Consider the following 43,639-nt stretch of genomic DNA (forward strand, 5'->3'; position numbering starts at 1 on the left):
GCCCCTCACGGCGACGGGACCGTCAGCGGGGCATCAGGGCGAAGACGCCCCAGCCCAGGTACTCGCGGCGGTACGCGGCGTACCGTGCGGGGTCCTCGGTGAGCTCGGTGCGCAGGGCGGGGGCGAGTTCGTCGTCGGGGTGGGTGTCGAGCCAGCGGCGGATGCTGAGCCACTGGGCGGCCTGGTAGCGGTCCCAGCTGTCCTGGTCGGCGAGGACCATCTCGACGACGTCGCAGCCGAGTTCGCCGAAGCGGGTGAGGAGGGCCGGGAGCGTCAGGAAGTCCCCGCCGCCGGCGCACGCGTCGACGGTGTCCTGGTCCGGGGGGTCCCGGCGCCAGTAGGGCTCGCCGATCAGCAGCATGCCGCCGGGGCGGAGGCTGCGGCGCAGGAGGTCGACGGTGCCGGGGACACCGTCGCCGATCCAGGTCGCGCCGACGCACGCGGCGAGGTCGACGGGCTCGTCGGCGACGTGGCCGGCGGCGTCGCCGTGGACGAACGCGACCCGGTCGGCGACGCCGAGTTCGACGGCGCGGGCCCGGGCCCTCGCCGTGAACACGGTGCTGATGTCGACACCGGTGCCGACGACGCCGTGGTCCCGCGCCCAGGTGCACAGCAGTTCGCCGGAGCCGCTGGCGAGGTCGAGCACGCGCGTCCCGGCGGGCAGCCGCAGCGCCCGCCCGAGTGCGGCGAGCTTCTCTGCGGTGATCGGGTTGTGGATGCGGTGGCCGCTCTCGCGGATGGTGAACTCACGTGGAAGATCCACTTCCGGGGGTCCTTACGTTCGACGAGGTCATGGCGGTCGAGGGGAACGGCCTGGTGGAGTGGGCCGTCGCTGCGTGGACCGTCATCGAGATGCACCTCGTCGGGAGTGGGGACCGCGGACCCCGCAGAGGCTAGGTCGCCCCCCGCCCCGCGTCCACCGGATTACGCGCCCGCCTGCAGCCGCAGCCCCGCCAGCGTCAGGTCCAGCGCGGCGCGGAACTGCTCGATGTCGTCGTGGCCGTCGAACTCGTCGACGATCTCGTGCACGAACGGGAACTCGCGCGGGTCGAGCGCCCGCCAGGTCTCGGCGAACCGACCGAGGAACGCGTCTCGGTCGGTGACGCCGTCGAGGACCTCCGCCGGGGGTTCCTGCCCGAGGTCGACCGCGGAGCCGACGACGACCGTCGTGATCGCCGAGACGGCGTGGAACCGCTGGCGCGCGGTGAGCCCCATCCGCAGGGTGGGCTGCCCCAGCTTCTCGTACAGGCGCAGCGCGTTGCCCTGGATGTCGGTGTTGCGCATGAAGTAGGCGCCGAGCCAGGGGCGCGCGAGGATCGCGTCGAACAGGGTCAGCGACATCATGCGCAGGTCGTCGATCGGGTCACCGCTGGGCTCCAGCGCCTCGAAGTCGGCGAGGACGCCGCCGATGACGTGGTCGGTGGCGCGGTCGAGCAGCTCGTCCTTGCTCGCGACGTACCAGTAGATGCTCGCGACGCCGCCGCCGAGGCGCTGGGCGAGCGCGCGGAAGGTGAGCGCGGAGGGCCCGGCCTCGTCGAGCAGTGCGACGGCCTCGGTGAGCACGGACTCCATCGAGTGCGAGGCCCGGCGGCGGCCGCTCTCGGCGGCGCGGGTGTGGTGGCGCGGCATGGGCTCCGCCCTTCGTCAGCATCGCGGTTTGCATCTCTATCGAACGCCGTTCTATCGTAGCTCATGGAACACCGTTCGATAGTCGATCGGCGTTCGACAGTGAGAGGAGCGCCGCCATGACGACCGCCGACCTGAAACACCCCGCCACCCGTACGTACACCTCCCTGCGCGCCGCCTGGATCCCGCTGGCCGCGCTCTGCCTGGCCTTCTTCGTCGAGATGGTCGACAACACGCTGCTGTCGATCGCCCTGCCCACCATCGGCCGCGACCTCGGCGGCGGCACGACCGCGCTGCAGTGGGTCACCGGCGCGTACTCGCTGACCTTCGGCGGGCTGCTGCTCACCGCGGGGTCGGTGGCCGACCGGCTCGGCCGCCGCCGGGTGCTGCTCGTCGGGCTCGCCGTGTTCGGCGGCTTGAGCCTGTGCGTCGTGTGGGTGACCACCGCCGGCGAGCTGATCGCCCTGCGCGCCGCGCTCGGCGTCGCCGCCGCGGCGATGGCCCCGATCACGAACTCGCTGGTCTTCCGGCTCTTCGACGACAAGGCGCTGCGGATGCGCGCCATGACGGTGATGATCGTCGTGGGCATGTCCGGCTTCATCCTCGGCCCGCTGATCGGCGGCACCGTGCTCGCGCACGTGCGCTGGGAGTGGCTGCTGGTCGTCAACGCGCCGATCGCCGTCCTCGCCTGGTTCGGCGTGCGCCTCGGCGTCCCCGCCGACCGGCCCGAGGACCTGACCCGCGACCGGCTCGACGTGCCGGGCGCCGCGCTGAGCGTCGCCACGATCGGGTTCGCCTGCTACGCGCTGACCAGCGGCGTCGAGCACGGCTGGCTCTCCGCGGCCACCCTCGGCTCGGTCCTGGGCGCGGTCGTCGCGGCCGTCGCCTTCGTCCGCCGCGAGCGCCGCACCGCCTCCCCCATGCTGGACCTGAACCTGTTCCGCAACGGCACCGTCCGCGGCGCCGCCGTCGCCCAGATCGGCACGTCCGTCGCGATGGCCGGGGTGATGTTCGGGCTGATCCTGCACTTCCAGTACGCCTACGGCTGGAGCCCGGTCAAGGCCGGCCTCGCGAACCTGCCGCTGATCGTCACCATGCTGCTCGCCACCCCGCTGTCCGAGGGGCTCGCCCGCCGCTACGGGCACCGCGTCGCGTGCCTGGTCGGCGCGGGCTGCCTGGCCGGTGCGCTCGCCGGCCTGTCCTGGGGCGTCGAGCACGGCTACCTCGTCATCGCGTGCTGCATGGTGCTGATGACGCTCGGGCTGCGGACCGTCATGACGATCTGCGCGGTCGCGCTGGTCGACGAGATGCCGGCGAACCGCACCTCGATGGGCACCGCCCTGAACGACACCGCGCAGGAGGTCGGCACCAGCATCGGCACGGCCGTCGTCGGCACGCTCATCGCCGCACTGGTCACCACCCAGCTCCCGCCCGGTGTCTGGAGCAGCGGCCTCGTCGCGTCCTTCTTCCACGGCGAGCGGATCGCCTACGGGGTGCTCGCCGTCGTCGTCGGCCTGATCGCGGGCATCGGCGCGCTGAACCTCACCGACTCCCGCAGCGTGGAGGAGCACGCCCCCGCCGAGGCGGCCTGATCCGGGGCCTGATCTACGGTGGCTCCCATGAGCAGCGACGGTGTGGTGGCGGACGGGGCGGTCCGGGCGGCGTGGGACGCGTGCGGGGCCCTCGACCCGGGGGCCTCCGCGGCCTCCCGGGAGGCGGCGGAGGCGCGGGTCGCGGCGGCGGTGTCCGAGTTCGGCCGCGAGGAGGTGTCGCGGGGGACGCTGTTCCTGGTCGGCGTCCTCACCGGCTACCTCGTCGCCGAGCGGCCCGGCGGCGGCGCGCCCTCCGACCCGCTGACCGACCTGATCCCGTCCGTCGTCCGCCGCCTCCCCGCCTTCCCCGCGGCGGCCCCCGAACATGTGCCCATGGCCACCGGCCTGTTGATGGCCGCCGCCATGGGCATGGACACCGTTGCCTGGCGCGACGGCTTCGGCCCCCTGCCCGCCGAGGAGGCCCTCCTCCACGGCTTCGTCCTCCGGCTCCTCGCCGACCTCTTCGACACCCTGGCGGGGCGGCCGGGGGTCATCGACCGGCTGATGCGGGAGACGTTCGCGGCGATGGGTCCGGAGCGGGACTGAACAGGCCCGAAGGGGGCGACCGTTCGCCGCGCACGACCGGAGAACCGGGGCGCTCGCGGTGCGGGGCGGGGTAGCCGCCCCCGACCGGAACCGTGCGGGCCGCGGCCCGGTGGCCGGCGTCGTCATGACGGCTCCCCTCTCCACAGGAGCGCGCCGCCGGAGCGACCCACCGCGCGCGTCCCCGACCGCACCCTGTCGTACCCTCCGCCCATGCCGATCCTCAGAGCTGTGCTCATCCTGCTCGGTGCGGGATGCTTCTACCTCGCCTACACCTACATATCCGTCCTGCCGAGCGAGCGCGCCGAGGCACGGCGGTTCCGGAGCCTGGAGGAGGACGGCGTCGCCGTCCAGGCGCGTCTCGTGTCCTTGCAGGCCAGGCCGGGAGACGCCCGTGCCTCCGCCGTGTTCGAGCTGGACGTTCCCGGAGGGGACAACGTCCGCGGAAGGCGATCCGTACGCGTCACGCCGGACCTGCGGGTCGGCGGACTGCACCCCGCCGTCCGGCACCGGCAGTTCCCCGACCGCTTCGAGTTGGGGACCGCGGCCGACATGGCCCGCATCCGCCGGCACCACGAGAGCGCACCGCGCACCGCGTTGCGCTGGTCCGCCACCGCGATCGCGCTCGGCACCGCCCTGGCGCTGACGTCCGCCCTGGTCTAGGACCGCGACGGGACGCGGTGGCGGTGTGCGCCGGGCGGCACCGAGGGTCCGCTCTGCGGGCAGCCGCTCCGGTCGCGGACCCGGTGCGCTGGTCGCGATCCGCCGTCACACCTTCGGCGCCGGGTCCTCCGTGCGGTAGACCGAGACGTGGGAGCGGGAGTCCGCGGTGAAGGGGGTGCCGGTCCAGTCGGCGTGGCGGGATGCGAGGGTGAGGCCCGCGAGCTGGGCCATCAGGTCGAGTTCGGCGGGCCAGATGTAGCGGTGGGGGCTGCGGAAGAGTGTCGCCTCGCGGCCGGAGTCGGGGTCGAAGCGGAAGTGGTGGGAGACGACGTGCTGGTGCAGGACGTCGTAGGTGTCGAGGCCGACGTAGCTGGGCGTCGATTCCCAGACCATCGCCTGCTGGCCCGGCGGAAGTCTGCGTAGTTCGGGGACCCACAGCTCGACGACGAAGCACCCGCCGGGGGCGAGGTGGCGGGCGGCGTTGCGGAAACAGGCGACCTGCTCGGCCTGGGTGAGCAGGTTGGAGATGGTGTTGAAGACGAGGTAGACGAGTGTGAACTCACCGGGGACACGGGTGGTGGCCATGTCGCCGAGGACGACCGGGACGGTGTTCTCGTCCACCTTGGTGCGCAGCCGGTCGAGCATCGGCTGCGACAACTCGATTCCGGTGACCGGGACTCCGCGTTCCGCGAGGGGGACGGCGACGCGCCCCGTCCCGACGGCGAGCTCCAACGCGCTGCCGCCCGAAGCCAGTTCGACCAGGCGGTCCACCGTCGGGCCGAGGACTTCGGGGGCGAACATGCCGGTGCCGGGGGTGTCGTAGGCCTGTGCGGCGCGGGTGTCCCAGATCTCGTCATCGGTCATGGGCGTCGACGATTGTCCGCACCGCCGGGAGCGTCAACACGTTATGTCGGCAGGGGAGTTACCCCGGGTGGCCCGTCGGCGTCGAATTGCGGTGGCCCGCGCGGCCCGCACCTGCGACGATGCGCACCGATCGTCCGACGGAGGGTGCTTGTTCGTCTTCATCTGCAGGGGGTGCGGGGCCGAGCTGACCGCGCCGGTGTCCCAGGTCCCGCTGCCCGCGCACGCGCGGCAGTCGTTCGGGAACGGGGTGCGGCTGCCGGTCCTCATGGAGCCGGGCACGTTCGCCGTGGACCCGGAGGTCGGCGCACTGCCGTTCAGGTCGTACGGGGAGCTGCGGCCGAGTGCGGCGGCGGGCCTCGGGCCCTACGCGCTCGTCCCCGTGGTGTCCGGCGGTGTGCACCTGGAGGTCGTCGTAGCGCCGGGCGACGCCCGCAACACCGTGCTGGTCCCGGAGCGGGCCGGCGGTTACTGCTGCGGTCCGGCCGGGGCGGACGGGCCCAACATGGCCTGCGCGTCCTGCGGTCTGCCGGTGGCGAGCCGCGTCGACGACTGCTCGCTCTGGCAGGCGGTGTGGCTCGCCCCCGACGCCGTACGGTGCCGGCGCGTCGACGCCCCGGAACCGGCGCTGCGGTCCTGGGCGGAGCTGGTGGAGGAAGGGGGGTACACGCCGCCGTTCGAGCCGTTCACCTCGTGGGGTGACTGGGGCGCCGAGCGCCCCTTCTGGTCGTGGAGCCCGCGGTGGGAGGCCGCGGCCGGGGTCGCGCTCGCGCATCTGGTGGCGGCGTCGCAGGGGCGATCGGTGACCGTCCCGGACGGGCTGTGTACGGAGGTGTTCCGGCGCGCGCTCGACGCGCTGCTGCCGTCGGGGCCGGCGCGGCGGGCCGTGCCGGCCGGGCCGGGGCGGACGGTCGCCCGCGCGGACGCCGAGATCGCCCTCGTGCCGGTGCATCCGCGGACCGGGGAGACGTGGGCGGCGGACGGGGTGGACGCGGTGCCGCTGCCGTTCGGGGTGTGGCTGTGGCTCGCCGTCCCGCCCCGGGACGAGTCACCGATCCGGCCCGCCACCGGCGGCCTCCCCCCGGGCGTCCTCCGCGACGATCCGCCCGCGCCCCGGTCTCCGTACCTCTTCCGCCCCGACGCCCGCACCTTCGAACGCGCCCTGACCCGTCTCCCACCCGCCCCATGGCTCCACGACGCGCTCGCGCGGATCCCGGAGCTGCACACGGCGGGGGTCCTGTGACCAGGGGCTCGGGCAGCGGGGCGCGCGGTCGCCGTCCGGCCGTCGGTCCGTTCAGCGGAGGCCGGCACCCGCGGGAAGCACGTGGGTGAGGGCGGTCCACCGGTCGCGTTCGGCGGCGTGGCTGCCGTGCGCCGTGGCCAGGGCGACGCCCTCGGGCGCCTCCGGTGCGGGCTCACCGCGGCGGGTGAGCAGGGTCAGCGGCCAGGTCGGAGAGGTCGACCGGGTGCCGTCGAAGGGGTGCCAGTCCCACGCCCCCTCGAACCGCCAGGCGCGGCCGTCGCCGTCCGCGACCTCGTCGCCGGGTTCGAGGAAGGCGTACGGGCGGAAGACCAGTCCGATGCGGACGGGTTCGGCGCCGTCCGGATCGATCGTGCACCCCTGCTCCTCGAGCGCGGGGTCGTGCGCCTCGCCCTGCCGCAGCAGCGCGAGGAGGAGCGCGGGGCGCGGCAGCATGCCGGTGACCAGGGGCGGGTCGAAACGGTGCACGCCCTGCACGTGCACCGTCGTCCGGCGGATCCCGAGCCGGCAGCCGTCACCGATCCGGAGCGTGTCCGCGGCGGGGTCCGTGACGAAGAGGTCCCACTCCCGGGACGACGGCATCGGCAGCGCCCGCTCCCCGCTCCACTGCATCTGCGCAGCGTCGGTGTCCGCGACGAGCCACGGGCATCGCACGGTCACATACCGGCGCGAGACGCCGGTGACGACGGTCGCGGCGAACGGGCACTCCAGCGACAGCACGTCGCCTGTTCGGTAGTCGCGGCTCATGCGGGCATTGTGCACGGACGGGTGACGCAGCGCTCCGCCGCCCGACGCGCTGCTGCGTGCACGCGGTCGCGACGGGTCGGGGAGGCGGGCACGGGGCGGGGTGGATATCCGGTGTACGGGTCGCGCGGCAGGGGCTCAAGATGGGGGCATGATGTTGAGTACACCTACCTTGCACACCTCCCGGCTGCGGCTCCGGCCGTTCGAGGACGGGGATGCGGGTGAACTGGTTGCGCTGCACAGCAACGCGGATGTGATGCGGTACTGGGACTCCCCGCCGTGGACCGACCCGGCGCGGGCGGCGCGGTTCCTTGCGCGGAGTCGGGAGATGGCGGAGGCGGGGGACGGCGTGCGGGTGGTGATGGAGCGCGCCGAGGACGGCGCGTTCGTGGGGTGGTGCACGCTGCACGAGTGGAACCCGGACTTCCGCAGTGTGAAGCTCGGGTACTGCCTCGGCGAGGCGATGTGGGGCCGGGGCTACGGCACGGAGGCCGCGCGCGCGGTGCTGGGGTGGGCCTTCGACACGCTGGACCTGAACCGCGTCCAGGCGGAGGTCGACACCCGCAACGACGGCTCCGCCCGCGTCCTGGAGAAGCTCGGCTTCGTCCGGGAGGGGACGCTGCGGGAGGACTGCGTCGTCGCCGGCGTGGTCTCGGACTCGTGGGTGTACGGGCTGCTGCGGCGGGAGTGGTCCCCCGAGGCGAGGCCGGCCGGCTGACCCCCCACGGCCGCCGCACCCCACCACGGCCTCGGGGCGCGCGGCGCCCGAGAGAGCCTCACGCGCCCGCCCGCGAGCGGGCGCGGGACCTGGGCCGGGTGGGTGCGACCTTCGCCGCGCCCGCCCGGCACCGGCCGGGACGGTCACGACCACCCGGCTCCGTAACTCCGTGTCACGCGGGGTGGGTCAGCTGTCTTCGAGGTGCTCGAGGTCGGTGGTGAGCAGGGCGTGTCGGTGCAACTCCATTGCGGCGTCCAGACGTTGCTGCCGGTTCGGTTCGCTCGGGTCGATCCTGCGTGCGGCTGCGACCGCTTCCGCGGTGAGTGCGGGCCTCGGGTCGCGCGCGCTCCTGGCGAGCAGCGCGTCGACCAGCTTCGGGAGGTAGGCGCGCGGGCTCACCTCCGCCAGGAGGCGGTAGGCGGCGAGTTCCTCGGCCGGGTCCAGCGGCCCGGAGCCCAGCAGCAGGACGCGGGCGCGCAGTACCGCGTGGTGGTCGGTCGACGTCATGGTTCCCCTGTCGTTCGGTGGCACAACGGGGGAGATTCTGGGCGGCGGCGGGTGGGGCGGACAAGGCGCGCGAAGTGTGCGTTCCGCCCTAGGAGATGTGCGGCTGAGCTGCGATGATGGGGGTGGTTTCGCCGGGGCGCGCGGAACGGCCCGCGTGGATGTCCGCCCCCGGCCGCGCCGCCGTGAATTCGGTTGCGCGCAGCCGCCCGGCTCGGGATCTTGCCCGTATGGCGTTGCACGAGGAGATCGTCGAGATCCGCCGGGAGATCCACCGGCGGCCCGAACTCGCGGGCGAGGAGCGGGAGACGGCCGGGCTGGTGGCCGAGCAGTTGCGTGCCGCGGGTCTTGAGGTGACGACCGGGGTCGGGGGGCACGGGGTGGTCGCCGTGCTCGACGGTTCGGCGGACGGGCCGACGGTGGCGTACCGGGCGGACATGGACGCGGTGGACGCGACGCGGAACGTCCTGCCGTTCCCGCTCACGGGCCGGACGTTCGACGAGGGCTTCGCCTCGACCGTCCCCGGCGTCGCGCACCTGTGCGGGCACGACCTGCACACCGCGATCGGGGTCGGCGTGGCGAGGACGCTGGCCGCGGACTCGCAACAGGTGCGCGGGCGGCTGGTGTTCGTGTTCCAGCCGGCCGAGGAGCCGTTGCAGGGCGCCCGCGCGATGCTGGACACGGGGGTGGTGCAGCGTCTCGCGCCGCGCGAGTTCTACGCCCTGCACTGCAACTCGGCGCCCGTCGGCACCCTCACGGTGTCCCCGGGGTACGGGCTGCCGGGGCTCGACCAGGTCCGGATCGCCGTGCCGGGCGGTGAGGACGCGGCGGCCGCGGTCGCGGCGGAGATCGAGGCGCTCGGCACGGTTCACTTCCCGCAGACCGTCGCCGCGTACCACGCCGCGTTCCAGGAGCTGCTCGATCCCGAACTCGCTGCGAAACGGCAGGAGTCCCTGTCCGTCGCGACGTGGGTCGAGCCGGGGGCCGGCGGGCCGCCCGTGGTGGGCGTCCTGTTGCGCCTCTGGCCGCAGGAGCGGCTGCCGCAGGTCCGCGCGCAGGTCGAGCAGATCGCCGCGGCCGCCGGTACGCGTGCGGAGTTCCAGGACGACCCCGTCCCCGCCCTGGTCAACTCCCCGGAACTCAGCACGGCGGCCGGCGGGTACCTGAGCGCGGCGACCGGGCCTGAGTCCGTCCTGTGGGCCCGCGCGTCGTGGCCATACAACTGCGAGGACTTCGCGCTCTTCACCGACGTGGCACCGGGCGCGCTGCTCTACCTCGGCGTCGCGAACGCCGAGGAGGGCATCAACGGCACACCGCACGGCCCCGAATTCGCCGCCGACGAGCGCGCGATCGCCCACGGGGTCCACGCCATGTCCGGGCTCCTGGCCCACCGACTGGGGGCGGAGGCCCCTGCCCGGCGGCCTCGGTCCTGAGGTGTTCGGACGGCGGGAGGGGTTGGCTTCGACGCAGACGGCGTGCGGAAAGGTGTTCGTTTATGGGACGGGGGTTCGGTTGCGGTGCGAGAACCTGAGCGGGGATCAGCGGGGGTGAGCGGCATGGACGAACGGCGTGCGGCGCGGCCGGAGGACGGGGCGGCGATGCTGGGTGAGGCCGCGTGTCGGTACCGGTCGGACGAGGTGTGTCCGGAGGACCTGCCGATGATCGCGGCCGAGGCGCTCGCGGCCGGCGCGGACACCCCGTCGCTGTGCGAACTCGCCGGGTGGCCCCGCACCGCGGATCCCCGCGACATCCGCGACGCCTTCGAGCGCGCGCTCGACGAGGCCGGGGTCTCGTTGCCGGATCCCGACGTCGCGCGGCGGCACGCGCTGCGCCGGACGGCGGCGCGACTCGTCGCGGGCGAGCTCGCCCCCGGCGGTCTGGCGACGGATGCCTGGTGGGAGGCGCAGGGCGAAACCGAGGCGGAGCGCGCCCTCCTCGCGCTGATCCCGGCGTGCGAGTGCTGCGCCGCGTACACACTCGGCCTCGACCAGCGGACCTGGGAGCGACGGCTGCGGGAGGCCGCGCACGCCCGGACGGCGGAACCGCCGGTCGCGCCGGGCTGCTGAGCAGCGCGGCGACGTCCGTCGGAGGAAGTCCCGGCCTCAGCGCCCCGACACGCGGCCGCGCGGGTCTGGAGGTGCGACTGGACGAGCGGGACCACGGCGGCGGACTACTCGCCCGGCGGGACGCGGACGAACCCCTCGGGCCAGTCGTAGGCGTCCGGTACGTGGGGTTCGAGGACGAAGCAGGCGGGCTCGTCGCGGAAGCCCGGGAACTCCCCTGCCGCGCGCAGGCGTTCCTCGGCCCGCTCGCGCGTGGAGTAGATGCCGAGCAGCTTCACGTCGTCGCCGTCCCGCTCGTCGATGTGGACGCCGCCGTCGTCGACGTGGACGGTGGAGCCGTCCGCGCCGGCCTCGTTCTGGTGGCCGACGTGCCACAGCGGGTAGACGATCACGGGCGCGAACGTGGCAGGGCGGTGTCAGGCGGGGCGAGCGGATTCGGAGACGGCGGCCGGCGGCTGCGGGACGGCGGTCGGGGTGCGGGGGAGGCGGCGGATGGCGGGGGTGGCGAGCATGGCGGAGAGGCAGAGGACGGAGACGGCGCAGGAGAAGAGGAGGACGCGGTCGGCGCCGAGGGAGTCCGCGGCGGGGCCGGCGAGGGCGCGGCCGAGGGGGATGGCCATGATGGAGCCGGCGACGTCGTAGGCGTAGACGCGGCTGAGGACCGCGAGCGGGATGTGCGTCTGGACGCTGGTCGCCCACATCACGCCCCAGAAGGCGAAGCCGCAGCCGGCCAGGATGCCGGTGAGGAGGGTGGCGAGGAAGGACCAACCCAGCGCGGGCGCAAGGGGGTTGAGGGTGAAGAAGAACATGGCGAGAGCGCCGGCGACGAGCGGCCGGGCGGGCCGGACGCGCATGCCGAGCAGTCCGCCGACGATGGTGCCGAAGCCGTCCGCGGAGGCGATCCAGCCGTAGCCGGCCGAGCCGTGCTGCTCGGTGAGGAGCGCCGCGCCGAGCGGGATCGCGGGGCCGAAGACGAACAGGCCGTACGTCGCCCAGATGACGATGACGCCCCACAGCCAGGAGCGGGAGCGGAACTCGTGCCAGCCGGTCCGCAGCCGGTGCAGGACGTGGTCGTCGCCGTCCTCGTGGACCGCGCCGATCGCCCGCAGCGGCAGCAGGGTGAGCGCGCTGAGGCCGTAGGCGGCGGCGATGACGAGGTAGGAGCCGGCCACCTGCCAGTACGCGACGAGCAGGCCGGCCAGGCCGGGGCCGATGAGCGCACTCATCGCCTCGGAGATCCGCAGCACGGCGTTGGCGCGCTGGATGTCCTCGGCGACCTGGGGCACCATGCTCGCCACCCCGGGCTGGAACATCGCCGTCGCGGCGCCGCTGAGCGCCATCAGCGCGAGGATGTGCCACAGGCGGACGTCGGTGGTCATCAGGAGCACGGCGAGCGCGAGCATGGCCAGCATGCGGACGACGTCCGCACCGACCATCATCACCTGCGGCGTGAAGCGGTCGGCGAGCACGCCCCCGAACAGCACGAGCAGCGCGATCGGCGTCATCCACGCGGCGAGGGCGTACCCGACGCCGGACGCGCCGTACCCCGCGCCGAGGACGGCGGTGGTGAGCGAGACCATCAGCATGCCGTCGGCGAGCATGGAGGCGCTGCGGGCGGTGAAGAACAGCCGGAACGGGCGCGAGCGCCACGGGCTGGGCGGCGCGGGCTCGGCCTCGATCGCGCCCGGTACGGTCCCGGGGGCGTGCGGGCCGGGGGTCGGCTCGTCGTCAGTGGTCATCCGGCATCGGCCTCGCGGCCGTCCCCTTCCATGAGAACGCGCTGGTCGGCCCAGGCGCGGGTGGTGTCGTCCGCCGCCGGGGGCGGGTCCTGGACGACGACGTATCGGCGGGGCGCGAGGAGGCCCGTGGGCCCGGCGCCGGAGGAGAGGACGGCCGTGAGGGCGCGGTGGGCGTCGGCGGGCGTGAGGGGTGCGTCGCCCGCGGCGAGGTAGGCGGTGAGGGTGCCGGTCGCCGTGTCGAGGGCGACGTGGACGGGTCGGCCGCCGAGCGCGGCGCCGAGGGTGTCCGCGATCACCGTCGGGGAGACCCAACAGCCGTCCACATGAACCCAGTTGGGTGTGCGTTCGGCCGGTCGCACCCCGGTCGCCCCGGTGAGTGAGGACAGCGGCACGTCGCCGACCGCCGCCGCATCGAGCAGCCGGACCAGGCCGGTGGCGAACGCCTCCGCCTCGGCTCGCGAGAACAGCGCCGGATCCGCCCACAGACCCAGGTGCAGCACGGGCTCGGTGCGGTAGGCGAAGCACAGCAGCCGGGTCGGGAGGACCTGGAACGGGCCCCATTCCAAATCGAGTTCGGGTTGAGGTGCGCTGTCCGCCGGGTCCGCGAGCCCGCTCACGTCGTTGAAGACCACGTCCCGGGCGAACCGGCTGCCGCGCTCTGTGGTGACGCGGTCGATGGCCTCCCACAGCCGCACCGCGTCGAACTGGCTGTGCCGGTAGGCGTCGAGGGCCGCGCCCCACGCCTTACGCAGCACGGCGTCGAAGGTCGGGCCGCGCACATCGAGGGCCAACAGGGCGTCCTGGGACAGGGTGTTGACCGCCCGGACCAGGCCCGGGCGGGAGCGGTTGGCGAGCGGGGCGGCCACGACGCACGTGGTCTGCCCGGCGCGGTGGGCGACGAGCGTGCACCAGGTGGTGAGCAGCACGGTGGCGGGCGGGCTGCCGGTGCGCCGGGCCGTCGCGGCGAGCGCGCGGGCGGCGCGGGCCGAGCGGAGCGTGAGCTGGGGGTGCTGCCCGTCGGTCCCGGTGGCGCGGGGCTCGGCGAACATCTCCTGCGGTCCGCTGCCGATGATCCGCGACCAGTACCGCAGGGAGGACTCCGAGCGGCGCACCCCGGCCGGGGACGCCTCCTCGGCGGCGAGGTCGAGCGGGGTGAGCGCGTCGACGGGCGGGAGCTCCCCGCCCGCGAGCAGCGCGTGGAACTCCTCGCGCAGGACGGCGAGCGCGGTGCCGTCGGTGACGGCGTGGCTGGCGGCCAGGGTGACGAAGGCGGGAGCGCAGCCGCCGGTGAGGACGGTGAAGCGGAGGGGGAAGTCGCGGTCGAGCCGGAACCGTCCGGCGCGGGACGCGCGGGCGACGGTCTCGGCGTGGGCGGCGGACGGCCCGGAGAGGACGTCGCGGAGCGTGACGTCGAACTCGCCCTCCTCGGTCACCACTTGGGTGCGTGGTGCGCCCTCGGCGGGGTCGGGGAACGTGGTACGCAGCGCCTCGTGGCGCTCGACGAGTCGGCGCAGGGCGTCGAGCACGGCGTCCACGGTGTGCCCGGCGGGGACCGTCCACACGTCGTGGTTGTTGATGTGGAGGGGGTCCTCGCGGAGGATGCAGCGGATCATGTTCGCCTGGCCCATGGTGACGGGGCCGCGGCGGGTTTCGCGGGACGGGCTCGCGTAGGCGACGGTGAGCGTGCGGGCGGTGCCGTCGCGGCCCGGCATCGTCGGTGCGGCTCCGTCGGCAGCGACGTGACGGGCACGGCTGTCGGACCGCCTCCCCGTACCCTGACGACGCCCGCCACCGGAGTGAGCACCGTCGCCGTAGCTCCCGCCCGCGCCGTGCCGCACACCGTTCTCGTACAGCCCACCGGTCCGCGCCGCGCCCGCCAGCGCACCCCAGACGTCGATCAGGAAAGCGAAGTCCCCCATGGAAAGGGCGGGTTCGTCGAGCAGGCGGTCCCTCCGGGCGGCCAGTGCGTCCGCGACGGCCGTGTACCGCCCGCCGAGCGTGCGGTAGGAGCGGTGGACCACGTCGAACCGCTCGGCCAGCTCGTCCGGGGTCGAGCGCGCGGCCGAGCGGACCAGCGCGGCGACGGCGTCGGCGCGCAGCAGGCCGTCGGCGTCGAGGAGGGACTCCCCCGCCTCGGCCGCCGCCGCGTGCAAAGCGTGGTGGTCGGGTGCGGCCAACAGGTAGCGCACGAAACGGAGTTGGTACGCCAGCAGACCGGCGTCGGTACGGCGCTCGCGGGTGTGGTGGTTGACGATGTGGCGGTTGTGCAGGACGCCCGGCAGTCGGGCGCCGTGCACCAGGTGCAGGAGGAAGTAGTCCGTGCCGATGGTCTCCGTCGCGGGCGGCAGCGGCACCCGGGAGTGCACCGCGCGGTCGAAGGCGACGTTGCACATGTCGACGCGGGCCGGGCCGACCAGGGTGAGCGTGGTGTCGTCGACGGCGAAGGGGGTGGTCCCCGCCCCGCGGAACGCCTCGTCGACCAGCTTCCGCCGCCACAGCTCCGGGACGTCGGCCGGGAGCGAGAGGCCGACGAGGTCGTGGTGGACGGCCGGGTCCGTGCGCCGGATGTCGTCGACGTCGACGGACATCTCGCCGATGAACGAGCCGCCGGCCAGGACGACGGGCCGGTGGCGGTGCGCGGGGTCGAGCCGGGTGCGGGTGACCAGGCCGGAGGCCTCGGCGGCCGGTCGGCCGAGGGCGGTCAGCTCGTGGTGCAGGGGGTACACGGGCTCGCCGTCGAGCGACTGGTAGCCGCTGTCGGAGTCGCGTCGGTGCACGGAGTCGCAGCCCAGGGCCTCGGCGACGAGGAAGGCGCGGTCGGTGCAGGCGCCGTAGGAGACCCGGGACGGCAGCAGCAGGTCAACCACCCGGTCGGGGTCGGGGACGGCCGCCCGGGCGACGGCGCGGCGCAGGAAGGCGCGCTGGGCCGGCTCGTCGAGGTGGTGGACGGTCACTCCGGGGTGCGGGGGCAGGGCGGCGACCGTACGGTGGTGCTCGGCGAGGGCGGCGGGCGGGGCGGAGTCGAGGATCACCATCGCGATCTTGCATCCGAACTCCCGGGCCCCGTAAGCCGCTTCGGCCGCGACCGCCGTGATCGTGGCGGACGCGGCGCGGTGCGTGGGCAGGGTCAGGCAGACACGGCGCACGCCTACTCCCCGGAGGGGGCGGTAGCCGCGGCGACGGCCGGACCGCCGTCGGACGCCCGAGCCTCGGAGACCCGGGCCTCGGACGCCCGGGCCTCGGGCGGCCCGCCGTCGGACGCCCCGTCATCGGTCGGCGCGTCGTGCCAGGACGCCAGCCCCAGCAGCCGGCTGCCGAGCGCGTCCAGCTCCGCCGTCGGGTAGCGCTTCGCCTCCGGCAGGACCATGTCCCCGACCAGGGTGCGGTTCCAGCGCGGGGTGCGCAGGTGCCGCCAGGACTCGACGCGGGAGCGCCGCAGTCGCTCGTGCTCCTCCAGGGCCGGCATCATCGACAGGTACTGGACGGCGCGCACCCCCCGCTCGGAGGTGTTGCGGGCCACGCCGTGGGCGAGGAGGCCGTTCCAGATCAGCAGGTCGCCGGGGCGCAGATCCGGGCGGACGACCGGAAACTCGGCGCGGTCGGCGGCGGGGCGGATCGGGTCGCGGTCGGCCGGCTGGCCCGGCTTCCACTCCTCGAACCGGCGGAACAGCTCGGGGCAGCACTGGAAGCCGCCCGTCTCCGGGCTGGTGTCGTTGAGGGCGATGATGCCCTGCACGCGCTGCGGCGGGACGCCGAGGGTGGTGTCGATGTCCCAGTGCAGCTCGATGTCGAAGCCGCGGTCGGTGGGGTCGATGAGCGCGCGGTCGCGGTTGCCGGTGTTGGGCGGGTTGAGGTTCAGGCGGTCGAGGGTGACCCACAGCTCCTCGCAGTCCCACACGTCGACGAAGGCGTCGTAGACCCGCTGCGCCTGGCGGCTGTCCCAGAGCAGCTGGTGGTGGTACGCCTCGACGAACCCGTAGACGTGGAGCTGCCGGTCGAGTTCCGAGCGGAAGGGCCGGTCGGCGTTCCACTCCTCTGGCCGGTCCGGGGACAGGCCCTGGAAATCCCAGGTGAAGTCGAGGAGTCGTCGCGCCGCAGCGGCCGGGACCGCCTCGCGCACGACGACGTAGCCGTAGGTCTGCCAGTGCGCGAAGTCCTCCTCCGAGAGCACCCGCAGCGGGCGGGACTTGGTCAGCTCGCGCAGGGTCGTCTGCGCGAGGTAGGACTCGCCGTCGGCGCTGAAGTAGGGCCGGTCGGAGGCGGCCCGGTGGAGACGGGGCCGGCGCGGGGAGCGGGGGGCTGCGGGGGCGTGGGGGGTGGGCAAGCTGGTACTCCTCGGCCATCGGTCCGCGCCGCCGCTGGGGGCGGCGGCGCGCGGCGGGACGGGGACGAGGGCCTGGGGCGGGCCGTCGCGGCGGGCTCTGGCAGCAGAGTGGTTCAGACCATTGAGCGTGTCAAGTGGATGTCACAGAAGGGCACTTGCGTGACGCACCGCCCCAGGAGTCACAGGAAATGTCGCTTCCGGACGTTCACTCCGGTGGTCTAGACAAGCTGGCGGGCACTGTCCTATGGTCCGGTCGAGCCACCGGTTTCTGACGGTGCGTCGGCAGCTTGGCGCCCGGGCACGACCGGCTGCCCCCGCGCCCGCTCGCGGGACCCCCACAGCTCGGAGGAAGCGGACTTCATGAGCACATCCGACACCACGGCCCCACCGTCGATCGGCCTGCGGAACCCCGGGCCGGGACTCGTCGCCCTCGACCCGGTGCACACCGCGCTGCTGCGCGGCCTCGACGAGCTGCTGCGCGGTCTCGCGACCCGGCTCTCGGCTCCCGAGGTCGTCGGCCCGCCGCTGCTCACGGCGGACGGCCTCGACCGGCTCGACTACTTCCGCAACTTCCCGCACCTCGGCGTCGGGGTCGGCCGGGTGGCCGCGGACGCCCTCGACGGGCTGGCCGGCGGCCGGGCGCAGGACGGGCGTCCGCCCCTGGAGCCGACCGGGCACTTCCTGCCCTCCGCCACCTGCTACGGCCTGCTGCTCTGTCTCGAAGGCCGGGACGTCGGGCCCGAGGGGCTGCGGCTGTCCGCCACCGGCCGCTGCTTCCGCAACGAGACCCACTACGACGGCCTGCGCCGCCTGTGGGGCTTCCACATGCGGGAGGTGGTCTACCTCGGCGACAAGGACGGAGCCGTCGAACACCTCGACCTGGGAGCGGAGTTCATCGGCGACGCCGCCGCGCTCCTCGGCGTCGAGCTGACCCGCGCGGCGGCCGACGACCCGTTCTACAACCGGGGCGGGTCACGCGCCCGGCTGATGCGGCTGGACCCCGTCAAGCACGAGTTCAGCGCCGCCGACGGCACCGCGATCGCCTCCGTCAACCGGCACCGCAACTTCTTCGGCGAGCGGCTCGGCATCCGTACGGGCTCCGGGGAGCCGGTGCACAGCTCCTGCGTCGCGTTCGGCGTCGAGCGCTGGGTGCACGCGATGGTCCTCGCCCACGGCACCCCCGAGCGGGCCCTCGACCAGCTGCACGACGTCCTGCGCTGAGCGCTCCCGCCCGACGGCCGCACTCCCCCACCGACCAGAACGGCTCCCCGCACCATGGACAGCATCACCGCGTGGCTCCACGAGAAGAACCCCGGCCTCGACGGCAGGATCGCCGCCGACGAGGACCTGATCGAGGCCCGGCTCATCGACTCCATGGACTTCCTGGAGTTCATCGACCTCCTGGAGGAGCTCACCGGCGCCTCCATCGACCTGCAGGAGGTCACCATCGACGACTTCCGCACCCTCGACCGCATCCGCGAGCGCTTCCTGACCCCGTCGGTGCCGGGCGGCGGACCGACCGCTTGACCGGCCGCCCGGACGACGGGACCGCGCTCGCCGCCGTCGCCGCCACCGCCGAGGTGCTGGACGACCCGGAGCTGACCGAGGACCTGCTCGCCCCATGGGAGCTGCGGCGCCTGGCCCGGGTCCGGCGCCCCGCGGACCGCGACGACGTCCTGGCCGCCCGGCTGCTGCTGCGACTGCTCCTGGCCCGGTACACCGGGCGGCCGCCGGGCACGCACGCACTGGTCCAGTTCTGCCCCGGCTGCCGGCGGTTCGGGCACGGCCGCCCGTCGCTCCCCCGCCGCCCCGGCACCGGCGTCAGCATGAGCCACACCGCGGGCCTCGTCGCCGCGGCGGTCGGGCCCGGACCCCTCGGCGTCGACGTCGAGCCCGCCGGCCGGCGGCCGGGGCCGGCCGTGCGCCGCGTGCTTCCCGAGGCCGAGGTGCGGGCCGCGGAACTCCTCCCCGATCCGGAACGCGCGCTCCTGGCCGCCTGGGTCCGCCGGGAGGCCCGCGTCAAGGCGGACCGCTCCGGAGGCGTGCTGCGGGAGTGGACGGACGGCCCGCGCGCGGCGGTGGCGGCGGTCGTGGCCGGGGTCCCCGTCCAGGTCCTGGCGGACGCCGGCCTCGGGGGTGTCGGACGCCCCCGAGCGGGTGGCGCTCAGCCGCGGGCGCGCAGGTAGGCGTCGAGTTCCGCCGCTCCGGCGAGCATCGCGCGGCCGCGGGCGGTCAGCCGGGCGTGCCAGTCGTGCAGGGTGGCCTCCAGCGGTTGGAGGCCGCCGGCCGCCCGGACCCGGTCGAGCAGCAGGGCGATGTCCTCCAGGCCGTGGCCGCCCCGGCGGAGCTGGTGGGCGAGGCGGGCGTCGCGGACGTCGGCCGGGGCGTAGACGCGGTAGCCGGTCGCCGGGTCGCGGCCGGGACGGAGCAGCCCGGCGCGCTCCCAGGCCCGCAGGGTGGCCGGGCGGAGCCCGAGACCGCGGGCGAGCGGGCCGACGGACACGGGCGACGCGGCGCGAGCGGGGTCCGGCTCCGGGGCGAGGTCCCGCAGGGCGCGTTCCACCGACTCCAAGGTCCGCCGGTCCTCCAGGAGTTGGAGGTGGCTCTCGTCGACGACCCGCAGGGCCTGATCGAGCGCCCCCTCGTTCACCGCGCGCAGGACCGAGGCCGCCGTCCGGTGACCGTGGCCGGGCACCAGGCCGAGGAAGGCGCGCAGGGCGGACGCGTGCAGCGGGGTGTAGGCGCGGTAGCCGTGGGGGGTGCGGGCGGCGGGCGGGAGGATGCCGTCGTCCTCGTAGTTGCGCACCGCCTGCGTGGACAGACCGTGCGGACGCGCCAGGTCGACCGGGCGGAGGCGTCCCCCCGTTTGAGGCTTCTGCGACATACGGCCCAGGCTATCGCGGACCATTGCGCCGAAGCCTCAACCGAACCTTCAAGGATAGCGTTGAGGCCATGGCAACCGACATCGCGCACACCGTCCACCCCGTCGAGGCCGCCGCCGTCCTGCGCCTGTTCCCGGCCCCGCCCCGGCTGCTCGCCCTCGGCGAGCCCACCCACGGCGAGGACGCGCTCCTCGCGGTACGCAACGACCTTTTCCGGCAGCTCGTGGAGCAGCAGGGCTACCGGACGATCGCGCTCGAGAGCGACTGCCTGAAGGCGCTGGTCGTGGACGACTACGTCACGTCGGGTGCGGGCGGCCTGGACGAGGTCATGGAGCGGGGGTTCGCTCATGGATGGGGGGAGCACGAGGGGAACCGCGAACTCGTCTCGTGGATGCGGGAGTTCAACGCGCAAGCCGAGGCGGAGGGGCGCGGGGAAGGCGAGCGGGTGCGGTTCGCCGGGTTCGACGGGCCGCTGGAGTTCACCGGCGCGGCGAGCCCGCGGGAGGCCGTACTCGCGCTGCACGACTGGCTCGCTTCGCGGGTCGACGCGCAACTGATGCCGTGCGAGAGGTCGTTGCTCGACACCCTGCTCGGAGCGGACGGACCGTGGAGCGATCCCGCCGCCATGACGGAGCCGGAGCGGTCGCGGGGGCGTTCGACCGAGGCTCTTGAACTACGCCTCATCGTCGATGAGTTGACGGCTGTACTGGAGACCTGCGCCCCGCACCTCAGTTCCGCGCCGGAGGAGTTGCACCGGGCCCGCCTGCACGCCCGCACCGCGACCGGGCTGCTGCGGTACCACCACGCGATGGCCGACCCCTCCCCCGCCCGCATGACCCGCCTGGTGGCCCTGCGCGACCTGATGATGGCCGACACCGTCCGCGCCCTGCGCGGCCCGGCGCTGCTGTACGGGCACAACGGCCATCTGCAGCGGGTCCGCAGCACGATGCGCCTGTGGCAGGGCGAGGTCGAGTGGTGGGGCGCCGGCGCGCTGGTCGCCGCACACGGGAGCGGGGAGTACGGCTTCGTGGCCACCGCGCTCGGGACGCTGCGGCACCGGGGGGTGGACGCCCCGCCGCCGGACACCGTCGAGGGGCTTCTGCACGCCCAGCCCCGGGATCACGGCGTGGTCGACGTCCCCGCGCTGCTCGCCGCACTCGACGGCACGCGGCCCGTGCGACGGGAGTCGCCGTGGTTCGGATACGCCCCGCTGGACCCGGCCGGGCTGCACGCCGTCGACGGGCTGGTGTACGTGCGGGACGTCGGCGGGCGGTAGCGGCGCGGGCCGCCGGGTCAGCTCGGCGTCGCGAAGACGACGAGGTTGGCCCGGTACTCGCCGCGGCCCCGGTCGTAGGCCCCGGAGCAGGTGATGAGGTGGGGCCGTGGGGCCGGCAGTGGCGCACCGTTCCGCGCATCGGATCCCCGGACCACCGCGCCCGGCGGGCCGGCCGACTCCCCGGCCGTACGGCCCCGTCGGCCCGCGTTCGCGGGTGCGTCGACCGGGCCGCGGGCGGGTCAGGCCGTCGCCCGCTTGAGGAGCGCGGTGAGGAACTCCTCGTCGGCGGGGGTGAGTTCGGTCAGGGCGAAGGCGACCGGCCAGAGCGTGCCGTCGTCGAGCGCGGCCTCGTCGCTGAACCCCAGCGTCGCGTAACGGGTCTTGAACTTCGCCGCGGCCTGGAAGTGGCACAGGATCCTGCCGTCCTTGGCGTAGGCGGGCATCCCGTACCAGAGGCGGGGGGCGAGGTCCGGCGCGGCGGTGGTGACGAGGGTGTGGACGCGCTCGGCGAGCACCCGGTCGGCGTCCGGCATCTCGGCGATCTTCGCCAGGAGGTCGCGCTCCGCCGCCGCGGCCTTCTCCGCCTTCGTGCCGCGCCGGGCCGCGGCCTTCTTGGCGTCCTTCGCGTGATCCTTCATCGCGGCCTTCTCCTCGGCGGAGAAACCGGAGTAGTTCTGGTCGGTGTCGGTCATCGGCTGTCCTTCCGGGGCGTTCGAGGGGGGTGAGCGGAGGTCAGGCTGCTTCCCAGACGAACCCGTCGGGGTCGGTGAAGTCGCCGAGGGCGCCGCCGACGACGAGCCGGTGGGAGCCGCTGCCCTCGGCCGGCACGCCGAGCACCTTCGCGAGGCCGCTCCGCTTGTACAGGGCGAGCTTGACCGGGGCGCCGTCGTCCTTGAACTCGACGTACTTGCTCCCGAACGACTTGCCCACCGCGAGACCGCGCTCGCTGTAGAGCCGCTTGGTGGCCTTGACGTCCTCGACGCCGATGAGCAGCACGAACTCGTCGATGCGGCGGGTGTCCCGCCCGTCGTCCTTCTTGGACGAGGAGGAGATGTTCCAGAGCGTGCCGTCGGGGGCCTGCACCACCGCGCCGTAGCCCCACAGGGACTTCGCGGCGGGCTTCACGACGGTGGCGCCGGCCTCGACGGCGGTGGAGACGAAGCCGTCGACGGTGCTCGGCCCGGGGACGACGAGGGCCAGGTCGAAGCCGCGGAACCCGCTGGTGGGGGCGGTGCCCGCCCGCAGCCGGACCCGGTCCGCCACCCCGAAGGCGGTGTAGAAGCGGCGGGCGTCGTCGAGGTCGTCGACCTCCAGGGTGACGGAGGTGAGGGAGGGGTTGTTCGTCATCGTTGGGCCTTTCAAGGGGGTGCGGACGAGGGGCGGCAGGCGGACGGACCGGAGCGGGGCGTCAGCTCCAGGTCGCGCCGGCGGGCTGCCGGGTGGTGGCGTTGAGCCGGTTGAAGAGGTTGGTGACGCCGGTCATCAGGACCAGCGCGGCGAGCTGCTTCTCGTCGTAGTGGGTGGCGGCGGCGTCCCACACCTCGTCCGAGACGGCCTCGGGCCGGTCGGCCAGCCGGGTCGCGGCCTCGGCCAGGGCGAGCGCGGCGCGCTCGGCGTCGCCGAAGTAGGGGGCCTCGCGCCAGGCGGCGACGGTCGCGAGCCGCTCCTCGTCCACGCCGGCCTTGCGGGCGGACTTCACGCCGCCGTCGACGCAGGCGCTGCAGCCGTTGATCTGGCTGACGCGCAGGTGGACGAGTTCCATCGTCTGCTGGTCGACGCCGCCGGCGTGCACGGCCTTCAGGAGGGACAGGATGGCCGGCATCGCGTCAGGCAGGACGGTGGCGGGGTTCTGGAGGCGGGGCTGCATCGCGGGCTCCTCGGGTCCGGTGCGGGTGCGCTCCGTTCGGGGCGTGGCTCCATACCACCGCGGCGCGCCCCTCGGGGCGACCGCGGTGGGACACGGTGGGACAGTGGAAAGGGCATTGAGCTGCGCGAAAGCCGGCCGGTAGATTCCTCCGACGACGGGACACGGGGGTATTCCATGGACACGGAACAGCGCACGGCACGGCCGGGCGACCCGCAGGAGGAGCTGGCCGGCCGGCTGCGGCGGCTCCAGGAGCTGTCCGGGCTCGGCGTGCGGGCGCTCGCCCGGGACGCCGGCCTCAGCTCCTCGTCGCTGTCCCGCTACCTCGGCGGGCAGACGGTCCCGCCCTGGCCGGCGGTGGTGGCGCTGTGCCGGGTCGCCCGGCGCGACCCGCGGCCGCTGCGCCCGCTGTGGGAGCAGACCTCCAGCCCGCTGCCCGCGCCCCCGCGGGCCGGCCGGCACGCCCGGCCCCGGCCCCGCAACGACCTGCCGCGCGACGCGCCCGACTTCACCGGCCGTACGGCGGAGCTGGCGGCGGTCCTCGCGGCCGTGGAGCGCCACCGGGTGGTCGCCGTCGACGGCATGGCGGGCGTCGGCAAGTCCTGCCTGGCCGTGCACGCCGCACACCGGCTCGCGGGCGACTTCCCCGACGCGCAGTTGTACGTCGACCTGCACGGTTTCACCGAGGGCCGGGAGCCGCTGGACGCGGAGTCCGCGCTGCGGATGCTGTTCGGGGCGCTCGACGTGCCCTCCGAGCGGGTGCCGCGGCAGGGCGTCGAGGAGCTGGCGGCGTGCTGGCGGGCGGAGCTGGCCCACCGCCGGGTGGTGCTGGTGCTCGACAACGCGGCCGACGCCGAGCAGGTCCGCCCGCTGCTGCCCGGCGCCGGTCCTTCCGTCGCGCTGGTGACCAGCCGCAACCGGCTGATCGGCCTCGACGAGGTGCCGCCGGTGTCCCTGGACGTGCTCGGCGCGCGGGACAGCGCCGAGCTGCTCGCCCGGGCGAGCGGCGGCGCGGACGGAGCGGACGGGCGGCTCGCCCGGGAGCCGGAGGCGACGGCGGAGGTGCTGCGGCTGTGCGGGCACCTGCCGCTGGCGCTGCGGCTGGCCGCCGCGCGGCTGCGGCGCCGGCCGGGGTGGACGGTGGGGATCCTCGCCGAGCGGCTCGGGCAGGGCGCGGACGAGTTCGACGCCGCGCTCGCCATGTCGGTGCGGCAACTGGACCGGGAGCAGGCGCGGTTGTTCCGGCTGCTCGGGCTGCTGCCGGGCGTCTCGTTCGACGCGTATCTCGCCGCCGCGCTCGCCGACGTCCCGCTCGGGCGGGCGCAGGCGGTCCTGGAGGACCTGGACGACGCCCACCTCGTGCAGCAGCCGACGGCGGGCCGCTACCGGCTGCACGACCTGGTGCACCAGCACGCCCGGCGGGTCGGGGAGCGGCAGGACACGGCGGCGGACCGGGAGCGGGCGCTCGGGCGGATGCTCGACTACTTCGTGCACGCGGCGGCCGCGGCCGACGCGGCGCTGTCGCACCCGGCGCCGGCGCGGGTCGTCACAGCCGGTCAACGACCGTCTGCTCTACCGGAGTTCGCCGACAAGCACGCCGCGCTCGGCTGGCTCACCGGCGAGTACCAGAACCTGGTGGGGGCGTTCGAGACGGCGGCCGCGGTCGGGGCGGACGCGCACGTGTGCGAGCTGCCGCGGTTCCTGCGGGCGTACTTCGCGCGGCGGTGCGGGACCACGCATCTCAACGCGCTCTTCGAGCGGTCGGTCGCGGCGGCGGAGCGGGTGGGCGACCCGCTGCGACTCGGCCTCGTGCAGAGCGACCTGGGATTCGCCCGGTACAACGCGGGGCGGTTCGAGGAAGCCGAGGCGGCCTACGGGGCGGCGGCGGAGCTGCTCGCCCCGGACGCGGCGGCCGATGCCGAACTGGCGCTGCGCAAGGGGTACTTGCGATGGGACCGGGGGCAGGTCGAGGACGCGCTCGAACTGTTCTGCCGGGCCGTGAAGCTGTACGGGGAGGCGGGGTCGGCGGCGGGCTCGGCGCACGCGGGGGCGGCGGAGGCGTGGGCGCTGCTGCAGTTGGGGTACCGGGAGGACGCGGTGGAGCGGGCGCGGGCCGTGCTGCCGCTCGGGCGGGACGACCCGTCGTGGCCGCCGGCGCTCACCGCGCGGATCGTCCTCGGGATGGCGCTCGCCCTCGACGACCCCGACGCGGCGGTCGTCCAGCTGCGGCAGGCGCTGGCCGCGGCGCGCGAGGACGGGCACCTGCACAACGAGGCGTGGTGCCTCAACTGCCTCGGGGTCGCGTTGCGGCAGGGCGGGCGGTACGAGGAGGCCCTCGCGGTGCACCGGGAGGCGTTCGCGCTGCTCGACGCGTTGTTCGAGGAGGCCTGGAAGGTGCGGTACCTGAACGGGTACGCGGAGACGTGCCGGGTGGCCGGCCTGCCCGACGAGGCGCTCCGCCTCCATCGCGAGGTGCTGCGACTGGGCCCCGGTCAGGGGGCGGACCGCGAGGTGGCCGCGGCGCACGAGGCGATCGCGATCGTCCTGGAGGGCAGCGACCCGGCCGGCGCGGCACACCACCGCGCGGCGGCGGCGGATCTGGCGACCGGCCCGCTCGCGGGTTGACGGGCAGCTCCACCGAGCGGCCCTCGGCGGGCGCCCTCCCGCCTGCCGGCGGGTACCGGGCTCCGCCCGGCGGGGCTTCGAATCCCCCGCGCTCTCGGCTGCGCTCGAAGCAGGGGGTGCCCTCTGGCCGAGCCGGTTTCCCTTCCCAGGCCCGTACCGGCATTCATGCCGCGCAGGCGACCGCCGCGCCGCACCGCGGCGACCTCACTCCGGGCCGCGCTCCCCCGCGCTCCTCAGCACGCAGAACTCGTTGCCCTCCGGATCCGCGAGGACGGCCCATCCGGTGCCGTCGGGGTTGCGGTGGTCGGTGAGGAACGTCGCGCCGAGGGCGAGGAGGCGGGAGAGTTCCTCGTCGCGGGTGGTGTCGGGGCGGAGGCAGAGGTGGAGCCGGTTCTTGACCGCCTTGGGCTCGGGGACCTGCTGGAAGTACAGCGCGGGACCGGCCGGCGGGGTCAGCTGCAGTTCGGGCGTGCCGGGCGCGGCGTCCGGCGGCAGGGGGCACCCCGTCACCGCGCTCCAGAACCGGGCCGACGCGTAGGCGTCCGAGCAGTCGATCGCGATGTTCTGTATCTCCGAGATCATGGGCCCGAGCCTAGACCGCGTCCTCCCTGAGCAGCCCCTCCGCGCGGAGGTCGGTCCAGAGGGCGTCGGGCACGGGGGTGCCGAACGCCCGCACGTTCGCGTGGACCTCGTCGGGGGAGCGCATGCCGAGGACGGTGGCGGCGACGGCGGGGTGGCGGAGGGGGAAGGCGATCGCGGCGGCGGGGAGGGGGACACCGTGGGAGGTGCAGACGTCGGCGATGCGGCGGGCGCGGCGCAGGACGGCCTCGGAGGCGGGGGCGTAGTCGTACGTCGCGGTGGAGGCGGGGCGCGCCCGCGCCAGGAGGCCCGAGTTGAAGACGGACGCGGCGAGTACGGAGACGCCGCGCGTGACGCACGCGGGGAGCAGCGCGTCGAGCGCGGACTGGTCGAGGAGGGTGTACCGGCCGGAGACCATGACCACGTCGGGGTCGGCCTCGCGGACGAGGCGGGTGAGGAGGCCCGCGTCCCCCATGCCCGCCCCGACCGCCCCGACGACCCCCTGTGCGCGCAGCTCGGCGAGCGCGGGGAAGCCCGTGGCGAGGGCGGGCTCGAAGTGGGACTCGGCGTCGTGGAGGAGGAGGACGTCGACTCGGTCGACGCCGAGCCGCTCCAGCGAGTCCTCGACACTGCGCAGGACGCCGTCGCGGCTGAAGTCCCACACCCGCCGGTGGGTGGCCGGCACCTGGAAGCCCTCGTCGGTGCGCCCGCGCGGGTCCTGCGGGACGAGGACGCGGCCGACCTTCGTCGACAGGGTGAAGGCGGATCGCGGCTCCTCCTGCAGGAGCGAGCCCGTACGGCGTTCGGACACGCCGATCCCGTAGTGCGGCGCGGTGTCGAAGTACCGGATGCCGGCGTCCCACGCGGCCCGCAGGGTGTCCGCGGCGGTGGCGTCGTCGAGCGGCTCGTAGAGCCCGCCGAGCGGTCCGCCGCCGAAACCCAGCTCCGTGACCCGTACCGCGCTCCGGCCGAGCGTGTTCGTGCGCATGGGGCGCTCCCTTCGTCACCGCTCTCCTGCCCCGTGCGGAACGTACCCTGGCCCCATGCGTATGCGCCCGACGTTGAGCTGGACCGCAGGCGACGACGTGCTGCCGGGGACGGCGGACCCGGAGCCGGTGGCCGCCGCGCTGCGGGCGGGCGGGGTGGTGGTGCTGAGCGGGGCGGGGATCTCGACGGAGTCGGGGATCCCGGACTACCGGGGCGAGGGCGGGAGCCTGAGCCGGCACACGCCGATGACGTACCAGGAGTTCACCGGCGACGCGCACGCGCGGCGGCGGTACTGGGCGCGCAGCCACCTCGGCTGGCGGGTCTTCGGCCGGGCCCGGCCGAACGCCGGGCACCGGGCCGTCGCCGCGTTCGGGCGGGCCGGGCTCCTCGACGGGGTGATCACGCAGAACGTCGACGGCCTGCACCAGGCCGCGGGCAGCGCCGACGCCGTCGAGCTGCACGGCAGCCTCGACCGGGTCGTGTGCCTGACCTGCGGCGACCTCAGCGCCCGCCGCGAGCTCGCCCGGCGGCTCGAGGAGGCCAATCCCGGCTACGCGCCGGTCGCCGCCGCGCTCAACCCCGACGGCGACGCGGACCTCACCGACGCGCAGGTGGTCGGCTTCCGCGTGGTGCCGTGCACGGTGTGCGGCGGGGTGCTCAAGCCGGACGTCGTCTTCTTCGGCGAGTCCGTGCCGAAGGAGCGGGTCCAGGACTGCCGCGCCCTCGTCGACGGCGCCCGGTCCGTCCTCGTCCTCGGCTCCTCGCTCACCGTCATGTCCGGCCTGCGCTTCGTCCGCCAGGCCGCGGACGCCGGCAAGCCGGTGCTGATCGTCAACCGCGACCCCACCCGCGGCGACCGGTGCGCGGCCGTCCGCGTGGACCTCCCGCTCGGCTCGGTCCTCACCGCCGTCGCCGCGCGGCTCGGCGTCGAGCTGGACGGCGGGTCGCGATGACGGAGGGCGAACGACTGGAACGGGCCGTCCTCGACCTGCTCGCCCGGCGGGACGCGGGGAGCACGATCTGCCCCTCGGACGCGGCCCGGGCGGCGTACGACGGCGACGACGACGGGTGGCGGGCGCTGATGGAGCCGGTGCGGGCGGCGGCCCGGCGCCTGGTCGCGGCGGGCCAGGTCGAGATCACCCAGGGCGGCCGCGCCGTCGACCCGGAGACGGCCCGCGGCCCGATCCGGATCCGCCGCTCACGGCCCGCCGACTGAAGGTTGCCGCGGGGCAACTATCCTGGTGCCGTCGGTGACGGTGTCGGGCGCGGAGGGTTCGCGGGTGTTCGCGGTAGAGGTCGAGCGGGATGCGAGGGGTGCGGTGCTCGCGCTGCGGGGAGAGCTGGACTTCGACAGCGTCGTGCAGCTGAACGAGGCGGGGGCCGCGGAGGTCGCGCGGGAGTCGTCGGGGCCGGTCGTCGTCGACTGCTCGGCGCTGGCGTTCTGCGACTCCTCGGGGATCGGGGCCGTGCTGCGGCTGTACCAGGGGCTGGCGGGGCGGGGGCGCGAGCTGCGGCTGGCGTCGGTGCCGCCGCGGGCGGCCCGGCTGTTCTCGCTGACGGGTCTGGACCAGCTGTTCACCCTGTACGAGGACGCCGACGCGGCCCTGGCGGCGGGCGCCGGTCCGCGCGTGGGGCGGAGCGCGTGAGGGGCTCGTCGCGGGAGCCGTCCCCGCAGCCGACGGCCGACGCCGAGGACGACCTGCGCGCGCTCTTCGGGCAGTCCACCGCCGTCTTCGCCTCGCTCGCCGGCCCCGCGCACATGCTGGAGGCGGCGAACGCGGCCTTCTTCGCCGCGATCGGCGGCGGGCGCACGGACACCGGCATGCCGCTCGCCGAGCTGCTGCCCGAGCTCGTCGACCAGGGCTTCGTCGGCGTCCTCGACCGGGTCTACCGGACCGGCCGCCCGTACACCGGGCGGGACGCCCGGGTCGTCCTCGGTCAGGGGGAGGCGGCGCGCGAGGCGTACTTCGACTTCACCTACGAGCCGCGCCTGGACGCCGGCGGCAACGTCATGGGCGTCCGGGTGATCGGGGTGGAGACCACCCAGGCCAAGCACGCGCAGCGGCTGACGGCCGAGCACCGGGCGCTGCTCGAGCAGATCGCCCGGCAGGCCCCGCTGCCCGACGTGCTGGAGGGCATGGCGCGGGTGATCGAGGACCTGGCGCCCGAGGAGGTGCTCGTCTCCGTCCTCCTCGCGGACGCCGACGGCCGCCACCTGCGGCACGGTGCGGCCCCGAGCCTGCCGGACTTCTACAACCGGGCCATCGACGGCATCGCCACCGGCGACGGCGTCGGCTCGTGCGGCACGGCCGCGTACCGCCGGCAGCCCGTCGTCGTCAGCGATATCGGCACCGACCCGTACTGGGACGACTTCCGCGGGCTCGCGGAGAAGGCCGGGCTCGGCGCGTGCTGGTCGACGCCGATCCTCGCCCGCGACGGCTCGCTGCTCGGCACCTTCGCGATGTACCACCGCGTGCCGCGCTCGCCGCAGGACGCGGACCTCGCGCTCGCCCGGATCTTCGCCGACACCGCGGCGCTCGCCATCGAGCGGCACCACCAGGAGCGGGCCAGGCGGGCGGCCGAGGCGGGCGAGCAGGCGGCCCGCGACGACCTGGCGTTCCTCCTGGAGGCCAGCACGGCGCTCGGCTCCGACCTGGACACCGAGCAGACCTTCCGCCGCCTGGCCGCGATCTGCACCCCGAAGCTGGCGCCGCTGTGCGCGGTCGACGTCATCGACCGCGGGCGGGTGCGGCGGGTGGCGGCCTCCGCGCCGACCACCGCACAGGAGGAGCTGCTCGCCTCGCACATCCCGGTCTACGACGCGGCCGACGACGCCGTCGCCCGGGTCCTCGCGACCGGCCTGAGCGAGGTCGCCCGGCGCACCCCGACCGGGCCCGGCCCCTGGCAGGACCTCGGCGTCACCGGCTACGTGTGCGTGCCGCTCACCGACCGCGGCACCGCGTTCGGCACGGTGACGCTGCTGTCCACCGGCGACCACGTCCTGGACGGGCACACCGTCGCGCTCGCCGAGGAGCTGACCCGGCGGGCCGCGGCCGCGGTCCGCAACGCGCACCAGTACACCCAGCGCGTCAGCCTCGCCCGCGACCTGCAGGCGGGGCTGCTCCTCCCGGAGCTGCCCGAGGTGCCCGGCGCGGACGTCGCCACGTACTACCACCCGGCCGGCGAGGGTCTGGAGGTCGGCGGCGACTTCTACGACGTCTTCCCCCTCGACGGCGGGCGGTGGGCGTTCCTGCTCGGCGACGTCTGCGGGCGCGGCGCGCTGGCCGCGACCACGACGGCGCTGGTGCGGAACACCGCGCGGGCCGTCGCGCCGCTGCTCCCCGGGCCCGAGGAGGTCGTCGCGGCGGTCAACGGGGCGCTGCTCGCCCGGCCCGGCAGCCACGGCACCGGCTTCGTCACGCTGGTCTACGGGCAGCTGACGCCGGCCCCGGACGGTTCGGGCCTCGACGTCGAGCTGGTGCGGGCCGGGCACACGCTGCCGCTGCACCTCGACGCCGGGCACGTCGTCCACGCCGTCGACGCGCCCGGTGCGCTGCTCGGCGTCACCGCGCGGCCGCAGGTCGCCGCGCACCGGTTGCGGCTCCGTCCGCACGAGAGCCTGCTGCTCTACACCGACGGGCTCACCGAGGCGCGGTGCCCCGCCGGCGAGCAGTTCGGCGACGACCGGCTGGCCCGCGCGCTCGCCGACGCGCCGGTCCGGCCGTCCGCACAGGCCGTCGTGGACACGCTGACCTCGGCGGTGCGGGCGTTCACCGGGGGGCGGGAGATCGACGACGACCAGGCGGTGCTGGTGCTGGCGGCGACGTAGGTGGTCTGATCCGGTAGGGCTCGGTGCCCGCCGCGCAGCGGCGCACCGGAAGCCGTTGCCGCCGCCCGAGGCATCAGCGGAGCTGGACGGTGACGCCGTCGCTCAGGAAGGAGTCGTGGAGCTCGATGCGGTCGGGGGTCACGGACTCGGGGATGTCGAAGGCGAGGATGCCCTCGACCTTGTTCCCGGGGTTGATCTCCTCCAGGAAGGACTCGCTGTTCTCGAGGAGGACCTCCGCCATGGTGTCCGAGCTGTACTCCTGGTCGTCGGGGCCGAGGAGGATCTGGTCGTCGCCCATGAAGATCTGGGCCTCGTCGCCGATGTTCTCCACGGTCAGGTAGACCAGGTAGTACTGGCCCTGCGCGTCCTCACCGAAGTCGCTCCCCCCGATGTTGCCGACGCCGCCCTTCACCTTGGTGACGGTGAACTCGAACTTGCCGTCGCGGACGGGGTCGTTGAGACCGGGCTCGTCCTTGTCGTCGTCCTCCGCCGCGACGGCGCTCCGCGGTGGTGCGACGACGTCGACGGTGCTCGCTGCCGCGGCCGAAGCGGGCGCCACCAGCCCGAGTGCCAGCAGCGCGGTGAGCGCGGGCAGCAATCTGCGGCGAGGGTTTCTCCCTCTGCGAGGTGTGCGGTCATGCCGTAGGGCGTCGCTGCCGGACATGGAGAGCTCCTTGCCGCACGATCCGGCGATCCCCGCAGCGGTCGGTCGCGCTGTGCTCGCGAGTGGGGCTCTCTCATTGTCTCCCCCAGGCCCACCGGTGTCCTGCGGATGGCAGCGGTGATGCTCGAGCCGCACCCGCCACGGGATCCGGAGGGGCGCGCTGCCGGGCCCCGGTGACCTCCGGTCCGCAAGGGCCCGGGCTCGTCGTCGATCCGAACGTACAGTGCGGTCGGTGGGTGTCCACGGCGGGGGTGAACCTGCTGACGCGCTGCGGGAGTCGGGAAGGGGTGGTGTCCTGGTGGCGGGAGCCGTCGAGGGGTTCGGCGCGTCGATGCGTGCGCGGTTGAGGGCCTACGGGAGCGTCTCCGCGGCGCTGGCGCGGGGCGGTGACCGGGAGTTGAGCGAACTCGTGGACAGCGCCGTGCCGTTGGGAGCCGGGATCGGTGGGACGTCGGTGCTGGCGGAGGTCGGCGGGACGCCGGTCTTCGTCAAGCGGCTGCCGCTGACCGACCTGGAGCGGCGGCCTTCGAGCGTGCGGTCGACGGCGAACCTCTTCGGGCTGCCGGACTTCCTCCACTTCGGGCTCGGGGTCCCCGGGAGCGCGGGATTCGGCGCGTGGCGCGAGGTGGCCGCGCACACCATGACGACCGACTGGGTGCTCGCGCGGGAGCACGAGGGCTTCCCGCTGATGTATCACTGGCGGGTGCTGCCGCACCCCGGGCAGACGCTCCCCGAGGAGCTGGCCGACGTCGAGGGGGCGGTCGCCTACTGGGGCGGCGGACCCCAGGTGCGGCACCGGATCGAGGCGCTGCGGGACGCCTCCGCGAGCGTCGCGGTGTTCCTGGAGTACATCCCGCAGACCCTGCACGACTGGCTGGACGTGCAGGTCAGGGCCGGCGGCACGACAGCCGAGCGGGCGTGCGCCATGGTGGAGCGGGAGCTGGCGGCCGCGACCTCGTTCCTTAACGCCCGCGGGCTCCTGCACCTCGACGGCCACTTCCGGAACGTCCTCACCGACGGCAGCCGGCTGTTCCTCACCGACTTCGGCCTCGCGGTCTCCTCCCGCTTCGACCTGGCGGACGAGGAGGCCGGGTTTCTCGCCGCGCACCGGACCTACGACCGCTGCTACACCGTCACCCACCTGGTGCAGTGGCTCGCCACCGCCCTGTACGGGTACGGACCGGACGAGCGCACCGCGTTCGTCCGCGCCTGCGCCCGCGGGGAGCGGCCGACGGGGATTCCGCCGCGGATCGCGGCGATCCTGATGCGCCACGCCCCGGTCGCCGAGGTGATGACGGACCACTACCGCGCGTTCCGCTTCGGGAGCCGGCGGACGCCGTACCCCGCGGAGGCGCTGCGGCGGGTCGGCGGCTGAGTGCGGCGGAGCGGGTGTCAGGCGTGCAGGAAGTGGAAGGACGGGCGGGGGTGCATGAGGAAGTCGTGGTGGGAGATGTTCCAGGCGTAGGCGCCGGCGACGGAAAAGAGGAGGCGGTCGCCGGCGCGGAGGGCGGCGGCGGGGAGGTGCCGGGTGAGGGTGTCCTTGGGGGTGCAGAGCTGGCCGGCGACGGCGAACGGGCCGAGGGCTCCGGGGCGGGGCCAGGGGTGGGGCCAGAGGTCGACGGGCAGGACCGTGCAGGGTTGGTCGTGCCCCTTGGTCGCGGGGGTGCGCAGGTGGTGGGTGCCCCCGCGGACGACGGCGAACGACTCGCCGCGGCTGCGCTTCACGTCGAGGACCTCCGTGGCGTACCAACCGCAGTACGCGGTGAGCGCGCGGCCCGGCTCGATGCGCAGAGTGAGGCGCGGGTGGTCGCGGAGGAGGTCCGCGAGGCCCGCGCCGTAGGCCTTCCAGTCGAAGCGATCGTCGGGGCGGGCGTAGTCGACGGCCATGCCGCCTCCGACGTTCAGCTCGGTGAGGGGGACGTCGTGGCGGACGGTGAGAGCCGTCGCCCACTCCACCACCGCTGCGTTCAGGGCGAGTTGGTCGGGCGGACGCAGTCCGCTCGCGAGGTGGGCGTGCAGGCCGGCGAGGACGAGCCGGGGGTGGCTGCCGTCGGTGAGCGCGCGCAGGACGGCGTCGGCCTCGGAGGGGTCGATGCCGAACGGAGTGGGGCGGCCGCCCATGGCGAGGGCGGTCCCGTCCAACAGGGCCGACGGGACCGGCACGTTGAAGCGCGGCATGACCGCGATGCGGGCGGCCGGATCCGTGCGGACGGCGAGCGCGTCGAGTACGCGGAGCTCGTGCGCGCTCTCGACGTGGAAGCGGTGGACGCCGAGTTCGAGCGCGGTGGTGATCTCGGAGGGCGTCTTGCCGGGCCCGCCGAACGCGAGCGGGCGGCCGGGCACGGCCGCCCGGACGTGGGCCAACTCCCCGCCGCTGGCGACCTCGTAGCCGTCGACGTAGGGCGCGAGCGCGGCGAGGACGTGCGGTTCGGGGTTGGCCTTGGCCGCGTAGTACAGCTCGACGCGCGCGGGGAGGGCCGCACGGACGGCCTCCGTGTGGGTGCGCAGCGCCTCCATGTCGTAGACGTACGACGGGAGTTCGGCCGGATCGAGGGACCGGACCAGGTCGCGTACGGCGGGGGTCGGATCGGTCATCGGGCGTCCTCGGGGGCCGGGCGGCCGAACGGGGAGGGGAGGGGGAGGTAGCGGGCCTCGCGGTCGGCCCTGCGGTCCCAGCGGGTGAGGAGGTTGGCCTTCGCGGGGAGCGGCGCGCCGGCGAGCAGCGCGGTGAGCCGGGCGGGGCGGCCGTGGCGGACGGCGGCCGTCGCGAGCACGGCGCGCACCCGGTCCCACAGCGCGGCCTCCAGGTGCGGGTGGCGGTCGGCGAGCGCGGCGAGCAGCTCGGCGACGTGGTTGACGAGCAGGCAGTACACCACCCGGTCCCAGCCACGCCCGGCGTCGTACGTCAACGGGCCCGCGACGTCCGGCGGGAGCGCGGCGAGGGTGCGGGCGTGGTGGGTGGGCAGCAGTTTCGCGCCCTCCAGGTCGCGGAGCAGGATCTGGGCGGGCATCCCGTCGCCGTCGACGCACACGACGACGTTCTGCAGGTGCGGCTCCAGGACCAGCCCGTGGTCGAAGTACGCGGCGAGGACCGGCGGGAGGAGGAGGTCGAGGTACGACGTCCACCAGTCGAGGGTGCGTTCCGGGCCGGCGCCGGCGAGCAGGTGGGAGAGGTGCCCGGGGCCGGTCGGGTACTCGTCGGCGACGGCGGCGGCGAGCAGCGCGGTGGTGCCGGGGAGCATGCGCCGGGGCAGCCCCTCGCGGACGATCACCCCGAACCCCTCCAGAAGGTCGGGCCCGCCGCCCCGGCCACCGGGCAGGGCGAGGCTGCGGTAGGCGGGCTCGCGCAGCACCGCGGTGCCGGGAAACCGGCGGGTCAGGCCGTCGAGGACGGTGCCGAGCACGCGCGTGAGGGCGACGGCCCCCGCGAGCTCGTAACTCGCGTTCTTGCGCACACAGTTGGTGATCCGCACGTTCAGGCTGAACTTCAGGAACGTCTCGCCGTCGTACAGCGTCCGCACGGAGGAGGTGGCGGCGAACGGTCGGCCCCGCTCCCCCAGGTCGAGCACGTCCCCCTCGCGCAGGGCGCGCCGGAGGGCGGGGTGCTCGCGCAGGAGGGCGTACTGCCACGGGTGGGCGGGCAGCAGCCGGTAACCGGCCGGCACGTCCGGATGCAGGCGGTCCAGGGGGGCCGCGGCGGCCGGCTCGGCGGCGTCCTGGGCGACGAGGTGTACGCGGACGGCGAGGTGGCGCAGGCGGAACGCGGCGCCCGTCTCCGGAGCGTACGACGACCAGGTGTGCGCGTCACCCGTGCGCGCCTTGGGGGTGGGGTGGAAGCGGTGGCCGAGCAGCAGGGACTGCTCGGACGCGACGTACGTGCCGTGGCGGTCCGCCGCGGCCGGGCGCGGTCCGGCCGCGAGCCCGGCCCGTACGCCCCGGTGGCTGGACGCGACCTGCCGCAGGAACTCCTCGTTCCGCACGCCGGTGCGGAGGGCGAGTTCCGCGTGGGTCAGCTCCGCGATCCGCCGCCAGTCGACCGCGCGCCATGTGCCGTCCCGGTGCTCCGACACCGGCCCCGCGAACCGGTGCGCGCCGATCAGCGCCACCCGTCGCACCGCCACGCGCAGCACCGCGCCGCTGCGGGGCAGGCGGACCAACACGCTCCCGTCCACCACCGCGCTCTCCCCCGCGGGGGCCGCCACCTCCCGCAGCAGGCAGTTCAACAGCGTGTGCGCCACCGCGGTGTCGGCGCTCGGGAGCGCGGTGGGGGTGGTCGTCGCTGCGGGGGCGGTCACGGGGGACATGGGGAGCTCCTGCGGGTGGGACGGGACGGACCGAAGCGGTCGTGCGGGCGGGCGATTGCGCCAACGCGGGCGCGGTCGCGCGGGCAGATGGTCGTGACAACGCAGTCGCGCCGGCACGGGACGGTGGCGGTGACACCGCCCTGCGAGCGCTGGCGTGCAGGCGTGCTCGGGTGCGGGCATCGCGCCGCAAGTCGAGGCCCCGTGCGGGCGGGGCCGGGCGGTGCGGTCGGGCGCACCCCCTCGCTCCTCCGCCGCTGCGGGGACACCCCGCCCACCCCACCCTCCGCCGACGCACACGCACACGCACAGCGGTGCGCCGCGCCTGCCGCGCAGCGGCAGGACACACTGGGCACGCCGCGCAGCGGCGCAACCCCCCGCTCTCGACCCCCAAAGCCGCGCAGCGGCGAAGCCACACTCCGCCCCAGCCGCGCAGCGGCGAAGCCACACTCCGCCCCAGCCGCGCACCGGCGAACCCCCACCCCGGTGCCCGCCCCACCACGGCGGAACCTCGCTGAGACCTGCCGCACAACGGCGCACCGGAACCCGCAGCCGCCCGGACCTCATGCGCACGGCAGGAGGTAGTTGGGCCCGGTGGTGTAGTACTTGTTGATATCGACCGCACCGGAGCGCACCTTCGAAAGCAGGGTGCCTGCGGTGACCATCGCCTTGACGGGCAGGTGGGGCGCATCGAGCACACGCGCACGAAGCACCGCGGCCGACGCGGCGTCGAGCCGCGCGAGCGCCTCTTCGAGGCGGGCGCGGACCAGCCCGAGCAGAACGGAACGCGGCGCGCAACCACGGCGGGCGAGGTCGAAGGCGAACGCGCCGGCGCACAGGTGGACGGTGACGGTCGTGAACAGGTCGGTCAGAGCGCGGTCGTCGTCGACGAGGACGCGCGGGTCGTCGAAGCCGAGCGGCGCGTGCGGGCCGAGTCGCTCCCGTACCCGGTGCCGGTGCACGCGCGGCCCGTCGTTGTCCTTCAGGAGGAGGCGCGGAGGCGCGTCGGAGACCAGCAGCAGGGAGACGTTCTGCTGATGCGACTCCAGGGCGACGCCGTACGCGAACAGCGTGGTCTGGAGGTCGAGGAGGAGACGCAGGAGGTCGTCGAGGAGCGCGACGGGGTCGCCGGCGTGGAAGCGTTCGGCGAGGTGGTCGAGGACGAGCCGGCCGTCGGGCGCCTCGGCGGGCAGCGCGGCGAGCGGGACGACGAGGGACGCGTCGAGCCCGGCGGGCAGACGGCGGCAGAGGACGGCGAGGAGCTCGTGGCCGACCTGCGCGTACGTCGTCTCGTCCGCGAGGAGGACGGTGTCGCGGAAGCGGGGCTCGCGGTCGATGACGGCGGCGAGCAGGCGCTGGCCCGTCGCGCCGTCGGCGAGCGTGCCGGGTTTGATCGTGCGGCGGTTGAGGCGGCCGAGGGTGGCGGTGGCGAGCGGGAGCTTGAGGTGGAGGGTGGGGTCCGCGGCGACGGCCACCGTGCGCATGGACAGGGTCGGGACGACGTCGAGGTAGGGGCGGTCGGCGAGGTGGGCGCGGTCGGTGAGACCGGTGGCGCGCAGGGCCTCGCGGAGGGGAGCGCCGACGGTCGACGGGTGGACGGGAAGGGCGACATGGGTGTCGTCGAGGCCGTCCAGACCGAGTGCGGTCGGGGTGGGCCAGGCGGCGGGCAGCACGGTCGCGGGGCCGTCCGACGACGTGACCGCGTCCCGGGGGACGGCGAGCCAGCGCAGCGCAAAACGAGGGTGGAACTCGGGTGCTTGGCAACACAGTTGCGCCCGGAGCAGACCGGCCCGCCCGCGCGCCGTGGGGTACACCGGGTGGTCGTGACGTGCGGCGAGGGTGTCGAACGCGAGCCCGCCGTCCGGCCCGGTCCAGTCCGCCGGCGTCGGACCGTACCGTGCGACCAGCCCGTCCAGCACCTCGCCGCGCGTCTCCTCGTGGAGCCGCATCGTCGCGAGCGTCTGCCGGCACTCCTCGGCGAAGTCCTCGAACCCGGCCCGGTCGACGGGGTCGGTGTGGTCCCGCAGCGCGGCGAGTACGGCGTCGGTGGTGGTCAGGTCGCACCCGTCGCACTCCCGTCGCAGCAGCGGGAGTCGGGCGGCGTACACCGCCTGGAAGCCGTCGGCGGCGACGGGCAGCAGCAGCGTGGGCGAGGTGGCGCGGCGATCGCGTGCGCCGCCGTGCGTCCCACCGCACGCGGCGCCGCTCCCGTCCACCGGGTCGCCCGGTCCCCCCTCCGGCGGCGGGAGGCGGAGCCAGCGGCCGTCGGGGAGGTCGAGGGGGGTGGTGCGGGTGCGGAGGCCGGCGACGTCCTCGCGGAGGAACGCGCTCAGGACGCGCAGGAGGAGGGCGGCCTCGGCAGGGTCGCCGCGCGGCGGGGCGGGGGGTTCCGTGCGGGGGCGGTGCGGCTGATACGAACCCGGCGCACCCTCCCTCGGCGCGCCCGCAACCGGTCCGTCCGCAACCGGTCCGTCCGCCCGCGCTGCCGTCGCCTCGCGCGCGGCCGACCGCCGCGCAGCCGGGCGCGTGGTCCCGTCCGCCGGCGTCACGGCGTGAACTCCCAGCGCCGCGTGGCGAGGAAGGCGTCCGCGGCCCGGTCGACGGAGGGCTGGTCGGGGCCGGTGGTGCGCAGGACGCCGACGTAGTCGCGGTTGGTGTGGTGGAGGGGGTGGCGGGTGCCGGTGGCCCGCAGGGGACGGTAGGCGAGGCGGACGCCGTCCGCGGTGAGGTCGGCGGGGGCGGGGGCAGCGGCGAGGGTGCCGGCGGTGGGGGCGCAGACGTAGTCGACGCGGGCGGCGGCGTCGCGGCGGAGGCGGAGGTGGTCGGGGAGCGGTTCGCCCAGGTGGGTGCGGAGGACGTGCTCGAAGAGGGGGAAGCCGAGCAGGTCGCGGAGCAGCAGGTCGCCCTGGTCGCCGACCGCCCGGTAGTTGACCTCGATGATCCGGGCGCGCCCGTCGTGGACGACGAACTCGGTGTGGCTCGCCCCGAACCCGACCCCGAGGCAGTCGAGTTGGGCGAGCACCTGCGCGGTGACCGGGTCGGGGTGGCGGGGCACGTACGTCATGCGCGTCTCGACGAAGTACGGCGGCGGAGACAGCCGGGTACGGAACCCGCCGACGACGTGCAGCCGCCGGCCGTCGCCCAGGGTCTCCAGTGTGTGCAGCTCGCCGGGCAGGTACTCCTCCGCGACCAGCGCCGCGCCCGGCCGTCGCGCCTGGATCTCCCGGCAGCGCGCGAGGAGTTCGTCCGGTGCGGCGACGATGACCACGTCCTCGCTGGCCACCCCCTCCCGGGGTTTCACCACGCACGGGTACGGCACCGGGCGGTCGAGCAGCCCCTCGGGGTCCTGGCCGGCGGCGAGTTCGACGGACCGGACGGCGTCGAGGCCGGCCGCCGCGAGGTGGCGGCGCGTCTCGGCCTTGTCCTTGGTGCGCAGGGCGGCGCGCCAGTCCTTCCCCGGAAGGCCGAAGTAGGCCGCCGCGAGGGCCGCCGGGGCCTGGAGGTGGTCGCTGTTGGTGAAGACCGCGTCGGGCCGGTGATGGGTGGCGACACGGGTGATCAGGGCGTGGTGGTCGCGGACGTCGCACTCCAGGATCTCGATGTCCCCCACCGCGTCCCGCCCCGCCGCCTCCACCGCGCGCCGGTGCGGCTCGGCGCGGTCGGTCAGCAGGGTCACGTCGAGGCCGAGCGCGTGCGCGGCCGGGAGGAAGCCCTCGGTGACCGAGTCGGTCGGGTTGAGCGCGATCAGGTACATCCGCACGGACGGGAGCCCCTTCCGGGCCGGAGTGGGAACGGACGGCATACGGCGGGTGACGCGGGGTCGGGCGGGCCCTTCGAGGGTGTCAAGTCCCCCCGACACGAGTCCAGATGGCCTACCCGTGGCACATTCCACCACCGGATGCCGACTAAGGTGAGCCTAGCCTAAGGTTCAACGATGTTGGAGGGAGTCCGTCGTGCCCTACCCGGCACCGACCGCGTCCGTCGACGGCGCCCCGCACGCCTCGTCGCTGGTGGGGACGTACGAGCGGCTCCTCGCGTACTGTCCGGCCCTGCGGGTGAGCGTCACCCGTCCGGGTGGTCCCGGTGAGGGGTGGGTCGACGGAGCGCGATGGGTTGCCGAGCCTGCCCTGCTGGACCGGTTCGTCGCGGCGGAGACCGGGCGGATCGCCGCCGCGCACGGCTATGCCGCGCGCCCGGCCGTCGCCGGGTCGCGGGCGCTGCACCACTACCTGTGGTCGGTGTTCCTGGTGCTGAGCGGGCCGTGGTACCTGGCCCGCCGGGTGCCGCAACTCCGGTCGAACGCTGTGCACTTCGAGATGGCGACCGCTGAACTCGCCGTGGAGCCGTCCGGTTTCGTATGCCTGCCCGGGGACCCGGCGGCCGGGTCGCCCGGGGTGCGGGTCGTCGCCGACGAGGAGGCCCTGCGCGCTGAGGTGCGGGACGCCGCCACCCGTCACGCGCGGCCGCTGGTCGAGGGACTCGCGCCCCGACTGCGCCGCTCCGAGCGGGTGTTGTGGGGGATGGCCGGGGACGACCTGGTCTCCGGGCTCTGGTACCTCGGCCGGATGCGGGGCGAGGAGGAGCGGTCCGTACGGGAGGCCACCGCCCTGCTCCCCCGCCCGCTCGCCCCCTTCCCCGGCGGCGCGGACTTCCGCCGCCTGCACTCCGCCGACGGCCGCACCCACCTCACCCGCACCCGCGTCGGCTGCTGCCTCTACTACAAGATCCGCGCCGACGAGGCGTGCGGCACCTGCCCCCGCGTCTGCGACCGCGAACGCGCGGTCCGCCTCACCGCGCCGGGATGAACCGTCACAGGTCCGTGCGGACCACCACCACCAGCGTGCGGGGGCCGTGGACGCCCTCGACCCGTTCGAGCTCGATGTCGGACGTGGCCGACGGACCGCTGATCATCGTGATCGGCCGGGTGGGGACCAGGCGCGCAAGCGCCTCGGGGACGCCGGGCTCGACCGCGGAGAGGTCGACCACGCACACGTGCAGGTCGGGGACGAGGGTGAGGGCCCGGCGTCCCTGGTCGGACGAGCCGTCGAGGAACACCGTGCCGGTCTCGGCGCAGGCGGCCGCGGAGGCGGTGACCACGGCGTCCAGGGTGTCGAGGACAGCGACGGGCACCTCCACGCCGTCCGTCACCACCTCCGCCCCTTCGTCGAGAAATCCGGCGAGCCACCCGGCGTCCAGCCCGGCGGGCACCCCCACCCTGCGCGCCCCGTGGCCGCGCAGCACCTCGGCGACGGCCTCGGCCGTCCGCGCGGCCGCACACGTCCGCAGCTCGGCCCGGTAGTCCCGCACCCGCTCGGAGAACAGCGCGAGCCGCTCCTCGGCGGACAGCGTGCGGCCCGTGCGGTAGCCCCGCGGGGCGATGCGGGCGGCGTGTGCAGCAGCGCCCCCGCCCTCCCGGGGCGCGCCCCCGCCGGCGTCACCGTCCGCGGCCGGTGCGACCTTTGACGCGCCCGGCGCGAGGGCCGTCCGTACCCGGGTCAGGATCTCGTCACGCGCGTCCGTCACGCGGGCCTCCACGTCGTGCTCGTCGGTACGGTCCGGGGCCGGCCGTCAGGCCCCCGCTCCAGTGCCCCGCCGAGGCCGCGCGCCCGCGCCCACGGGCGGGGACGGCGGCGCGGGCGCAGGCGGTCACCGCTCCTCCGCCCTTTCGCCGTGCGGGCCTCGGTCCGCCGCCTCGCGCAGCGCTGCCTCACCCTCCGGGGAGGCGAACCAGGCGCGGAAGGTCTGCTGCGGGGGCGCGGGGGTGTCCCGGGCGGCGCTCCAGCCGGCGAGCGGCGGGGGCAGCCGGCGGAGCGTCGCGTCGCGTCCGGCCGCGAGCCGTCCGCCGAGGCCGGCCGCCTTCTGCGCGGCCCGGTAGAGCCGGGGCCTGCCCATGACCGCCGCGGCCGCCCGCATCGCCAGCTTCTCCGGGCTCCCGCGCCCGGTCCGCTCCGTGTGCTGGTGGCGGAGCTCGACGAGCAGGGACGGGATGTCGATCTTCACCGGACACGCGTCGTAGCACGCGCCGCAGAGCGTCGAGGCGTACGGGAGCGACGCGTTGGGGTCGTCGGGGCCGGTGTGCATCCCGGCGAGCTGCGGGGTGAGGACCGCGCCGATCGGGCCGGGGTAGACGGAGCCGTACGCGTGCCCGCCGGTCCGCTCGTAGACCGGGCAGACGTTGAGGCAGGCCGAGCAGCGGATGCAGTGCAGCGCCTCCCGGCCGACGGGGTCGGCGAGGGCGGCGGTGCGGCCGTTGTCGAGCAGGACGAGGTGGAAGGCCCGCGGGCCGTCGCCGGGCGTGACCCCGGTCCACAGCGAGGTGTACGGGTTCATCCGCTCCCCCGTGGACGAGCGCGGCAGGAGCTGGAGGAAGACCTCCAGGTCGGCGAAGCGCGGCAGCACCTTCTCGATGCCCATGACGGTGATCAGCGTGTCCGGGAGGGTCAGGCACATCCGCCCGTTGCCCTCGGACTCGACCACGGCGAGCGTGCCGGTCTCGGCGATCGCGAAGTTCGCACCGGAGACGGCGACGGGGGTGGTCAGGAACTTGTGCCGCAAGTGGGCCCGCGCGGCGGCGGCGAGCCGGGCGGGGTCGTTGCCGAGGTCCGGGTCGACGCCGGGGATGCCGCGCAGGAAGATGTCGCGGATCTCGTCCCGGTTGCGGTGGATCGCCGGGACGAGGATGTGCGAGGGGCGGTCGCCGGCGAGCTGCACGATCAGCTCGGCGAGGTCGGTCTCGACGGCGGTGATCCCGGCCGCCTCCAAGTGCTCGTTGAGGCCGGTCTCCTGGGTGGCCATGGACTTGACCTTGACGACCTCCTCGCTGCCGGTCGCCCTGACCAGCCGCTCCACGATCGCGTTCGCCTCGTCCGCGTCCCGCGCCCAGTGGACGGTGCCGCCGCGCTCGGTGACACGCTCCTCCAACTCCGTGAGCAGATCGGGCAGTCGGCGCATCGCGTCCGCCTTGATCGCCGCGCCGGCCGACCGCAGCTCCTCCCAGTCGGGCAGCTCGCCGGTGACGGCGAGGCGCTTGTCGCGGATGGTGGCGGTGGCCTTCGCCAGGTTGCCGCGCAGCTGCGCGTTGCGCAGCTCGTCGCGGGCGGCCCGGGGGAAGGCCCGGTCGCCGCGGAGGTTGCCGGTGCCGTGCGGCGGGCGCGGCGGGGTCGGCATCCCGAGGAAGGTGCTCATGGGTGTGCCTCCGCGAAGGTGTGCGGTGCCGTGCGGGTCGCGGCGAGGATCTGCGCGAGGTGGAGCGTGCGGACGGGCGCGTCCCGCCGGCTGAGCCCGCCCCCGATGTGCAGCAGGCAGGAGGCGTCCCCGGCGGTGCACACCCCCGCCCCGGTCGCAAGGACGGCCGCCGTCTTGTCCGCCAGCATCGCCGCCGAGGTGTCGGCGTTCTTCAGCGCGAACGTCCCTCCGAACCCGCAGCAGCTCTCCGCCTGCGGCAGCTCGACGAGGTCGATCCCCTCGACCGCCCGCAGCAGCCGCAGCGGCCCGTCCCCCACGCGCAGCACCCGGAGCGCGTGGCAGGTCGGGTGGTAGGTGACCCGGTGCGGGAAGTACGCCCCGACGTCCGTGACGCCGAGCACGTCGACGAGCAGCTCCGACAGCTCGTACGTCTTCGCCCGCACCCGCCGCACCGCCGCCCGCAGCGGCGGGTCCCCGTACCGGTCGGCGACGAGCTGGTGCTGGTGGCGGACGGACCCGGCGCACGATCCCGACGGCAGGACGACGGCGTCGACGTTCGCGAACAGCTCGGCGAAGTCCCGTACCAGCGGCAGCGGTTCGCGCTGGTAGCCGGTGTTGATGTGCATCTGTCCGCAGCAGGTCTGCCCGGGCGGGAAGACGATCTCGTGGCCGAGGCGGGCGAGGAGGAGCGCGGTGGCCTTCACCGCGTCGGGGAAGAGCGTGTCCCCGAGGCAGGTGGCGAACAGTCCGATGCGCATGGAACCTCCGTGGGCGGTACGGGAGAAGCGTAGTGGGGGGCGGCCCCGCCG

Annotated in this window: 41 protein-coding genes and 1 pseudogene; 18 read left to right on the forward strand and 24 right to left on the reverse strand. The window is 75.0% G+C overall.

The features are described from left to right. Positions 1-22: 22 nt before the first annotated feature. A complete protein-coding gene (locus ACFWEG_RS12115; protein WP_387212708.1) occupies positions 23-763 on the reverse strand; it encodes an SAM-dependent methyltransferase in 741 nt (246 codons plus the stop codon). 161 nt (positions 764-924) lie between these two features. Further along, positions 925-1,572 carry a TetR/AcrR family transcriptional regulator gene (locus ACFWEG_RS12120; RefSeq protein WP_387212818.1) on the reverse strand — a complete coding sequence of 216 codons (648 nt, stop codon included), beginning with the start codon at positions 1,570-1,572 and terminating at the stop codon, positions 925-927. 173 nt (positions 1,573-1,745) lie between these two features. On the opposite strand from ACFWEG_RS12120, the gene ACFWEG_RS12125 reads away from it, so the two are divergent. The 3 genes from ACFWEG_RS12125 to ACFWEG_RS12135 all read left to right on the forward strand — a co-directional run bounded on the left by ACFWEG_RS12125 (position 1,746) and on the right by ACFWEG_RS12135 (position 4,424). Beyond that, positions 1,746-3,218 carry an MFS transporter gene (locus ACFWEG_RS12125; RefSeq protein ID WP_387212711.1) on the forward strand — a complete coding sequence of 491 codons (1,473 nt, stop codon included), beginning with the start codon at positions 1,746-1,748 and terminating at the stop codon, positions 3,216-3,218. Positions 3,219-3,245: 27 nt separating this feature from the next. After that, entirely contained in the window at positions 3,246-3,764 is a 519-nt protein-coding gene (locus ACFWEG_RS12130; RefSeq protein WP_387212714.1) for a hypothetical protein, read from the forward strand. A gap of 210 nt (positions 3,765-3,974) precedes the next feature. Next, positions 3,975-4,424: a hypothetical protein gene (locus tag ACFWEG_RS12135; RefSeq protein WP_387212717.1), complete on the forward strand. Its 450-nt coding sequence runs from the start codon at positions 3,975-3,977 to the stop codon at positions 4,422-4,424. 105 nt (positions 4,425-4,529) lie between these two features. Here the strand turns inward: ACFWEG_RS12135 and ACFWEG_RS12140 are convergent, their stop codons facing one another. Continuing rightward, positions 4,530-5,288 (reverse strand): class I SAM-dependent DNA methyltransferase, encoded by a 759-nt coding sequence (locus ACFWEG_RS12140; protein ID WP_387212721.1) that lies wholly within the window; start codon positions 5,286-5,288, stop codon positions 4,530-4,532. 148 nt (positions 5,289-5,436) lie between these two features. Between ACFWEG_RS12140 and ACFWEG_RS12145 the strand changes: the two genes are divergently transcribed. Continuing rightward, positions 5,437-6,528 (forward strand): hypothetical protein, encoded by a 1,092-nt coding sequence (locus tag ACFWEG_RS12145; RefSeq protein WP_387212724.1) that lies wholly within the window; start codon positions 5,437-5,439, stop codon positions 6,526-6,528. 51 nt (positions 6,529-6,579) lie between these two features. On the opposite strand, the gene ACFWEG_RS12150 is transcribed toward ACFWEG_RS12145, so the two are convergent. Then, positions 6,580-7,293: a hypothetical protein gene (locus ACFWEG_RS12150; RefSeq protein ID WP_387212726.1), complete on the reverse strand. Its 714-nt coding sequence runs from the start codon at positions 7,291-7,293 to the stop codon at positions 6,580-6,582. A 148-nt stretch (positions 7,294-7,441) separates the two neighbouring features. Here ACFWEG_RS12150 and ACFWEG_RS12155 point away from each other — a divergent pair, with 148 nt between their 5' ends. After that, positions 7,442-8,008, forward strand: a complete 567-nt coding sequence (locus ACFWEG_RS12155; RefSeq protein ID WP_387212729.1) for a GNAT family N-acetyltransferase — start codon at positions 7,442-7,444, stop codon at positions 8,006-8,008. A 186-nt stretch (positions 8,009-8,194) separates the two neighbouring features. Here ACFWEG_RS12155 and ACFWEG_RS12160 read toward each other — a convergent pair whose 3' ends face one another. Further along, entirely contained in the window at positions 8,195-8,515 is a 321-nt protein-coding gene (locus tag ACFWEG_RS12160) for a hypothetical protein (RefSeq protein WP_387212732.1), read from the reverse strand. A gap of 227 nt (positions 8,516-8,742) precedes the next feature. Here ACFWEG_RS12160 and ACFWEG_RS12165 point away from each other — a divergent pair, with 227 nt between their 5' ends. Together ACFWEG_RS12165 and ACFWEG_RS12170 are read left to right on the forward strand one after the other, a co-directional pair. Beyond that, on the forward strand, positions 8,743-9,945 hold the full coding sequence (locus tag ACFWEG_RS12165) for a M20 family metallopeptidase (protein WP_387212736.1): 1,203 nt from the start codon (positions 8,743-8,745) through the stop codon (positions 9,943-9,945). 123 nt (positions 9,946-10,068) lie between these two features. After that, positions 10,069-10,578, forward strand: coding sequence for a hypothetical protein (locus ACFWEG_RS12170; RefSeq protein WP_387212739.1), 510 nt, complete (start codon positions 10,069-10,071; stop codon positions 10,576-10,578). 104 nt (positions 10,579-10,682) lie between these two features. Here the strand turns inward: ACFWEG_RS12170 and ACFWEG_RS12175 are convergent, their stop codons facing one another. The 5 genes and pseudogenes from ACFWEG_RS12175 to ACFWEG_RS12195 form a co-directional block, all read right to left on the reverse strand. Next, positions 10,683-10,967: a hypothetical protein gene (locus tag ACFWEG_RS12175; RefSeq protein ID WP_387212742.1), complete on the reverse strand. Its 285-nt coding sequence runs from the start codon at positions 10,965-10,967 to the stop codon at positions 10,683-10,685. Between the two features lie 24 nt (positions 10,968-10,991). After that, positions 10,992-12,314 carry an MFS transporter gene (locus ACFWEG_RS12180; protein WP_387212745.1) on the reverse strand — a complete coding sequence of 441 codons (1,323 nt, stop codon included), beginning with the start codon at positions 12,312-12,314 and terminating at the stop codon, positions 10,992-10,994. Next, complete coding sequence (locus ACFWEG_RS12185) at positions 12,311-14,026, reverse strand: condensation domain-containing protein (protein WP_387212821.1); 1,716 nt, start codon at positions 14,024-14,026, stop codon at positions 12,311-12,313. Before ACFWEG_RS12185 ends, ACFWEG_RS12180 begins: the two co-directional genes overlap by 4 nt. A 141-nt stretch (positions 14,027-14,167) precedes the next feature. Next, a pseudogene (locus ACFWEG_RS12190) lies at positions 14,168-15,460 on the reverse strand (DUF6271 family protein); the annotation flags it as partial. A gap of 2 nt (positions 15,461-15,462) precedes the next feature. Next, positions 15,463-16,638: a phytanoyl-CoA dioxygenase family protein gene (locus ACFWEG_RS12195; protein WP_387212748.1), complete on the reverse strand. Its 1,176-nt coding sequence runs from the start codon at positions 16,636-16,638 to the stop codon at positions 15,463-15,465. A 360-nt stretch (positions 16,639-16,998) separates the two neighbouring features. Here ACFWEG_RS12195 and ACFWEG_RS12200 point away from each other — a divergent pair, with 360 nt between their 5' ends. Genes ACFWEG_RS12200 through ACFWEG_RS12210 form a run of 3 tightly spaced genes read left to right on the forward strand, consistent with a single transcriptional unit; the run spans position 16,999 to position 18,824 of the window. Continuing rightward, entirely contained in the window at positions 16,999-17,859 is an 861-nt protein-coding gene (locus tag ACFWEG_RS12200) for a hypothetical protein (protein WP_387212751.1), read from the forward strand. A 54-nt stretch (positions 17,860-17,913) separates the two neighbouring features. Continuing rightward, the gene (locus ACFWEG_RS12205) at positions 17,914-18,165 is read left to right on the forward strand and encodes an acyl carrier protein (RefSeq protein WP_387212754.1); all 252 of its coding nucleotides are present in this window, start codon (positions 17,914-17,916) and stop codon (positions 18,163-18,165) included. Beyond that, on the forward strand, positions 18,162-18,824 hold the full coding sequence (locus ACFWEG_RS12210) for a 4'-phosphopantetheinyl transferase family protein (protein WP_387212757.1): 663 nt from the start codon (positions 18,162-18,164) through the stop codon (positions 18,822-18,824). The genes ACFWEG_RS12205 and ACFWEG_RS12210 overlap by 4 nt, the downstream gene beginning before the upstream one ends. Here ACFWEG_RS12210 and ACFWEG_RS12215 read toward each other — a convergent pair. Beyond that, entirely contained in the window at positions 18,803-19,522 is a 720-nt protein-coding gene (locus tag ACFWEG_RS12215) for a TioE family transcriptional regulator (RefSeq protein ID WP_387212760.1), read from the reverse strand. The two genes, ACFWEG_RS12210 and ACFWEG_RS12215, sit on opposite strands and share 22 nt — an antisense overlap. A 68-nt stretch (positions 19,523-19,590) precedes the next feature. Between ACFWEG_RS12215 and ACFWEG_RS12220 the strand changes: the two genes are divergently transcribed. Then, positions 19,591-20,796 carry an erythromycin esterase family protein gene (locus ACFWEG_RS12220; RefSeq protein WP_387212763.1) on the forward strand — a complete coding sequence of 402 codons (1,206 nt, stop codon included), beginning with the start codon at positions 19,591-19,593 and terminating at the stop codon, positions 20,794-20,796. A gap of 239 nt (positions 20,797-21,035) precedes the next feature. Here the strand turns inward: ACFWEG_RS12220 and ACFWEG_RS12225 are convergent, their stop codons facing one another. From ACFWEG_RS12225 to ACFWEG_RS12235, 3 genes are all read right to left on the reverse strand, one after another. Next, positions 21,036-21,488 carry an iron chaperone gene (locus ACFWEG_RS12225; protein ID WP_387212766.1) on the reverse strand — a complete coding sequence of 151 codons (453 nt, stop codon included), beginning with the start codon at positions 21,486-21,488 and terminating at the stop codon, positions 21,036-21,038. 40 nt (positions 21,489-21,528) lie between these two features. Further along, complete coding sequence (locus ACFWEG_RS12230) at positions 21,529-22,143, reverse strand: glyoxalase (protein WP_387212768.1); 615 nt, start codon at positions 22,141-22,143, stop codon at positions 21,529-21,531. A gap of 61 nt (positions 22,144-22,204) precedes the next feature. Continuing rightward, complete coding sequence (locus ACFWEG_RS12235; protein WP_387212771.1) at positions 22,205-22,663, reverse strand: carboxymuconolactone decarboxylase family protein; 459 nt, start codon at positions 22,661-22,663, stop codon at positions 22,205-22,207. Positions 22,664-22,837: 174 nt separating this feature from the next. On the opposite strand from ACFWEG_RS12235, the gene ACFWEG_RS12240 reads away from it, so the two are divergent. Next, a complete protein-coding gene (locus tag ACFWEG_RS12240) occupies positions 22,838-25,285 on the forward strand; it encodes a tetratricopeptide repeat protein (protein WP_387212774.1) in 2,448 nt (815 codons plus the stop codon). A gap of 204 nt (positions 25,286-25,489) precedes the next feature. Here the strand turns inward: ACFWEG_RS12240 and ACFWEG_RS12245 are convergent, their stop codons facing one another. Both ACFWEG_RS12245 and ACFWEG_RS12250 read right to left on the reverse strand, forming a co-directional pair. Beyond that, a complete protein-coding gene (locus ACFWEG_RS12245; protein WP_387212777.1) occupies positions 25,490-25,867 on the reverse strand; it encodes a VOC family protein in 378 nt (125 codons plus the stop codon). A 10-nt stretch (positions 25,868-25,877) separates the two neighbouring features. Beyond that, positions 25,878-26,852: an aldo/keto reductase gene (locus tag ACFWEG_RS12250; protein WP_387212780.1), complete on the reverse strand. Its 975-nt coding sequence runs from the start codon at positions 26,850-26,852 to the stop codon at positions 25,878-25,880. A gap of 55 nt (positions 26,853-26,907) precedes the next feature. On the opposite strand from ACFWEG_RS12250, the gene ACFWEG_RS12255 reads away from it, so the two are divergent. From ACFWEG_RS12255 to ACFWEG_RS12270, 4 genes are all read left to right on the forward strand, one after another. Beyond that, positions 26,908-27,804: an NAD-dependent protein deacetylase gene (locus ACFWEG_RS12255; RefSeq protein WP_387212783.1), complete on the forward strand. Its 897-nt coding sequence runs from the start codon at positions 26,908-26,910 to the stop codon at positions 27,802-27,804. Beyond that, positions 27,801-28,067, forward strand: coding sequence for a DUF3253 domain-containing protein (locus ACFWEG_RS12260; protein ID WP_387212786.1), 267 nt, complete (start codon positions 27,801-27,803; stop codon positions 28,065-28,067). Before ACFWEG_RS12255 ends, ACFWEG_RS12260 begins: the two co-directional genes overlap by 4 nt. 64 nt (positions 28,068-28,131) lie before the next feature. Then, positions 28,132-28,497, forward strand: a complete 366-nt coding sequence (locus tag ACFWEG_RS12265; protein ID WP_387212789.1) for an STAS domain-containing protein — start codon at positions 28,132-28,134, stop codon at positions 28,495-28,497. Then, positions 28,494-30,680 (forward strand): SpoIIE family protein phosphatase, encoded by a 2,187-nt coding sequence (locus ACFWEG_RS12270; RefSeq protein ID WP_387212792.1) that lies wholly within the window; start codon positions 28,494-28,496, stop codon positions 30,678-30,680. Before ACFWEG_RS12265 ends, ACFWEG_RS12270 begins: the two co-directional genes overlap by 4 nt. Before the next feature lie 73 nt (positions 30,681-30,753). On the opposite strand, the gene ACFWEG_RS12275 is transcribed toward ACFWEG_RS12270, so the two are convergent. Beyond that, positions 30,754-31,278, reverse strand: coding sequence for a DUF4352 domain-containing protein (locus tag ACFWEG_RS12275; RefSeq protein ID WP_387212795.1), 525 nt, complete (start codon positions 31,276-31,278; stop codon positions 30,754-30,756). Between the two features lie 397 nt (positions 31,279-31,675). Between ACFWEG_RS12275 and ACFWEG_RS12280 the strand changes: the two genes are divergently transcribed. After that, positions 31,676-32,719: a protein kinase family protein gene (locus ACFWEG_RS12280; RefSeq protein ID WP_387212824.1), complete on the forward strand. Its 1,044-nt coding sequence runs from the start codon at positions 31,676-31,678 to the stop codon at positions 32,717-32,719. 17 nt (positions 32,720-32,736) lie between these two features. Here the strand turns inward: ACFWEG_RS12280 and ACFWEG_RS12285 are convergent, their stop codons facing one another. The 4 genes from ACFWEG_RS12285 to ACFWEG_RS12300 form a co-directional block, all read right to left on the reverse strand. Next, a complete protein-coding gene (locus ACFWEG_RS12285) occupies positions 32,737-33,939 on the reverse strand; it encodes a type III PLP-dependent enzyme (RefSeq protein ID WP_387212798.1) in 1,203 nt (400 codons plus the stop codon). Then, the gene (locus tag ACFWEG_RS12290) at positions 33,936-35,648 is read right to left on the reverse strand and encodes an IucA/IucC family protein (protein ID WP_387212801.1); all 1,713 of its coding nucleotides are present in this window, start codon (positions 35,646-35,648) and stop codon (positions 33,936-33,938) included. The genes ACFWEG_RS12285 and ACFWEG_RS12290 overlap by 4 nt, the downstream gene beginning before the upstream one ends. Positions 35,649-36,208: 560 nt before the next feature. Beyond that, a complete protein-coding gene (locus ACFWEG_RS12295) occupies positions 36,209-37,987 on the reverse strand; it encodes an IucA/IucC family protein (RefSeq protein WP_387212827.1) in 1,779 nt (592 codons plus the stop codon). Between the two features lie 203 nt (positions 37,988-38,190). Continuing rightward, positions 38,191-39,405: an acetyl-CoA carboxylase biotin carboxylase subunit family protein gene (locus ACFWEG_RS12300; protein ID WP_387212804.1), complete on the reverse strand. Its 1,215-nt coding sequence runs from the start codon at positions 39,403-39,405 to the stop codon at positions 38,191-38,193. A 193-nt stretch (positions 39,406-39,598) separates the two neighbouring features. On the opposite strand from ACFWEG_RS12300, the gene ACFWEG_RS12305 reads away from it, so the two are divergent. Then, entirely contained in the window at positions 39,599-40,450 is an 852-nt protein-coding gene (locus ACFWEG_RS12305; protein WP_387212807.1) for a (2Fe-2S)-binding protein, read from the forward strand. A 4-nt stretch (positions 40,451-40,454) separates the two neighbouring features. Here ACFWEG_RS12305 and ACFWEG_RS12310 read toward each other — a convergent pair whose 3' ends face one another. The 3 genes from ACFWEG_RS12310 to ACFWEG_RS12320 all read right to left on the reverse strand — a co-directional run bounded on the left by ACFWEG_RS12310 (position 40,455) and on the right by ACFWEG_RS12320 (position 43,588). Further along, complete coding sequence (locus tag ACFWEG_RS12310) at positions 40,455-41,168, reverse strand: lactate utilization protein C (protein WP_387212809.1); 714 nt, start codon at positions 41,166-41,168, stop codon at positions 40,455-40,457. A 123-nt stretch (positions 41,169-41,291) separates the two neighbouring features. After that, positions 41,292-42,830: a lactate utilization protein B gene (locus ACFWEG_RS12315; protein ID WP_387212812.1), complete on the reverse strand. Its 1,539-nt coding sequence runs from the start codon at positions 42,828-42,830 to the stop codon at positions 41,292-41,294. Continuing rightward, positions 42,827-43,588 (reverse strand): (Fe-S)-binding protein, encoded by a 762-nt coding sequence (locus ACFWEG_RS12320; protein WP_387212815.1) that lies wholly within the window; start codon positions 43,586-43,588, stop codon positions 42,827-42,829. Before ACFWEG_RS12320 ends, ACFWEG_RS12315 begins: the two co-directional genes overlap by 4 nt. Positions 43,589-43,639 lie beyond the last annotated feature (51 nt).

It is taken from the genome of Streptomyces sp. NPDC060194 (assembly GCF_042728285.1).
GTDB lineage: Bacteria > Actinomycetota > Actinomycetes > Streptomycetales > Streptomycetaceae > Streptomyces.

What these genes read in the sequence shown, in the direction of transcription:
- ACFWEG_RS12230 (WP_387212768.1), bottom strand. Translation starts at nt 22,143, where the DNA reads ATGACGAACAACCCCTCCCTCACCTCCGTCACCCTGGAGGTCGACGAC.
- ACFWEG_RS12205 (WP_387212754.1), top strand. Translation starts at nt 17,914, where the DNA reads ATGGACAGCATCACCGCGTGGCTCCACGAGAAGAACCCCGGCCTCGAC.
- ACFWEG_RS12160 (WP_387212732.1), bottom strand. Translation starts at nt 8,515, where the DNA reads ATGACGTCGACCGACCACCACGCGGTACTGCGCGCCCGCGTCCTGCTG.
- ACFWEG_RS12285 (WP_387212798.1), bottom strand. Translation starts at nt 33,939, where the DNA reads ATGACCGATCCGACCCCCGCCGTACGCGACCTGGTCCGGTCCCTCGAT.
- ACFWEG_RS12155 (WP_387212729.1), top strand. Translation starts at nt 7,442, where the DNA reads ATGATGTTGAGTACACCTACCTTGCACACCTCCCGGCTGCGGCTCCGG.
- ACFWEG_RS12240 (WP_387212774.1), top strand. Translation starts at nt 22,838, where the DNA reads ATGGACACGGAACAGCGCACGGCACGGCCGGGCGACCCGCAGGAGGAG.
- ACFWEG_RS12180 (WP_387212745.1), bottom strand. Translation starts at nt 12,314, where the DNA reads ATGACCACTGACGACGAGCCGACCCCCGGCCCGCACGCCCCCGGGACC.
- ACFWEG_RS12260 (WP_387212786.1), top strand. Translation starts at nt 27,801, where the DNA reads ATGACGGAGGGCGAACGACTGGAACGGGCCGTCCTCGACCTGCTCGCC.
- ACFWEG_RS12320 (WP_387212815.1), bottom strand. Translation starts at nt 43,588, where the DNA reads ATGCGCATCGGACTGTTCGCCACCTGCCTCGGGGACACGCTCTTCCCC.
- ACFWEG_RS12245 (WP_387212777.1), bottom strand. Translation starts at nt 25,867, where the DNA reads ATGATCTCGGAGATACAGAACATCGCGATCGACTGCTCGGACGCCTAC.
- ACFWEG_RS12215 (WP_387212760.1), bottom strand. Translation starts at nt 19,522, where the DNA reads ATGTCGCAGAAGCCTCAAACGGGGGGACGCCTCCGCCCGGTCGACCTG.
- ACFWEG_RS12150 (WP_387212726.1), bottom strand. Translation starts at nt 7,293, where the DNA reads ATGAGCCGCGACTACCGAACAGGCGACGTGCTGTCGCTGGAGTGCCCG.
- ACFWEG_RS12120 (WP_387212818.1), bottom strand. Translation starts at nt 1,572, where the DNA reads ATGGAGTCCGTGCTCACCGAGGCCGTCGCACTGCTCGACGAGGCCGGG.
- ACFWEG_RS12220 (WP_387212763.1), top strand. Translation starts at nt 19,591, where the DNA reads ATGGCAACCGACATCGCGCACACCGTCCACCCCGTCGAGGCCGCCGCC.
- ACFWEG_RS12225 (WP_387212766.1), bottom strand. Translation starts at nt 21,488, where the DNA reads ATGACCGACACCGACCAGAACTACTCCGGTTTCTCCGCCGAGGAGAAG.
- ACFWEG_RS12130 (WP_387212714.1), top strand. Translation starts at nt 3,246, where the DNA reads ATGAGCAGCGACGGTGTGGTGGCGGACGGGGCGGTCCGGGCGGCGTGG.
- ACFWEG_RS12250 (WP_387212780.1), bottom strand. Translation starts at nt 26,852, where the DNA reads ATGCGCACGAACACGCTCGGCCGGAGCGCGGTACGGGTCACGGAGCTG.
- ACFWEG_RS12280 (WP_387212824.1), top strand. Translation starts at nt 31,676, where the DNA reads ATGCGTGCGCGGTTGAGGGCCTACGGGAGCGTCTCCGCGGCGCTGGCG.
- ACFWEG_RS12255 (WP_387212783.1), top strand. Translation starts at nt 26,908, where the DNA reads ATGCGTATGCGCCCGACGTTGAGCTGGACCGCAGGCGACGACGTGCTG.
- ACFWEG_RS12135 (WP_387212717.1), top strand. Translation starts at nt 3,975, where the DNA reads ATGCCGATCCTCAGAGCTGTGCTCATCCTGCTCGGTGCGGGATGCTTC.
- ACFWEG_RS12200 (WP_387212751.1), top strand. Translation starts at nt 16,999, where the DNA reads ATGAGCACATCCGACACCACGGCCCCACCGTCGATCGGCCTGCGGAAC.
- ACFWEG_RS12125 (WP_387212711.1), top strand. Translation starts at nt 1,746, where the DNA reads ATGACGACCGCCGACCTGAAACACCCCGCCACCCGTACGTACACCTCC.
- ACFWEG_RS12140 (WP_387212721.1), bottom strand. Translation starts at nt 5,288, where the DNA reads ATGACCGATGACGAGATCTGGGACACCCGCGCCGCACAGGCCTACGAC.
- ACFWEG_RS12315 (WP_387212812.1), bottom strand. Translation starts at nt 42,830, where the DNA reads ATGAGCACCTTCCTCGGGATGCCGACCCCGCCGCGCCCGCCGCACGGC.
- ACFWEG_RS12165 (WP_387212736.1), top strand. Translation starts at nt 8,743, where the DNA reads ATGGCGTTGCACGAGGAGATCGTCGAGATCCGCCGGGAGATCCACCGG.
- ACFWEG_RS12235 (WP_387212771.1), bottom strand. Translation starts at nt 22,663, where the DNA reads ATGCAGCCCCGCCTCCAGAACCCCGCCACCGTCCTGCCTGACGCGATG.
- ACFWEG_RS12170 (WP_387212739.1), top strand. Translation starts at nt 10,069, where the DNA reads ATGGACGAACGGCGTGCGGCGCGGCCGGAGGACGGGGCGGCGATGCTG.
- ACFWEG_RS12290 (WP_387212801.1), bottom strand. Translation starts at nt 35,648, where the DNA reads ATGTCCCCCGTGACCGCCCCCGCAGCGACGACCACCCCCACCGCGCTC.
- ACFWEG_RS12185 (WP_387212821.1), bottom strand. Translation starts at nt 14,026, where the DNA reads ATGCCGGGCCGCGACGGCACCGCCCGCACGCTCACCGTCGCCTACGCG.